Annotated in this window: 65 protein-coding genes, 1 tRNA gene and 1 riboswitch (2 of these 67 cut by a window edge); of the genes, 56 read left to right on the forward strand and 10 right to left on the reverse strand. The window is 39.4% G+C overall.

Annotated features, from left to right (window positions below):
- The 8 genes from IEV52_RS07660 to IEV52_RS07695 all read left to right on the forward strand — a co-directional run.
- A protein-coding gene (locus IEV52_RS07660; RefSeq protein WP_188401866.1) for a sugar phosphate nucleotidyltransferase crosses the window boundary here: on the forward strand, positions 1–1,868 show its 3' portion. It extends 544 nt beyond the left edge of the window; the window shows 1,868 of its 2,412 coding nt (coding positions 545–2,412); the start codon falls outside the window, past its left edge; the stop codon is at positions 1,866–1,868.
- A gap of 3 nt (positions 1,869–1,871) precedes the next feature.
- Positions 1,872–3,854: a glycoside hydrolase family 15 protein gene (locus tag IEV52_RS07665; protein ID WP_188401867.1), complete on the forward strand. Its 1,983-nt coding sequence runs from the start codon at positions 1,872–1,874 to the stop codon at positions 3,852–3,854.
- A 100-nt stretch (positions 3,855–3,954) separates the two neighbouring features.
- Positions 3,955–4,104: a 50S ribosomal protein L33 gene (gene rpmG, locus IEV52_RS07670; protein ID WP_066242361.1), complete on the forward strand. Its 150-nt coding sequence runs from the start codon at positions 3,955–3,957 to the stop codon at positions 4,102–4,104.
- A 249-nt stretch (positions 4,105–4,353) separates the two neighbouring features.
- A complete protein-coding gene (locus tag IEV52_RS07675) occupies positions 4,354–4,911 on the forward strand; it encodes a 5-formyltetrahydrofolate cyclo-ligase (RefSeq protein WP_188401868.1) in 558 nt (185 codons plus the stop codon).
- On the forward strand, positions 4,912–5,700 hold the full coding sequence (locus IEV52_RS07680; protein WP_188401869.1) for a DUF92 domain-containing protein: 789 nt from the start codon (positions 4,912–4,914) through the stop codon (positions 5,698–5,700).
- Entirely contained in the window at positions 5,685–6,296 is a 612-nt protein-coding gene (locus IEV52_RS07685) for a molybdenum cofactor guanylyltransferase (protein ID WP_188401870.1), read from the forward strand. Before IEV52_RS07680 ends, IEV52_RS07685 begins: the two co-directional genes overlap by 16 nt.
- A 123-nt stretch (positions 6,297–6,419) precedes the next feature.
- Positions 6,420–6,596, forward strand: coding sequence for a hypothetical protein (locus tag IEV52_RS07690; RefSeq protein WP_188401871.1), 177 nt, complete (start codon positions 6,420–6,422; stop codon positions 6,594–6,596).
- Positions 6,596–7,345 (forward strand): HAD family hydrolase, encoded by a 750-nt coding sequence (locus tag IEV52_RS07695; protein ID WP_188401872.1) that lies wholly within the window; start codon positions 6,596–6,598, stop codon positions 7,343–7,345. The genes IEV52_RS07690 and IEV52_RS07695 overlap by 1 nt, the downstream gene beginning before the upstream one ends.
- Here IEV52_RS07695 and IEV52_RS07700 read toward each other — a convergent pair.
- Positions 7,305–8,168: a hypothetical protein gene (locus IEV52_RS07700; protein ID WP_188401873.1), complete on the reverse strand. Its 864-nt coding sequence runs from the start codon at positions 8,166–8,168 to the stop codon at positions 7,305–7,307. The genes IEV52_RS07695 and IEV52_RS07700 overlap by 41 nt on opposite strands.
- A 112-nt stretch (positions 8,169–8,280) precedes the next feature.
- Between IEV52_RS07700 and IEV52_RS07705 the strand changes: the two genes are divergently transcribed.
- The 6 genes from IEV52_RS07705 to IEV52_RS07730 all read left to right on the forward strand — a co-directional run bounded on the left by IEV52_RS07705 (position 8,281) and on the right by IEV52_RS07730 (position 15,692).
- The gene (locus IEV52_RS07705) at positions 8,281–9,324 is read left to right on the forward strand and encodes a M42 family metallopeptidase (RefSeq protein ID WP_188401874.1); all 1,044 of its coding nucleotides are present in this window, start codon (positions 8,281–8,283) and stop codon (positions 9,322–9,324) included.
- Positions 9,325–9,413: 89 nt separating this feature from the next.
- Positions 9,414–10,886: a spore germination protein gene (locus IEV52_RS07710; RefSeq protein WP_188401875.1), complete on the forward strand. Its 1,473-nt coding sequence runs from the start codon at positions 9,414–9,416 to the stop codon at positions 10,884–10,886.
- Positions 10,887–10,993: 107 nt separating this feature from the next.
- Positions 10,994–11,185: a YqgQ family protein gene (locus IEV52_RS07715; RefSeq protein ID WP_188401876.1), complete on the forward strand. Its 192-nt coding sequence runs from the start codon at positions 10,994–10,996 to the stop codon at positions 11,183–11,185.
- Between the two features lie 15 nt (positions 11,186–11,200).
- Complete coding sequence (locus IEV52_RS07720; RefSeq protein WP_188401877.1) at positions 11,201–12,160, forward strand: ROK family glucokinase; 960 nt, start codon at positions 11,201–11,203, stop codon at positions 12,158–12,160.
- Positions 12,161–12,513: 353 nt separating this feature from the next.
- Positions 12,514–14,403, forward strand: a complete 1,890-nt coding sequence (locus IEV52_RS07725; protein WP_229754211.1) for an LTA synthase family protein — start codon at positions 12,514–12,516, stop codon at positions 14,401–14,403.
- A gap of 95 nt (positions 14,404–14,498) precedes the next feature.
- Positions 14,499–15,692: a M14 family metallopeptidase gene (locus tag IEV52_RS07730; RefSeq protein ID WP_188401878.1), complete on the forward strand. Its 1,194-nt coding sequence runs from the start codon at positions 14,499–14,501 to the stop codon at positions 15,690–15,692.
- 58 nt (positions 15,693–15,750) lie between these two features.
- Here IEV52_RS07730 and IEV52_RS07735 read toward each other — a convergent pair whose 3' ends face one another.
- On the reverse strand, positions 15,751–15,936 hold the full coding sequence (locus IEV52_RS07735; RefSeq protein WP_066242324.1) for a DUF2759 domain-containing protein: 186 nt from the start codon (positions 15,934–15,936) through the stop codon (positions 15,751–15,753).
- 111 nt (positions 15,937–16,047) lie between these two features.
- Positions 16,048–16,446, reverse strand: a complete 399-nt coding sequence (locus tag IEV52_RS07740) for a hypothetical protein (RefSeq protein WP_188401879.1) — start codon at positions 16,444–16,446, stop codon at positions 16,048–16,050.
- 71 nt (positions 16,447–16,517) lie between these two features.
- Between IEV52_RS07740 and IEV52_RS07745 the strand changes: the two genes are divergently transcribed.
- Both IEV52_RS07745 and IEV52_RS07750 read left to right on the forward strand, forming a co-directional pair.
- Positions 16,518–17,150 (forward strand): MBL fold metallo-hydrolase, encoded by a 633-nt coding sequence (locus IEV52_RS07745; protein WP_188401880.1) that lies wholly within the window; start codon positions 16,518–16,520, stop codon positions 17,148–17,150.
- Position 17,151: 1 nt separating this feature from the next.
- Positions 17,152–18,234, forward strand: coding sequence for an SAM-dependent methyltransferase (locus IEV52_RS07750; protein ID WP_188401881.1), 1,083 nt, complete (start codon positions 17,152–17,154; stop codon positions 18,232–18,234).
- Between the two features lie 32 nt (positions 18,235–18,266).
- Here IEV52_RS07750 and IEV52_RS07755 read toward each other — a convergent pair whose 3' ends face one another.
- The gene (locus IEV52_RS07755) at positions 18,267–18,515 is read right to left on the reverse strand and encodes a DUF2626 domain-containing protein (protein WP_188401882.1); all 249 of its coding nucleotides are present in this window, start codon (positions 18,513–18,515) and stop codon (positions 18,267–18,269) included.
- 183 nt (positions 18,516–18,698) lie between these two features.
- Between IEV52_RS07755 and IEV52_RS07760 the strand changes: the two genes are divergently transcribed.
- The gene (locus IEV52_RS07760) at positions 18,699–19,088 is read left to right on the forward strand and encodes a Spx/MgsR family RNA polymerase-binding regulatory protein (protein ID WP_188401883.1); all 390 of its coding nucleotides are present in this window, start codon (positions 18,699–18,701) and stop codon (positions 19,086–19,088) included.
- A gap of 35 nt (positions 19,089–19,123) precedes the next feature.
- Here IEV52_RS07760 and IEV52_RS07765 read toward each other — a convergent pair.
- Positions 19,124–19,198: transfer RNA gene (locus tag IEV52_RS07765), tRNA-Gln, on the reverse strand.
- Between the two features lie 120 nt (positions 19,199–19,318).
- On the opposite strand from IEV52_RS07765, the gene comGA reads away from it, so the two are divergent.
- Genes comGA through IEV52_RS07810 form a run of 9 tightly spaced genes read left to right on the forward strand, consistent with a single transcriptional unit; the run spans position 19,319 to position 24,038 of the window.
- Positions 19,319–20,425, forward strand: a complete 1,107-nt coding sequence (gene comGA / locus IEV52_RS07770) for a competence type IV pilus ATPase ComGA (protein WP_229754212.1) — start codon at positions 19,319–19,321, stop codon at positions 20,423–20,425.
- Entirely contained in the window at positions 20,376–21,407 is a 1,032-nt protein-coding gene (comGB, locus tag IEV52_RS07775; RefSeq protein WP_188401884.1) for a competence type IV pilus assembly protein ComGB, read from the forward strand. Before comGA ends, comGB begins: the two co-directional genes overlap by 50 nt.
- A 14-nt stretch (positions 21,408–21,421) precedes the next feature.
- The gene (gene comGC / locus IEV52_RS07780) at positions 21,422–21,721 is read left to right on the forward strand and encodes a competence type IV pilus major pilin ComGC (RefSeq protein WP_188402294.1); all 300 of its coding nucleotides are present in this window, start codon (positions 21,422–21,424) and stop codon (positions 21,719–21,721) included.
- Positions 21,718–22,173, forward strand: a complete 456-nt coding sequence (gene comGD, locus IEV52_RS07785; RefSeq protein WP_188401885.1) for a competence type IV pilus minor pilin ComGD — start codon at positions 21,718–21,720, stop codon at positions 22,171–22,173. The genes comGC and comGD overlap by 4 nt, the downstream gene beginning before the upstream one ends.
- Entirely contained in the window at positions 22,157–22,489 is a 333-nt protein-coding gene (locus tag IEV52_RS07790; RefSeq protein WP_188401886.1) for a hypothetical protein, read from the forward strand. The genes comGD and IEV52_RS07790 overlap by 17 nt, the downstream gene beginning before the upstream one ends.
- Positions 22,473–22,907, forward strand: coding sequence for a competence type IV pilus minor pilin ComGF (locus IEV52_RS07795; RefSeq protein WP_188401887.1), 435 nt, complete (start codon positions 22,473–22,475; stop codon positions 22,905–22,907). Before IEV52_RS07790 ends, IEV52_RS07795 begins: the two co-directional genes overlap by 17 nt.
- Entirely contained in the window at positions 22,907–23,281 is a 375-nt protein-coding gene (gene comGG, locus IEV52_RS07800; RefSeq protein WP_188401888.1) for a competence type IV pilus minor pilin ComGG, read from the forward strand. Before IEV52_RS07795 ends, comGG begins: the two co-directional genes overlap by 1 nt.
- A gap of 3 nt (positions 23,282–23,284) precedes the next feature.
- Positions 23,285–23,818 (forward strand): shikimate kinase, encoded by a 534-nt coding sequence (locus tag IEV52_RS07805; RefSeq protein ID WP_188401889.1) that lies wholly within the window; start codon positions 23,285–23,287, stop codon positions 23,816–23,818.
- Positions 23,819–23,849: 31 nt separating this feature from the next.
- Positions 23,850–24,038: a YqzE family protein gene (locus IEV52_RS07810; protein WP_188401890.1), complete on the forward strand. Its 189-nt coding sequence runs from the start codon at positions 23,850–23,852 to the stop codon at positions 24,036–24,038.
- A 56-nt stretch (positions 24,039–24,094) separates the two neighbouring features.
- Here IEV52_RS07810 and IEV52_RS07815 read toward each other — a convergent pair whose 3' ends face one another.
- The gene (locus IEV52_RS07815; protein WP_188401891.1) at positions 24,095–24,871 is read right to left on the reverse strand and encodes a YqhG family protein; all 777 of its coding nucleotides are present in this window, start codon (positions 24,869–24,871) and stop codon (positions 24,095–24,097) included.
- Complete coding sequence (locus IEV52_RS07820) at positions 24,840–26,537, reverse strand: DEAD/DEAH box helicase (RefSeq protein WP_188401892.1); 1,698 nt, start codon at positions 26,535–26,537, stop codon at positions 24,840–24,842. The genes IEV52_RS07815 and IEV52_RS07820 overlap by 32 nt, the downstream gene beginning before the upstream one ends.
- A 117-nt stretch (positions 26,538–26,654) precedes the next feature.
- Positions 26,655–26,740: riboswitch (glycine riboswitch) on the forward strand.
- 174 nt (positions 26,741–26,914) lie between these two features.
- Here IEV52_RS07820 and gcvT point away from each other — a divergent pair.
- From gcvT to gcvPB, 3 genes are read left to right on the forward strand one after another with little or no spacing between them, the layout of a single operon-like run.
- Positions 26,915–28,015: a glycine cleavage system aminomethyltransferase GcvT gene (gcvT, locus tag IEV52_RS07825; RefSeq protein WP_188401893.1), complete on the forward strand. Its 1,101-nt coding sequence runs from the start codon at positions 26,915–26,917 to the stop codon at positions 28,013–28,015.
- Positions 28,016–28,036: 21 nt separating this feature from the next.
- On the forward strand, positions 28,037–29,401 hold the full coding sequence (gcvPA, locus tag IEV52_RS07830; protein ID WP_188401894.1) for an aminomethyl-transferring glycine dehydrogenase subunit GcvPA: 1,365 nt from the start codon (positions 28,037–28,039) through the stop codon (positions 29,399–29,401).
- Positions 29,377–30,840 carry an aminomethyl-transferring glycine dehydrogenase subunit GcvPB gene (gene gcvPB / locus IEV52_RS07835; RefSeq protein ID WP_188401895.1) on the forward strand — a complete coding sequence of 488 codons (1,464 nt, stop codon included), beginning with the start codon at positions 29,377–29,379 and terminating at the stop codon, positions 30,838–30,840. The genes gcvPA and gcvPB overlap by 25 nt, the downstream gene beginning before the upstream one ends.
- Before the next feature lie 45 nt (positions 30,841–30,885).
- Here the strand turns inward: gcvPB and IEV52_RS07840 are convergent, their stop codons facing one another.
- The gene (locus IEV52_RS07840) at positions 30,886–31,263 is read right to left on the reverse strand and encodes a rhodanese-like domain-containing protein (protein WP_188401896.1); all 378 of its coding nucleotides are present in this window, start codon (positions 31,261–31,263) and stop codon (positions 30,886–30,888) included.
- 148 nt (positions 31,264–31,411) lie between these two features.
- Here IEV52_RS07840 and IEV52_RS07845 point away from each other — a divergent pair, with 148 nt between their 5' ends.
- From IEV52_RS07845 to IEV52_RS07865, 5 genes are all read left to right on the forward strand, one after another.
- Positions 31,412–32,248, forward strand: coding sequence for a lipoate--protein ligase family protein (locus IEV52_RS07845; protein ID WP_188401897.1), 837 nt, complete (start codon positions 31,412–31,414; stop codon positions 32,246–32,248).
- A gap of 359 nt (positions 32,249–32,607) precedes the next feature.
- Complete coding sequence (locus tag IEV52_RS07850) at positions 32,608–35,169, forward strand: vitamin B12-dependent ribonucleotide reductase (RefSeq protein WP_188401898.1); 2,562 nt, start codon at positions 32,608–32,610, stop codon at positions 35,167–35,169.
- A gap of 101 nt (positions 35,170–35,270) precedes the next feature.
- Positions 35,271–36,308 carry a spore photoproduct lyase gene (gene splB, locus IEV52_RS07855; RefSeq protein WP_188401899.1) on the forward strand — a complete coding sequence of 346 codons (1,038 nt, stop codon included), beginning with the start codon at positions 35,271–35,273 and terminating at the stop codon, positions 36,306–36,308.
- A gap of 111 nt (positions 36,309–36,419) precedes the next feature.
- Positions 36,420–36,836 (forward strand): transcriptional regulator MntR, encoded by a 417-nt coding sequence (gene mntR / locus IEV52_RS07860; protein ID WP_188402295.1) that lies wholly within the window; start codon positions 36,420–36,422, stop codon positions 36,834–36,836.
- A gap of 80 nt (positions 36,837–36,916) precedes the next feature.
- Positions 36,917–37,846 (forward strand): patatin-like phospholipase family protein, encoded by a 930-nt coding sequence (locus tag IEV52_RS07865; protein WP_188401900.1) that lies wholly within the window; start codon positions 36,917–36,919, stop codon positions 37,844–37,846.
- Between the two features lie 3 nt (positions 37,847–37,849).
- Here IEV52_RS07865 and IEV52_RS07870 read toward each other — a convergent pair whose 3' ends face one another.
- Both IEV52_RS07870 and IEV52_RS07875 read right to left on the reverse strand, forming a co-directional pair.
- Positions 37,850–38,224, reverse strand: a complete 375-nt coding sequence (locus tag IEV52_RS07870) for an SA1362 family protein (RefSeq protein ID WP_240460876.1) — start codon at positions 38,222–38,224, stop codon at positions 37,850–37,852.
- Between the two features lie 19 nt (positions 38,225–38,243).
- Positions 38,244–39,188, reverse strand: a complete 945-nt coding sequence (locus IEV52_RS07875) for a DUF1385 domain-containing protein (RefSeq protein WP_188401902.1) — start codon at positions 39,186–39,188, stop codon at positions 38,244–38,246.
- Between the two features lie 188 nt (positions 39,189–39,376).
- On the opposite strand from IEV52_RS07875, the gene IEV52_RS07880 reads away from it, so the two are divergent.
- From IEV52_RS07880 to dxs, 22 genes are all read left to right on the forward strand, one after another.
- Positions 39,377–39,892 carry a YqhR family membrane protein gene (locus tag IEV52_RS07880; protein ID WP_188401903.1) on the forward strand — a complete coding sequence of 172 codons (516 nt, stop codon included), beginning with the start codon at positions 39,377–39,379 and terminating at the stop codon, positions 39,890–39,892.
- A gap of 77 nt (positions 39,893–39,969) precedes the next feature.
- Positions 39,970–40,425: a type II 3-dehydroquinate dehydratase gene (gene aroQ, locus IEV52_RS07885; protein WP_188401904.1), complete on the forward strand. Its 456-nt coding sequence runs from the start codon at positions 39,970–39,972 to the stop codon at positions 40,423–40,425.
- On the forward strand, positions 40,422–41,495 hold the full coding sequence (locus tag IEV52_RS07890; protein ID WP_188401905.1) for a M24 family metallopeptidase: 1,074 nt from the start codon (positions 40,422–40,424) through the stop codon (positions 41,493–41,495). The genes aroQ and IEV52_RS07890 overlap by 4 nt, the downstream gene beginning before the upstream one ends.
- A gap of 20 nt (positions 41,496–41,515) precedes the next feature.
- Complete coding sequence (gene efp / locus IEV52_RS07895; protein ID WP_188401906.1) at positions 41,516–42,073, forward strand: elongation factor P; 558 nt, start codon at positions 41,516–41,518, stop codon at positions 42,071–42,073.
- 319 nt (positions 42,074–42,392) lie between these two features.
- The gene (gene spoIIIAA / locus IEV52_RS07900) at positions 42,393–43,322 is read left to right on the forward strand and encodes a stage III sporulation protein AA (protein ID WP_188401907.1); all 930 of its coding nucleotides are present in this window, start codon (positions 42,393–42,395) and stop codon (positions 43,320–43,322) included.
- On the forward strand, positions 43,322–43,834 hold the full coding sequence (gene spoIIIAB, locus IEV52_RS07905) for a stage III sporulation protein SpoIIIAB (RefSeq protein WP_188401908.1): 513 nt from the start codon (positions 43,322–43,324) through the stop codon (positions 43,832–43,834). Before spoIIIAA ends, spoIIIAB begins: the two co-directional genes overlap by 1 nt.
- Before the next feature lie 15 nt (positions 43,835–43,849).
- On the forward strand, positions 43,850–44,056 hold the full coding sequence (spoIIIAC, locus tag IEV52_RS07910) for a stage III sporulation protein AC (protein WP_066290831.1): 207 nt from the start codon (positions 43,850–43,852) through the stop codon (positions 44,054–44,056).
- Positions 44,057–44,069: 13 nt separating this feature from the next.
- Complete coding sequence (gene spoIIIAD / locus IEV52_RS07915) at positions 44,070–44,459, forward strand: stage III sporulation protein AD (RefSeq protein ID WP_229754214.1); 390 nt, start codon at positions 44,070–44,072, stop codon at positions 44,457–44,459.
- Between the two features lie 17 nt (positions 44,460–44,476).
- Positions 44,477–45,661 (forward strand): stage III sporulation protein AE, encoded by a 1,185-nt coding sequence (gene spoIIIAE, locus IEV52_RS07920; protein ID WP_276208344.1) that lies wholly within the window; start codon positions 44,477–44,479, stop codon positions 45,659–45,661.
- 10 nt (positions 45,662–45,671) lie between these two features.
- Entirely contained in the window at positions 45,672–46,295 is a 624-nt protein-coding gene (gene spoIIIAF / locus IEV52_RS07925; protein WP_188401910.1) for a stage III sporulation protein AF, read from the forward strand.
- Positions 46,292–46,933: a stage III sporulation protein AG gene (spoIIIAG, locus tag IEV52_RS07930; RefSeq protein ID WP_188401911.1), complete on the forward strand. Its 642-nt coding sequence runs from the start codon at positions 46,292–46,294 to the stop codon at positions 46,931–46,933. The genes spoIIIAF and spoIIIAG overlap by 4 nt, the downstream gene beginning before the upstream one ends.
- Before the next feature lie 4 nt (positions 46,934–46,937).
- Entirely contained in the window at positions 46,938–47,450 is a 513-nt protein-coding gene (locus tag IEV52_RS07935; protein ID WP_188401912.1) for a SpoIIIAH-like family protein, read from the forward strand.
- A 300-nt stretch (positions 47,451–47,750) separates the two neighbouring features.
- Positions 47,751–48,254: an acetyl-CoA carboxylase biotin carboxyl carrier protein gene (gene accB / locus IEV52_RS07940; protein WP_188401913.1), complete on the forward strand. Its 504-nt coding sequence runs from the start codon at positions 47,751–47,753 to the stop codon at positions 48,252–48,254.
- Between the two features lie 12 nt (positions 48,255–48,266).
- Positions 48,267–49,625 (forward strand): acetyl-CoA carboxylase biotin carboxylase subunit, encoded by a 1,359-nt coding sequence (gene accC, locus IEV52_RS07945; protein WP_188401914.1) that lies wholly within the window; start codon positions 48,267–48,269, stop codon positions 49,623–49,625.
- Between the two features lie 17 nt (positions 49,626–49,642).
- Positions 49,643–50,050 (forward strand): Asp23/Gls24 family envelope stress response protein, encoded by a 408-nt coding sequence (locus tag IEV52_RS07950; RefSeq protein WP_188401915.1) that lies wholly within the window; start codon positions 49,643–49,645, stop codon positions 50,048–50,050.
- Between the two features lie 209 nt (positions 50,051–50,259).
- Complete coding sequence (nusB, locus tag IEV52_RS07955; RefSeq protein WP_188401916.1) at positions 50,260–50,655, forward strand: transcription antitermination factor NusB; 396 nt, start codon at positions 50,260–50,262, stop codon at positions 50,653–50,655.
- Between the two features lie 16 nt (positions 50,656–50,671).
- A complete protein-coding gene (gene folD / locus IEV52_RS07960) occupies positions 50,672–51,541 on the forward strand; it encodes a bifunctional methylenetetrahydrofolate dehydrogenase/methenyltetrahydrofolate cyclohydrolase FolD (protein ID WP_188402297.1) in 870 nt (289 codons plus the stop codon).
- Positions 51,542–52,903 carry an exodeoxyribonuclease VII large subunit gene (gene xseA, locus IEV52_RS07965; protein ID WP_188401917.1) on the forward strand — a complete coding sequence of 454 codons (1,362 nt, stop codon included), beginning with the start codon at positions 51,542–51,544 and terminating at the stop codon, positions 52,901–52,903.
- Complete coding sequence (locus IEV52_RS07970; protein ID WP_188401918.1) at positions 52,896–53,135, forward strand: exodeoxyribonuclease VII small subunit; 240 nt, start codon at positions 52,896–52,898, stop codon at positions 53,133–53,135. Before xseA ends, IEV52_RS07970 begins: the two co-directional genes overlap by 8 nt.
- The gene (locus IEV52_RS07975) at positions 53,132–54,013 is read left to right on the forward strand and encodes a polyprenyl synthetase family protein (protein ID WP_338083030.1); all 882 of its coding nucleotides are present in this window, start codon (positions 53,132–53,134) and stop codon (positions 54,011–54,013) included. The genes IEV52_RS07970 and IEV52_RS07975 overlap by 4 nt, the downstream gene beginning before the upstream one ends.
- Before the next feature lie 698 nt (positions 54,014–54,711).
- Complete coding sequence (locus tag IEV52_RS07980) at positions 54,712–55,308, forward strand: hypothetical protein (protein WP_188401919.1); 597 nt, start codon at positions 54,712–54,714, stop codon at positions 55,306–55,308.
- A gap of 20 nt (positions 55,309–55,328) precedes the next feature.
- Positions 55,329–56,804 carry the 5' portion of a 1-deoxy-D-xylulose-5-phosphate synthase gene (dxs, locus tag IEV52_RS07985; protein WP_188402299.1) on the forward strand. It continues 423 nt past the right edge of the window, so only the first 1,476 of its 1,899 coding nucleotides appear in the window; its start codon is at positions 55,329–55,331; its stop codon lies beyond the right edge, outside the window.

The raw sequence follows: 56,804 nt of genomic DNA on the forward strand, positions 1-56,804 counted from the left end.
ATATAGAAAAAGATGTCCCGGTAGATTTTAGTAAGGACCTGTTTCCTTTATTAATGAAGGAAGATAAGAATCTGTTTGGGTATCAAGCAGAAGGATATTGGTCTGATATTGGAAGTCTGCAGCAATATCGACAATCTCATTATGATATGCTCAATGGACTTGTTGATCTCCCGTTTGCTGGTAAAGAACATGAACCAGGTGTTTGGCTTGGTGATAACGTATTTATTGAAGAAGGGGCAAAGATTGAGGCGCCAGTAAGTATTGCAGATGGGGCTGTTATCAGAAGAGGGGCTCACATTGGTAAGCTTTCTGTTGTGGGAAAAAACAGTGTTGTCAGCTCCGGCAGTTCTTTAAAGAAGACTGTGCTTTGGAATGATGTTTTCGTAGGCGATCAATGTGAATTAAGAGGAGCTACGATTGCAAATGGAACAAAGGTAGAAAAAGATGCTTCTGTCTTTGAACATGCGGTTGTCGGTAACCACTGCACGATCGGAAGGAATGCAACGCTTAAACCAGATGTTAAGATCTGGCCAGAGAAAGAAATTTTTGAAGAAGCACTCGTTCATACATCGATTGTATGGGGCAAAAAAGCAACAAAGTCTTTATTTGGATCTAGAGGAGTCTCTGGGATCGCGAACGTGGAGATTACTCCAGATTACATCGCCCGCCTTGCTTCTGCCTATGGGGCTGTACTTCCATATGGGTCACAGATCTTAATTGCTAGTGATTCGCATGACTTTTCAGTTATGATCAAACAATCTTTTATCCAAGGTCTCCATTCATCAGGTGTTCATACACTTGATATAAGTCCGACTGTTGCTCCGGTTGTACGATTCTCAATCGAAGAAGAACGCTTGGAAGGCGGAGTTTATGTCAGATTCTCCAATCCTACTGGAGAAAAGCAGCTTATGATCGAATTTTATGACAATAAAGGCCTGCCGATTCATTCAGATTTAGAGAGAAAGATAGAAAATGCTTATTGGCAGGAAGATTACAGGCGTGCTTCGTTTGACCGCATCGGAAAAGGTGCTGTCCAAACAAATAAACATGAGGATTATATTTCTGCTCTTTTAGAAGAAATACAGGAAAAAAGAATTCAAGAAGCTAAGTTCCGTGTAGTCGTCAATTACAATCACCAGCCATATTTGAATTTTATTCCGACCCTTTATAACCGTTTGGATTGTGAGATCTTAACAGCTCCTTATCAAACGAAACCAGAAGAGATGGCATCCTTTGTAAGAGTGACTAATGCTAATATCGGTGTTCTTATAGGTGAGGCTGGAGAAACGTTGCGTCTTATTACAGAAACGGGCGAGGTGCTAGACGAAGAAACGATGCTTGCCCTTTATGTATTTACTGCATTTTCTCAAGGTAAACAAAAAGAGATGGCCATTCCGGTATACGGATCATCTGAACTGGACTCCATCGCAGAGCGTCTTAAAGGAAAGCTAATCCGTACAAAAGCCAATCCAAGATCCATAATGGAAGTAGGAGAAGGGGTGCTCAATTACCAATACGATGCACAATATGCTTTTGTTCACATTCTGGAAATCATGGCCATTCAGCAGATCAAACTTTCTGAACTCGTAAAAATGCTTCCTGATGTGCATATGTTAAGAGAATATGTACCTTGTCCAAAAGATAAGAAGGGGAGAGTTATGCGGAGATTGATGGAAGATATACGTGATAATAACGTGGAGCTGCTTGACGGCATCAAAGTCTTTCATCCCGAGGGTGGCTGGACGTTGATATTGCCAGATGTAGAACAGCCCGTATTTACTGTATATTCCCAGAACACAGACCCTGAACAAGCGAAACAAGCAGCATCTCAATATATAGAAAAAATCCAGTTATATCAGCGGGTGTAAAGTATGCCGAGACATTTAGTTTTAGGGAACGGAAAGCTTTTAATCAACTTAGACGAACATTTGCAGATCAGGGACATCTATTTTCCTTACGTGGGTCAGCAAAACCATGTCCAGGGACATGTTAACCGACTAGGAGCCAGTATTAATGGCTCCTTTTCTTGGCTTTCTTCAAAAGAGTGGGATATTGAGCCTGGTTATCACGATGATTCGCTTGTTACTCTTTCATATGCTAAAAATAAAAAACAAGGTATCACTCTTAAGGTTGAAGATGCCGTTCATCAACGTGAGAACATGTTTATGCGCAGAATCAGTGTTATGAATGAAACTGATGAAGAAAAGAAGATTAAGCTGTTTTTTCATCAAGATCTATCGATTTATGAGACTGAGGTGGGAGATACAGCCTATTTTGATCCGCATAAATCAGTGATCATTCATTACAAGAAGAACCGCTACTTTTTATTCTCAGCTTCGTTTGATGACAAGGGCATCGACCAGTATACAACAGGGGTAAAACGATTCTTAAGTGCTGAAGGAACATGGAGGGATGCTGAAGATGGTCATCTTCATGTGAACCCGATCGCACAAGGTTCAGTCGACAGTACCTTTTCTGTTGAAGGTAGTGTACCGCCGCACGGAAAGGGAGATGCTTATTATTCTCTGACCGTTGGAAAAAGCAGAGAAGAGGTATTTTCACTTCATGACTATCTGATGGAGATCGGACCTTCACTGACACTGGATAAAATTGATGTGTACTGGCGGCGTTGGGTTAATAAAACTATGATCAATCCATGTAATCTCTCTGATGAACTATTGGCTTTGTATAATCGCAGTTTGCTCATCATACGTACGCAGACAAATGAGAACGGCTATATTATTGCGGCTAATGATTCTGACATCCAGCACTACAACCGTGATCATTATAGCTATATGTGGCCGAGAGATGGTGCACTTATCGCTGCTGCAGTTGCTAAGGCTGGATTTCATGGTATGGTCAAAAACTTTTATCGTCGTTGCGCAGATGTTTTAACAAAAGAAGGCTATCTACACCACAAGTATAATCCCGATGGTTCTATTGGCTCATCATGGCACCCTATGACGAGTAAAGATGGTTCAAGTCAGCTGCCAATTCAAGAGGATGAAACGGCCTTAGTTTTATGGGCGTTCTGGGAACATTACAAAGAGACAGGGGATATTGAATTCGCACAGTCGCTTTACCGGTCACTTGTTAGGCCAAGTGCGAGATTTTTGCTCCAATATATGCATGATGAGCTTGACCTTCCTTTGCCATCGTATGACCTATGGGAAGAAAGAAGAGGAATCTTTACCTTTACAGCCAGCAGTGTATACGGCGGTCTAATGGCTGCTCATTCATTTGCTACTCTTTTTGGGGAAGATGACCGAGCAGAACGGTACAAAAAAGGGGCAGACCGACTTAAAGTAGGTATGGAGAAACATTTATATGATGAAGATGCAGGAAGGTTCCTAAGAGGGATATATTTACTGGATAACAATGCTTACAAGAAGGATTTCACAATGGAATCCAGTATGTATGCGCTATTTGCTTTTGGCGTATATCCTGCAGATGATGAACGTGTCATCCGGACCATGAATCAGATGAATGAGGAATTAAGTATTAAATCAGGCGTGGGTGGGATTGCAAGGTATACGAACGATTATTACTTCCAGCAAACACATGATGTGACTAGAGCACCAGGAAATCCATGGCTGATCTGTACACTTTGGCTCGCGAAATGGCACATCCAGTGTGCGAAGACTATAGAAGATTTAGAAAGACCCCATGAAATTTTACGTTGGGTGCAACAGCATAGCTTTTCAACAGGAGTTCTGCCTGAACAGCTTCATCCCTTTACAGGAGATGCGTTGTCTGTTGCGCCATTAACATGGTCACATGCCACTTATGTAGATGTGTTAAAAGAATACACGAGCGTCTTCGAGAAACTTTCACAAAACTCACTTGCTCGTTAGAAAAGAATTTGTTATCATGTTATGGTATGGTTTAATAGAGAATAATGACTGTTAGTAACCATGATTATGTACTTTGGTAAAGATGTGGAGGGAAACAACAATGCGTGTAAACATTACTTTAGCTTGTACTGAAACTGGTGATCGTAACTACATCACTACTAAAAACAAGCGTACGAATCCAGACCGCTTAGAGCTTAAAAAATACAGCCCGCGTTTAAAGAAATACACAGTTCACCGTGAAACGAAGTAATTTCACGTAGAAACGCCTGAATCCCATTGCATAATGAGGAATCAGGCGTTTTTTCATATCTGTATTCATAATATACCTATTCATATAAACAGAAGATGCTAGGTGTATAGATGATCTTAGTAGATCTTGTTTTATGTGATACAACTTCAATACATGCAGAAAGTTTGATACGCTATATAAAGAGAGAATAATATTAGTTTTATTACTGCGGTATGATCCATATATCACTCTATCAGAGGTGCATGTTAAATGAATAAATCAAAATGGCGAAAAAAGATGAAACAACTACTGCTTTCTATAGATGCAAGCGATAGAAGAAGAATGAGTGAATCCGTTTCCTCTTACTTATATCAAACGAGAGAATGGAAAGATTCACAAACGATCGGAATCACCATCTCTAGAAAATTTGAATTGGATACTACATATATTATAAAAAAAGCATGGGAAGAAGGAAAAAAAGTTGGTGTGCCTAAATGTTATTCCCATGATAAAAAAATGGAGTTTAGAGAGATATTGTCGTTTCATGAGCTTGAAAACGTCTATATGGACTTATTCGAGCCAAGAGAAGAACAAACCCCGTTTATTTTCCATGACCAGTTGGATCTGCTTGTAGTTCCAGGACTAGTTTTTGATAAAGAAGGGTTCAGAATCGGATACGGTGGAGGCTATTACGATCGTTATTTACAAAACTATAAAGGAGCAAAGATTTCATTAGCATACACTGGTCAAACAACTGTTACGTTGCCACATGAAGAATATGACATTCCGGTAGATAAAATCATTACCGAAAATGGACGTTTCAAATAGATGGAACTAATCATTATAGCAGGAGTAGCGATTCTCACTTATATATCTGCGGTCTTAAAATGGCTAACGATTCCAGGAAGTGTGACAGCTTTTGTAATGGGGAATATTATTTTCCTCGCATTTGACTGGCGAGGACTTGTTCTTTTAGGTGTTTTTTTTCTGAGTTCTACACTTTTAACAAAATGGAAAAGGGCTAAAAAAGAAGATAAAGAAGCCTTACACATTGAAGATAGGCAGGGCAGGTCTGCGGGGCAGGTACTGGCTAACGGAGGAGCTGCACTGCTAGCATCAGCAGGTCAGCTTATTGCGCCAGATCCTTTCTGGCTCATCATGTTTTCAGCTGCTTTTGCTGCTGCTACTGCTGATACATGGGCATCAGAGATAGGTGTTCTTTCTAAAAAGAGACCATTTCATATAAAAGAATGGAAAAAAGTAGAGAGGGGACTCTCTGGAGCTGTTTCACTTTTAGGTACGTTTGCGGCAGCACTTGGAGCCCTTTTTATTAGTTGGAGCTTATACATGCTCTATGAGCCAGCTTTAGTGATTGTGTTGTTGGTCGCTTTTTCAGGCTTCATAGGAAATGTTGTGGACACCATTTTTGGAGCTTGGTTTGAGCAAAAATTCATATGCCAAATCTGTAAAAAGGAAACGGAAAGTAAAATTCACTGCAGCACCCGAACGATTCAAGTCTTTGGTTTTTCATGGTTTACGAACAACCTGGTAAATTTCACTTCTACCTTTATTGCAGGGCTAATGGCGGGAGGGGTGTTTGTATGGCTAAACAACTAAAATGTACAGGAGTTCTTTTAGCAGGCGGAGAATCCAGGCGTTTTGGAAGACCAAAAGTATTAGCCAGGTGGAACAATGAAACGTTTTTTGAACATTCAATGAATTCTATCGCGCCGTTTTCCGATAACCTTTTAGCTGTTGTTAAAAAAGAATGTATCGAGGAACTTAAGAAATGTAACCGGCATAATGCTGAATTTATTTCAGATATTGAACGATATAGAGGAAACGGTCCTTTAGCTGGCATCTATAGTGCTATGATCAGAAAAAAAGCAGATTATTATTTAATCACTCCATGTGATATGCCGCGGATGAGCAGCCGAATGTATGAAAAATGGCTCAATATTGCTTTGAAACATCCCGAATCTGATTGTATTGTCCCGGTTTGGAACGGAAAGATCTATCCGCTAAATGGTGTATATAAAAAGACTTGTTTACCTGATATAACAGCCTCTTTAAATAAAGGTGCATATAAAGTATTAAACTTGCTTGATCGTAAAAATACACTTTATATAGAAGTTAACACGGATGAAGAGCAATACTTTACAAACATCAATACTGAAAACGAACTGTTGGATATGGGGAAATATAAGTTTTAAACTTATTTGAAACAGAGTCTTTATTTACAATTATCCAAGAAATTACAATAGAGTATCTTGTGCACACGATTCACGAATAAAATACGCTTTATAAACAGAAAGTAGTAGCAAGGAGGTTTTTACATGAAGGGATTTATAATCAAAAGTTTCTTGATATTCCTTGCTATTATGCTTGGCTACAGAATGCGATATCGAATGATAAATACAGTTCTTGGGCAGCCGCTAATCCGTCGATTTTTAGTCGGAAGTGCTTTGTCTTTTCCAGGTTTGCGTTCTAAGATGATGGATGAATTGATTTAATGGAATGCAATCAAAAAACGGCATTCTTTTTTGATTTAGATAATACCCTTTTCGATTATGAAGCCTCCTTTAAGAAGGCTTCTTTATTTGCATTCCGTTCCATAGTTGGCAATAAAGAGGTAGATCCTGACCTGGCAGAAAAATGGTTTACCTATTATAAGGGCTATTGTGATCTGTTTTGGCCTGCTTACGAAAAAGAGATTATGTCTCGGAAAGAATATCAGAGAACGCGTCTCCTGTCTTCTATGACGGCTTTAGGTTTAGAACACTATTCTGATAAACAGGTTAAACAATATCAAGAATTGTTTGAAGAGAAGATCCACACATTTGTCGAACCGTTTGAATGGGTAAACAATTTGATTCAACGCTTAAATCAGATAGGGATTATAACAGGAATCATCACAAACGGAGAGTCTGATCTTCAAAGAAAAAAAATAAAAAAATTAGGATTGCAGATCCCAGAAAAAGAAATATATATTTCATCTGAAATTAATATTACAAAACCAAGCCCTGAAATTTTTCATTTCGTTAGAAAGCAGACTAAAGCCAAAAATTTATATTACGTTGGCGATGCGTATGAATTTGATATAAAGCCTGCTGTTGTTGCAGGATGGACTGCGATTTGGTGGAATCCATTAAAAAAGCCTCAACAAACTGTTCATCCCTGTGTTTATAATTGTTCAGTAGGAAATGAATTGTATCAAGTAATTAAGAAATGTACTGAATCAGCTGGATATTCTCTCCCTTAGATGATTGAAACAGTACGAATAAATACTTTTTATCTTTGCTGATCAAGATAAAAGGCATAGAGCTGCCGATCGGACTTATTTTTTTTCCAGTGTTGGATGTGATGCTTAAAAAGTAATTCTTGTATAAGCCCTCCCATAGTTTCCCTATGATTTCCTGACTCTTTGCTTGAGAAAATCCAGGAAGCGGTCTCTGATTGTAATCAGTTAATGATTCTAAAGAAATGACATGAAAGCTGTTCGTATCAATTTGATAGTGATCAGCTGATTGAACAAGGGTTTTCTGTAGAAACTGATTTGTTTGTTCGTCTAATTCATTCTTTGCTTTTCGTTCAGATGCATTCCTTGGAACTTTGAAACCAGTATATGATCGACCCATCTTAGTGGAATAAATAATATTATGGCTCATTTTTTGGACGGAGCGATATTGGTCTTCATTTAGGTGGATTTCTCCTTGATGGAAGGAAACGGCCTCCCATAGAGCAGGTGATGTTCCTTTCATATCTTTTTCGAGATCAATGGATTTTGCAGATGTTTTCCATTCGCTCATTTTATTGTTTAATTTCCCGTTTTCAAAAATCATGGCAATGTCTTGCCGAAGATATACTCTCTCAGATGTTTCAGACTCAACAGCCCACATTAAATCATAGCTCGTGGGTGTACCAGTACGAAATGAGATATCCGTCTTAGCTTCCAAGAAAGAAAAGGAACTATCTAACGGAAAAAAAGTGATGCTTTCACGTGCTTCTTTTTTAATAAACGGCTGGTAGATGATTCCTATTACAAGTATAATGATCAGCAGGTAGATTGAAATTTTCCACTTCATAACACTGCTCCTCCTTAGGACAAACTTGTTCCTAAATTCTATGCAGAATTAATAAATATAGAAGATAGAGATAGAAAAGTTATGAGTGGTAAAGGTGAGAGGAGAACGATATATGGAAATTCAAACAAAAGAAATTATCGGTTACATTAAAGAGCTCGTACATATTCCGAGTCCCTCAGGCAATACGGAAGCTGCAATCGGTTACATGAAATCTTTTTTTGATAGAAATGATGTATCCTTTAAAACAACAAACAAAGGTGCTGTAATTGCGACTATAAAAGGTGAGGATGATAAAAAACACCGATTATTGACCGCGCATGTAGATACGCTTGGTGGGATGGTCAAAGAGATCAAGAGTGACGGCCGCTTGAAAATTGACCTGATCGGCGGCTTCTACTGGAACACGATTGAGGGTGAATATTGTACCATTCATTCAACAAACGGAAAAATATATACCGGTACTGTCTTGATGCATCAAACAGCAGCACATGTATACAAAGGGATGAACGATTTAAAACGGGATGAAAAGAATATGGAAGTTCGAGTCGATCAAGAGTTTCATTCTAGAAAAGATGCAGAAGAAGCTGGAATCTCTGTTGGAGACTTCGTTTCGTTCGCGCCGCGATTTGAAGAATCTGAGAGCGGCTTTATAAAATCTCGACACTTAGATGATAAAGCAAGTGTTGCTATATTAATGCACATCATTAAACAAATTAAGCAAGAGGGCATTAAATTACCATATACCACACATTTTTTAATCAGCAATAATGAAGAGATTGGCTATGGTGGTAATTCTAATATTCCGAATGAAACCGTTGAGTATCTGGCTGTGGACATGGGAGCAATCGGCGATGGTCAGGCAACTGATGAATTCACGGTAAGTATCTGTGCTAAAGATTCAGGGGGTCCTTACCATTTTGGTTTAAGAAAGCATCTTGTTGATCTTGCTGAGAAACATGACATTGGATACAAGGTTGATATTTACCCTTACTATGGTTCAGATGCAACAGCTGCAATAAGAGCCGGAGCAGATGTCGTACATGGATTGATCGGCCCCGGAATTGATGCCTCTCATGCGTTTGAACGTACACATGTTAAATCACTGAAACATACGGCAGATCTCATTAAGGCCTACTTACTATCACCTCTTGTATGAATCAATTCATCCCAGCCAATGGCTGGGATTTTTCTTTTAGCTAGGTATGAAATGAAAACAGAAGGTGAAGGATGATAGGCAGAGGAGTGATGGGAAAAATGACATATCTGCCGAAAAAACAACCCCTTTCACCGAATTTCGATGAAAATGTACAATATATGAAAAATCAGCTTGGTGTTGATGTTAGTTTTGACTGCATTCACTTAGACTTAGAATATGCCGGCAGAAGGATGGCATTATTTATGGTCGATGGGTTTGTAAAAGACGATATTCTTCACTATTTAATGAAGTTATTAGCTGATCTAGAGCCAGGTCAATTAGACCCAGATCCTTTATTAAAGCTGATGAAGACTTATCTACCGTATATTGAGATCTCTAAATCAGATGATCTGAACCAGGGAATTGACTGGGTATTAAGTGGACCAACTGTTTTGTTGGTCGAAGGTGTTTCAGAGATTATCCAGATTGATGCAAGAACATATCCTGTCCGTGGACCTGAGGAACCGGATGTAGAACGGGTAGTAAGAGGAGCAAGAGATGGGTTTGTAGAAACAATTGTTTTCAATACGGCACTAACAAGAAGAAGAGTAAGGGATCGGTCTCTTCGGATGGAATATATGAGTATTGGAAGGCGTTCAAAAACCGATGTTTGTGTTTCTTACATTGAAGACATAGCAGATCCTCATATCGTCGGTCGAATTAAGGATTCGTTGAAAAAAATTGATACAGATGGTCTTCCTATGGGAGAAAAAACGGTCGAAGAGTTTATTTGTGGGAGACACTTTAATCCATATCCTCTTGTGAGATATACAGAACGTCCAGATACGGCTGCTGTACATTTATTTGAAGGGCATGTCCTTGTATTTGTAGATGGTTCCCCTTCGGTATTAATAACACCAACAACTTTTTGGCATCATCTGCAGCATGCAGAAGAATACAGGCAAAAACCAATTGTAGGTGCTTATTTAAGATTTGTTAGATTCTTAGCTGTGTGGATCTCTATTTTTCTTTTGCCGCTTTGGTACTTATTATCTACACATAAAGAGCTGCTGCCAGTCACACTCTCGTTTATAGGCCCTGAAGAGAGTGGAGTTGTTCCTCTCTTTTTACAGTTTCTCATTATTGAATTAGGAATGGACATGCTTAGGATGGCAACCATCCATACACCAACCTCTGTTTCCACTGGCCTAGGGTTAGTTTCAGCCATTGTGATTGGACAAGTAGCCATTGAAGCAGGATTGTTCGTTAATGAAGTAGTGCTTTATCTTGCAGTGGCTGCAGTCGGTACATTTGCAACACCTACTTATGAACTTAGTCTTGCTAATCGACTGTTAAGACTTGCTCTATTAGCGCTCACAGCAATTTTAGGCGTTCAAGGATATATTGCAGGATTGACAATAGCTGTATTGTTTTTTGTTTCTTTCAAGTCTTTTCATATTCCATACTTGTGGCCTTTTATCCCTTTTAACTATAAAGCCATCAGAGATGTGATCTTTAGGATTCCAATACCTCTAAAGAATAGAAGGCCTGTTGTCCTGCACCCGAAAGATCCTGACCGTTAAACTCTGAACAGTTGGAAGAGACCAGCTGTTTTTTTAATGGAATATTTCTGTGCAAAGGCTTGCATCCTTCCCTGTATTTTTTGTTATAATGACAAAGGTGATAATTCATGAAAACAATGTATGATGTGCAGCAGCTTCTAAAAAGGTTTGGAACCATAATCTATACAGGAAATCCTATAGCTGACTTAGAATTAATACAAGAAGAAGTACGGGAACTCTATAATCAAAAACTGATTGATGTAAACGAATACAAAGAAGCGATCCTTATTATTCGTGTACAACATAACAAATTACAATAAAGGATGAGAAACAAGATGGAGAAATGGCTGGTTGGCGTGGATTTAGGCGGAACAACAATAAAAATTGCTTTTATTACTTTAGACGGTCATATTGTTGAAAAGTGGGAGATTCCGACAAATATTGCCGAAGATGGAAAAAATATAGTACCTGATATTGCAAAATCTTTAGAAGCAAAATTAAACGAGCTTTCTGAACCAAAAGAAAAACTTGCTGCAATCGGGATGGGTGCTCCAGGTTTTATAGATATGAAAACAGGGTTCATCTATCATGCCGTTAATATTGGCTGGAGAGATTATCCGTTAAAAGAAGAACTTGAAAAAGCGACTGGACTTTCAGTTACAGTTGATAACGACGCAAATATAGCAGCGATCGGTGAAATGTGGCGAGGTGCAGGAGACGGTGAAGGCAACTTGCTTATGGTAACGCTAGGTACAGGTGTTGGCGGAGGAATCATCGTGAATGGCCATATCATGCACGGTACGAACGGCATGGCAGGAGAGATTGGCCACATTACATCTATCCCGGAGGGCGGGGCTCCTTGTAACTGTGGAAGAACTGGATGTATCGAAACCATTGCATCTGCAACAGGTATTTCAAGAATATCAAAAGAAAAAGCATTAAAGGATACATCTTCATCCTTATTTAGCTTATTACAAGAAAAAGGAGAAATCCAAGCAAAAGATGTGGCAGCAGCAGCTGAAAAAGGAGATAAAGTGGCGATTGAAACTCTTGAAGAAGTTACATTCCACTTAGGTCTTGTAATCGCAAACCTTGCGAACAGCATCAACCCAGGGAAAATCGTTATTGGCGGCGGAGTGTCTAAGGCTGGGAAAATTCTCTTGGAGAGACTTGATCAAAAGTTTAAAGGCTTCGCCCTGCCAAGAGTTGCTGAAGGTGCAGAACTAAAGGCAGCCACTCTAGGAAATGATGCTGGGGTTTTTGGTGGAGCGTGGCTTGCCAAACATAATCTATAATCAAATTTATTCATTTATAAAAGAGCCACATTCCTTGTGGTTCTTTTATATTTTTTGAAACTTTTTTGGAATAAGTTCGTCTAATGGTTTATGAATGAAAAATATGGGTAAAACTAATATAGTTTTGTTGTCCTATTTGTCAGAATCTTGAAATAGTGCGTTAGGGTATTGAATTCTTGTGTAAAACCATATATTATACTCTTTATGTAATCCTTTGATTAAGGTTTTGTAAATATGGATTTACATTTCCGGTGGATGCATACTCAATGCAAATAAGAGTGTAGTTAATAGGGAAATTTGAAAACAACAATTGGTAACAAGAGTTCTTTTTGATTGAGGAGGTCAGAGAACATATGAAAGAAAAAATGAAACAAGCTTTTGCTGATTATAAATTTTTCTTTATAGCAATTGCTTTATTATGGATGAAAACCTATATCGTTTATAAAACAGCTTTCGAATTGCCAATGGACAACAAAGTACAGGAACTGATCTTATTTATTAATCCACTAAGTTCAGTTGTTTTATTTTTAGGAGTTACCCTTTATTTTAAGGGAAGAGCACATAGAAGAATGATTGTTGCCGTGAGTGCCATCATGAGTTTTGTCATGTATGCAAATATGGTCTTCTATCGGTTCTTTAATGACTTTATAACCATTCCAGTCTTGTTTCAAACAAGCAATATGGGCGATTTAGGAAACAGTGTTTTTGAATTGATCCAGCCAACGGATCTATTGGTGTTTATTGACATCGTTATATTGGCTTACTTTATGAGACGTGCAGATTATCGTCCTGCTCGTGCTTCACGAAAGCAAATTACGATTACTTATGCTGCAGCAATTGTAATCTTTATTGTTAACGTTGGTATTGCTGAAACAGAGCGTCCACAGTTATTAACACGTACTTTTGACCGTGAGATGCTGATTAAGAATATTGGTTCATACAACTACCATATTTATGATTCAATCATTCAGTCTAAAGCGAAGGCGCAGCGTGCTTTTGCTGATAGCAGTGAAATTACAGAGATTGAAAACTATGCACGTGCAAACTACAAAGAACCTAATCCGGAAATGTTCGGTAAAGCAAAAGGTAAGAATGTGTTTGTTATTTCAGTAGAATCAACACAGAACTTTGTTATCAATGAATCTGTAAACGGAAAAGAAATTACACCGTTTATGAATGATCTAATCAAAGACAGTTATTATTTCCCTAACTTTTATCATCAGACTGGGCAAGGTAAAACGTCTGATTCAGAATTCTTGCTAGATAATTCACTATATCCGCTACCAAGTGGAGCAGTTTTCTTTACTCACTCTCAGAACCAGTACAACGCGACACCAGAAATCCTAAAAGAGAACGGGTACTATTCTTCAGTACAGCATGCTAACAACAAGAGCTTCTGGAACCGCGATATTATGTATGATAATTTCGGTTATGACCGTTATTACTCTTTAAAAGATTTTGAAGTTACACCTGAAAATTCAATTGGATGGGGCTTAAAGGATAAAGATTTCTTTAAACAATCCATTCCGCACTTAAAAGAAATGCAAGCTATGAACAAGCCATTCTATACAAAATATATTACGTTAACGAATCACTTCCCATTCACATTGGAAGAAGAAGATGAAATGATTCCAGAATGGACTTCAAATGATGGAACAGTTAACCGTTATTTCACGACGGTTCGATATACTGACGAAGCATTAAAAGAGTTCTTTGCTGATGTAAAAGAAGCAGGATTATACGAAGACTCTATCTTTATCATGTATGGAGACCACTACGGTATTTCTGAAAACCATAACGATGCAATGGGGCAGTTCTTAGGAAAAGAAATTACTCCTTTCGAATCTACTCAATTGCAAAAAGTACCTTTAATCATTCATATGCCTGGTGAAAAAGGCAAAGTAATGGACACCGTTGCAGGTCAAATCGACTTGAAACCAACGATCTTGCACTTACTTGGAATTGATACGAAAGGCGACATTCAGTTAGGTTCAGACTTATTCTCGAAGGACCGCGAAGATTTCGCTGTATTACGTGATAATTCGTATATCACGAAGGACAATGTGTTTACAGATGGAAAGTGTTATGATAAAGCAACGGGTGAACCTGTTGAAGGTGAAAACAATGCTTGTGAACCATACAGTGAACGCGCTAAGACTGAACTAGACATGTCAGACCGTATTATCTACGGTGACTTGTTGAGATTCTACGATAAAGATAAAGCAAAACAAAATAGTAAATAAGATAAGCACTTAGCCTTGGCTAAGTGCTTTTTTTTGCATATCTATTTAAGGTAAACATACATCTGTAAGAGGAACGTTTTTGAGGAGGGCTCTGATTGGAAATTATCATGCGTAACGGCGATTCACTCTGGTATTATTCTCGTCTTTTATCTATCCCTTACGTGTTGATTAAAGATTCTAATCCAAATGCATCGATTGGAAATTTGCAAGCAGGGGAAAGAATCAAGATACCAGGAATGAAAGTTGAGAGATATACCATCAAAAAAGGAGATTCCTTTTACTCGATCGCAGAAAAACGAGATATTCCTTTGGATGCTTTGTATTTATTTAACCCAGATGTAAACCCGAAAAAAATATTTCCAAAGAACGAAATAAATATTCCAAAGAAAATAACATTCCCACTGATTAATGGACAGCGTAAATACAATACAGGTGCTTTGAATCATGATATGAAGGTGCTGTTAGAGTCGTATCCGTTTATAAAAAAACAATGTCTTGGCACATCTGTACAAGGAAAATCGATTGATATGCTTATAATCGGGAACGGTAAAAAGAAAGTGCATATGAATGGCTCTTTTCACGGCAATGAGTGGATTACTTCTGGTATTTTAATGAAGTTCTTAAATGAATATGCTAATGCACTAACAAGTGAAACCCTTTTAAATGGCTATGATCCATCTGAACTTTATAAAGAAACGACGCTGTTAGCTGTTCCTATGGTAGACCCGGATGGTGTGGATCTTGTACTTAATGGTCCTCCGGAAGACCCTGAATATAGAGATCTTGTATTAAAGTTAAACAAGGGAAGCAAGGATTTCTCTGGATGGAAGGCGAATATTCGTGGAGTCGATCTAAACAATCAATTTCCTGCGAGGTGGGAACTCGAACAGGTTAGAAAACCAAAAGCACCAGCCCCAAGAGATTATCCTGGAACAGCACCACTAACCGAGCCAGAAGCAGTAGTGATGGCAGAAGCCGCAGAAAAGTATCATTTTGACAGGGTGATTGCCCTTCATACTCAAGGAAAAGAATTATATTGGGGCTTCGAAGGAGAAGAACCCATGCCGATCTCGGGCGAGATGGCAGAGGAATTTGAAAAGGTAAGTGGTTATAAAGCTATCAGATATGTAGACAGTTATGCAGGGTATAAAGACTGGTTCATTCAGGAATACAGAAAACCAGGGTTTACGATTGAACTGGGTATAGGAGTTAATCCTTTACCATTAAGACAGTTTGATAAGATCTATGAAGATACTAGAGGGATTATGCTTGCAGGTCTATATATGTGAAGCTAAGTAAAAAGAAAAAACCATCAGAATCTTAAATTCTGATGGTTTTTTGAGGTTTTTAATGGCCAGTTGATCCACCGCTGCCTACTAAGACGTCCAGTACAGTCATGACTGTAAACCAGCCAAAAACTGCAAACGTTAAAAAGGCAAAGCCTGCAGCCATTAAATTTTTAATTTTTAACGAACGCAATAGTCCCAATGCAGCTAGAATAGCTACTAAGCCGAATATAATGGCTAATCCCATTATTCTGTGCCCCCTTGCTCTGGAGTAATACCAATCCTATGTATAACGCTTTCACACAGGTACAACCTTGTATTATTTTACTTGTTTTATTCTGGTTTGTCGAGTGAACATTTAGAACAAAATGAATTCGATACCTATATTATAGGAAGAAGCCCATTTTTTAACAAGTGGCTGATGATGCTCTCCTAACACATAAATAATTTTCTGATCCTCTACGACAGCTACTAATTCTTCTTCCACTTGCAGAAGAAACATTTCTTTTTCACGATCATCACCGAATAGTATGAAAAAAGCACATATCATATCTAGGTAGACATAATGTTTCTGTGAATCCGAAATAAATCCATAATCCTCAAATATAATCGTAGTTTTTATAGGATTGATCTGCAGCAGGCGGATGCAGTCCCCACTCCCATCGACTGCAATTGGTGTAATGAAAAAGTCTTCTTGTTGATCTGTTCTTTGACCTTGAGGAATCTCTATATTTTCATAACCATAATACACTCTCATGTATTTCCTCCGTATTTATGACAATTTTAGTGTAAGATAGAAAGGAATAACTTGCAATTGGAGGCTTGATTATGAAGTATAAAAAACTTACAGTAGGACCGGTTCAAGAAAATACATATATCATTTTTAACAATAATCAAGAAGCTGTTGTGATAGATCCAGGCAGCGAAGGAAATAGAATCATCAATACGATAGAGTCGCTTAACGTTAAACCATTGGCTATTTTATTAACACATGCTCATTTCGATCATATCGGAGCTGTTGATGCCGTTAGAGAAAAATATAAGATCCCTTTATACCTTCACAAAAAAGAGTCAGATTGGCTTACCAATACTAAAAAGAATGGTTCAAATCATTTTGGCCAGAATATTACGGCTAATCCTGCGAGTCACTTATTATCTGATAATGACCGTTTTTTAAAAATAGGAAACTTTTCGTTTGAGATCCTTTTAACTCCAGGGCATTCACCGGGAAGTATCTCTTATTATTTAAAAAATGCAGGCGCCGTATTCTCAGGTGATGCTCTTTTTGCTGGAAGTATTGGACGAACGGACCTATATGGCGGCAATCAAGAAATACTTTTAAAAAGTATTCATCATAAATTATTAAACTTACCTGAAGAAACAATGGTTTTATCAGGTCATGGTCCTGAAACAACCATAGCCATGGAAATGGATTCTAATCCTTTTTTAGGCGGGTTTTAAAGTGTCGGTTACCCCTCTGTTAATAAAAGAATTAGAGAAGTCGAGTTGGTTATCAATGGAAGGTTATATGGAGCTTGCTCTGTACCATCCTGAAGCAGGATATTACATGAACGAGAACAAAAAGATCGGGAAAAACGGTGATTTTTATACTTCTAGTCTAGTTTCAGATGTATTCGGAAAAGTGTGGGCAAACCTTTTTGTCAGAGTGATAAATGAAAACCAACTCGATCCTGTAGTTGTTGAGTTCGGCGGGGGCAGCGGTCATTTTGCCAAACAAGTTCTATCCACATGGAAAAAGATGAACGTTTCAAACATAAGCTACATCATGGTGGAAAGAAGCCCGTTTCATAGGAAATTGTTAAAAGAACAGTTAACCGATCTTCCTGTAATGATTTTAGGTTCATTACAAGAGCTCAAGCAAGCCTATCCTGTGTTTAAGGGAGTTATTTTCGCAAATGAAGTGTTAGATGCTTTTCCTCTTAGGATGTTTAAGTGGATGGAAGGAAGCTGGTTCGAAAAAGGTGTGGCTTTAGAGAAGGATGCAAAGGATCTGGCTTTTCGATATAAAAAGATAGAGGATCCAGCCCTACATCAAAGTTTAGACAAGGTTTTTAAGAAGCGGAATAAGGAATTCGAATTAGAAGTATCTTTTCAAATGCTCCAATGGCTGAAGGAAATCTATTGCTGGACAAATAAAGATACCTTTTATTTTTTTGTAGACTATGGCTATTTAGGTGATGAATGGAACAATGCCCACTTAAAAGAAGGAAGTATCCGGGGTTATTATCGTCATCAGATAGAGAATCATCCATTAGCACACCCTGGAGAAATGGATATCACTTATCATGTTGATTGGGATCAAGTAATGAGTGGGGCTGAAGTTTATGGTGTTGAGACGATCGGTTTTGCCAGACAAGGTGAATTTCTGCTTAAGGAAGGACTTCTTTCAGAGTTGAAGAATTCCCAACAGACAGATCCATTCTCTATCGAACATAGAAGGAATCGTGCTGTTCGCACTTTTTTATTAGACAGTATGCTAGCAAATGGGTTTCAAGTTATACAACAAAAAAAACGGGCCGAATAAGGCCCGTTTTTTATAAGCTGTATAAAGATTTCTTAATGACCTCCGCCAGCTCCAGGAGTCATCATAAACGTTGTCCAGTATGTAAAACCAACAAAGAAAACTGTTAAATACGCACCAAAGATATAAATATACATACGCTCAGATAAGTTCAAATAACCTAATGAAACGAACATAATCGTTTGTCCTAAGAACAATAACGCCATGTCTTGCATATCGCCAAGATAAGCCATGACCCCGATAATCCCAGTCCAAAAGCCTAAAACCTTATACATTCTTGACATATGTATCCCTCCTTTTTTCACCAATACTTGTATCCTTTAGTATTATATATGAGTTTCCACTCTCTTGTAAATGACAATTGTAAGCGGATAAATACACATTTAAAAGATAATTCATTAAAAAAGTCTTTTTTTGGTTTATTATGCCTCTTTTAAAGGTAATGTAAACCAAAAGGAGTGAGTCTTATGAGTTCAATTACATTTTACACATATCCCAGCTGCACTTCCTGTCGAAAGGCTAAAATGTGGCTTAAACAAAATAAAGTATCTTTTGAAGAAAGACATCTTTTTAAAGAAACCCCATCCGTTGAGGAGCTTAGAGAACTATTAAAGCTTACAAAAGGGGGGACCGAAGATATATTGGCAAAAAGGAGCCAGTCCTTTAAGTCATTGGATGTTGATATATACGATCTTTCAACGAACGAACTTCTGAAGTTATTAACGAAAAATCCGAAGTTATTAAAACGCCCGCTAGTAACAGATGGCAAGCAGCTTATTGCAGGTTACAGTCCGGGAGACATGAAAAAATTATGCCTCACAAAAGAAAAAGAACACATTTCTAGTCATGTGTCCTGAACCAACACTCTTTTAAGGAAGAGTGTTATTTTTTATGGCTGGGCTAGCTGGATTCGAACCAACGCATGACGGAGTCAAAGTCCGTTGCCTTACCGCTTGGCTATAGCCCAATGCAACAATAATAGTATGGGCCGTGTCGAATTTTATATACTATAATTTTTGTAAAAGTTGCAGGATTTGTCGTTTGACTGAAAGAATAACGTTAAATATGAAAAGGAGGATGATAACGCTTGCCAATAAAAATGTTAGGCACTTCTATTCTTCATGATGCCGCTATACAGAAAGCATCAGATATTCATCTTATACCAATAAAAAAAGGAGGCATAGTTCAATACCGTATAGATGACCGGCTTATTGAATATAAAACTTTATCCCAAGAAGAGTACATCAGAGTGATAGCTCATTTTAAATACTCAGCAAGGATGGATATTGGTGAACAACGCAAGCCTCAGAGTGGTGCGATGGATATTATGATCGATAATGTTAGTGTTCATCTTCGCCTTTCAACCATACCCTCTGCATTTAATGAATCTCTCGTAATTCGTTTACTTCCTCAGCAAGAAACATTATCTCTTCACGAATTATCACTTTTTCCTCACGTCCTTCAAAAGCTCATCTACCTAATTAAAAGATCTAGTGGTTTATTGTTATTTACTGGACCGACAGGATCAGGTAAAACAACCATTCTTTATTCTTTGCTCCACCATCTTCAAAAACACTATAAAAGGCAAGTTGTAACGTTGGAAGACCCTGTGGAGCGTAAAGTCGATTCCTTTTTGCAAATGGAAATCAACGAAAAAGCTGGCATCACCTATGGGGAAGGTTTCAGGTCTTTGTTGCGTCATGATCCAGATGTGATCATGATCGGTGAGATTAGAGATGAATCAACAGCGAGATTAGTTATCCGTGCCTCACTTACAGGCCACCTCGTTCTTTCCACTATGCATGCTTCTGATTGTTTGGGCTGTATCGAACGGCTTAGAGAGTTTGGCATCCAGGAAGCAGAACTTAATCAAACCTTAATGGGAGTAGTTTCACAAAGACTTATATCCGTTCCTTGTCGTTTTTGCGGAGATGATTGTTATGATTTTTGCTTTAAATCAAGAACATACAGAAGAACAGGTATGTATGAGATGCTAAGCAACCATGAATTAGAATTAGCTTTAAACATGACCAAACAACTTAAACCGCTTTACAAAAGTCTTCCTTACTACTTCAATCATGCCTATGCAGCTGGTTTCATTACAAAAGAAAGTTATGAAAAATGGATGGGAGGGGAGATAAAGGTTGAAGAACAGGGGCTGGAATCGGGCTTCACAAGGAACATTTCTTTATAAACTCGGTTTTTTGTTAGAACAGGGCTATCCCATCAACAAGAGCATTGAGCTATTAAAGTCTCAGCTTCCCCAAAAAAAGCATGCTATTTTAGATGAGATGCTAGAAATCCTTGCTTCAGGAAATTCAATCCTGGAAGTTTTTTCGCCGTTTCAATTGCCTGATGAAGTGTTAAGTTCTTTATCTATCAATAGTTCTAACGGTAATTTAACGAAGAGCTTAATGGAGAACGGAACATTTATGAAAAAGAAGGCTGAGTGGAATGATCGTTTAAATAAAGCCATTCGATACCCTTTGTTCTTGTTGTTTCTAACCGCATGGATCGCGATTCTCTTTTATCAATTTTTATTTCCTCAATTTTCACTTCTTTTTTCTTCGCTAGAAGTAAAAACTCCTATTTTCACAACATGGATGCTTACATTTTTAGGATCCATACCCGTCATTGCATTGATCATTCTCATTTTAAGCGGATTCATTTGGGTCTTGATCCGTTTCGTTAGAAGAAAATCCAATTATTCAACACAAATGAGCTTATTGATGAAAATCCCTTTATTAAAGAAATTTTTACTTCTTACCAATTCTCATTTTTTTAGTGTTAACTTTGGATCTATGCTGCAAAGCGGATTGGCTCTATCAGATGCCTTGCATGTGATGGAGGAACATTTAAACAAAGGATTTTATAAAGAAGAGAGTCAAAGGCTTCAAAGAGGATTGCTTAATGGAAAAACACTGCCTGAACTTTTATTAGCTAAACCATATTTTACAAAGGAATTAGCCGAAATCGTCCGCTTTGGTCAAGCTCACGGAGAGTTAGGAGAAGAATTGATCTCGTATGGAGAATGGATCTTTAGTGAACTAGAAGAAAGGATCTATTCCTCGCTTCAGAAAATACAGCCTATCTTATTTGCTGTTATTGGCACTTTTGTTCTGCTTATGTTTGCATCAATGATGTTACCTATGTTCAAACTTATGGAAGCTTTATAGGGGGGATTTGAATGATGAATGAAAAAGGCTTTACCTTGATTGAAATGATGATCGTACTGCTGATTATTTCCGTGTTGATGCTTATTGCATTGCCAAACATGACTAAGAATAACAGTCTTGTTAAATCATTAGGCTGTGAGGCGACGATCGATCTTGTACAAGGACAAGTTGGAGCGTATGAAGCTGAAAAGAATACGATACCGACCGTTGAACAACTATTTACAGAAGGCTACATCGATACAAAAGAATGTCCGAATAAACAGCCGATACTTATTGACAGTGAAGGAAACGTTAGTGTGAGTCCAGTGGAGTGAAAGAACGCAAACGTTCTTTGACAGATCAAAGAGGGTTTACCTTTATGGAACTCATCATCGTACTTCTTTTGATTTCATCCATTGGAGCAATCGCTTACCCTAAATTTGATCGTTTTCTTAAAAATAGAGAAACAGAGTATTTTATTCGCACCTTTCAAAAAGATATTGTTCATATGCAGCAGAAGGCAATAAATGAAAGCCGGATATATAACTTATCAATAGACAATGACAAACATTTGTATGAGATAAGGGGGAACGGATCAGGTTATCCAACAAAACGTTACTTCCCGAAACACATACATTTTGAAAGCTTTTCTATGCTGTTATCCGTTCAGTTTAATCAGGCAGGTAATATCAGCCGTGCAGGTACGCTTTATATTCACTCAGCAAATGGCAGTTATAAAATGGTGTTCCAAATAGGCAAAGGAAAATTTTATGTTACGAAACAATAAAGGATACCTATTATTAGAAGCGATGCTAAGTTTAATGCTGATTACAGCTGTATGTTCAATTTGCCTGCCCTTTATCTATGTATCCTATCAGGAACAAAAAACATCTAAAGAGCTATTGTATGCTATGACTCAAGCTGATTTGGCCGCTGCCGATAAAGGTGAAAATCAAGAGTTGCTCACTGAAAAAGAATGGATACAAGAGGGCGTACGATATCAATTAATAACGAAAAAAGGTGTTGCAGATGAATATGAAACTTGCATTACGTTTAAAGGCTCAAACCACAAGGAGTATATAACCTGTGCAAGCTCTAATTAAACGCATCTTAAATAAAGAGGGACATACCATAATTGAAGCCATAATCTCTCTTATAGTTCTTCTAGTACTTGCCTCGGTCATCTCGTTGTTGATCCCCCCTTTACAAAAACAACCAAACTCAACTCAGTTTGAAGAATCTGGATTATTTTTTTCAATGTTAGGAAAAGAAGTAAGAGAAGGAATAGCCATAGAGGTTAAAAATAACGGGTTATACATCACGCAGCCTAGTGGCGATGTGCTAAGTTTTACAAAATATCATTCTCTTATACGAAAACAAGTAAATGGATTGGGCCATGAAGTTTGGGTGCAAAATATTCAAGAGATGGAAATAGATAGTTTGTCTGAAACCTCCCTGCGAGTCAGACTTCGTGATAGTAAAGGAAAAGAATATATGCGGGTATTTCGGAGGCTTAATTAATGAATGAAAAGGGAGTCGTGTATCCACTAGTTGTCACACTAAGCTTTATAATACTTGTTTTCTTTAGTTTTGTTACAGAAAAGGTATTTTCTGAACGACAGTTTGTTTATCTCCAAGAAGAGCATCTTCGGCAAGTCCGGCTTTTACAACAAGGTGTTGATCGTGCAACGCTGTTAACTGATCATGTTACCGTCTATCCTTCTTTGCACATGTTAAATCTGAACGAAGGAAATGTAAAAATAGCCATCTACCAAACGACAGTTGATGAAAGAATGTTTATTATTGAAGCTGTCACTGCTCGTAAGCATACAAAAAGAGTTAAAGTGTATTATAATGTAAGCCAGAAAAGCGTTACAAAATGGGTGGAGGGTTGAATTTTGAACACCATATATTTAGTCGGTTTTATGGGATGCGGCAAAACATCTGTTGGTAATCAACTATCTAAACGGTTAGGAGTGCCGCCATATGATGTTGATTCCGCTGTTGAAAAATTAAGGGGACAAACCATTAAGGAGATCTTTTATAGAGAAGGCGAAGAGGCATTTCGGAATTATGAGTCTTTGGCCATCAGACAGCTTCCGTTAGAGCATGCTGTCGTTATGACCGGCGGTGGTGCAGTCATAAGGGAAGAAAACCTTTGTTATATGAAAAATAAAGGAATCGTCATCTATTTAAAGACAAGTTTTCCTGTATTGTGGAAAAGATTAATGAAAGAAGAGGAAAGACAGAAAAGACCCTTACTGCTAACTCGCAAAAAAGAGGAAATTCAGGCACTCTATGATGAGAGAAGAAAGCAATATGAACAATGTGATATTGAGGTTAATACGGATGAGCTTACAACGGAAGAAGTCTGTCATCAAATTCTACAGAAAATAATTTCGTTTAAACCCAGTACAAATAGACAAAACTAAGAGGGAAACGTTAGTATAAGGAGTTTTGTTTATGGCTGCAGGAAACGATGTTATCAAATATCTTACGCAAAAGCTGGTTAGATATATGGATGAACCTAAAGCAGTAAGAAAAGAGAGACGCATCTCTAAAAAAAGTGAGAGAGAACCTTTGCTGACCTATTTATTTGGGGTTGTTCCAATGGGGTTAGGTTTAGCTTTTCGCAGAAAAAGAAAGCGTTAGGGTTGGCTGGAAAAAGGGAAGCCGGGTGCATAACCCGGCTATTTTTATGCATTTTTTTATGAAAGATAAAAAAGCCCACCGTTGATGATTTCAACAATAATCTTTGGTTCATATTGAGTGCGAAGGGCTTCTTTCTCAACATGATAGGCTTCTGGCTTTGTTAAAGAATCCTCATAGAAGCTTTCAAGAAGATCTTGATCTTCTTTCCACCTGTTTCTCGCATCTTCAGCCCATGTGTGATCATCTTGATCAATTCTTTCTTGTATCTGGTTCTCCAATCTTTTAATAGCACTTTGAGGTTTAATGAATGGAGATAGGGTGTAACAAAAGTCTGGAATCCTTTTTGTTAATAAAAGTTTTTGCAAACGTTGATGAAATTTATCTTCAATTGTTCCATTAATTAACTGAATGCCATAGGATAGGACTTGGTCTTTCTTTTGGTCACATTGATAGGTCACTTTGACATTCAGGCACAGCCAGGGGTGAAGAGGGACTTGTGCACCTTGTTGCGGAACACTTTCGTACAGCCTAATAAAAGACGCAAGTTTCTTTGTAGACCCAAATATTTGATGCAGCCGTGGCGATCCAAAATGGATAAACTCTCCCTTGCCGTCAGGTGCTTGCTGCTGACCGGTTACAAGCGTTAACACCATAGGATTAGGTGTGCCGCCAGTTTTCTCAAGATAGTGCCAGTAGAATGGGCGGTTCATCAACACTTTATCGAGCTCTGTTGTTAACTGAACCTTCATGTAGCTGAAGTTCTTCTCAAGAACCCGGCACTCATTCGCATCAAAATATCGTTCAAGAAATCGATGTATCTCGTGCTGCTGCATGTTCTTCCCATCCTTTCTGTTTAATTCCGCCATCAAGATTGATCAAGGAAGCTAAATTATCCATCTTCACTCTGATTTCACCTTCACTCTCAGAGGTGTTCAAGATGTCTGATATATGACGCTCAATATTCTTAATCTCAAACTTTGTTAAGATCTCATCGAGTTCTCCAATTACGCTCTCAAATAAATTGATCTTGTTATAAAGCAAGTTTAAGATATGTTCCTCAATCGTGTTTTGCGTCGCAAAGTTATAGATGTGAACATCGCCTTTTTGTCCGATACGGTGAATACGACCGATACGCTGTTCGATTCGCATTGGGTTCCAAGGAAGATCGTAGTTGATGATATGCTGACAGAACTGAAGGTTGATCCCTTCTCCCCCTGCTTCCGTTGCGATCAAGACTTGAGCCCGAGTTTTAAAGAGATGTGTCATCCAGTCTTTTTTGCTTCTTTTAAATCCGCCTCTAAAGGGCACAGATGATATACCGTGCTGTTGCAAAAACCATTGCAAGTACAATTGTGTGGCTCGGTATTCTGTAAAAATAATAACTTTTGAATCAATGGATTGAATGAGTTCCAACGCTTTTAACGCCTTGGAATTCTGTTCGACGAGCTCAATTTTTTTCATCAGCTCAACGATTCGGTTCTCCATAAATGTGGAAGGAACATTTTTTTGCAGCATGTTCTTAAGCGTTAAGAAGACTGCTTCTCTAGAGCTGCATGCTTCACGTTGTAAAGTGACCACTGAAAACTTGCTTCGGTCAAAATATGGATCTCGTTTTAATAGAGAGATCTCATCATAAAGATCACGCTCTGTTTTTGATAATGTTATAGGAATCGTTTTAACAAGACGTTTTGGCCAGTTCAATCCCGTTTCTTCTCTTCTGTTTCGAACCATTACTTTATTGACAAGCTGTTTTAACTTTTCTTCATTTTTAAGTGAATATTTATCTTCTTTGAAGTCCTTGTCGAAGTTTTCGCGGTTGCCTAAGTGGCCAGGTTTTAATAAGGATACCAGATTAAAGATCTCCTCGACTCTATTTTGAACAGGCGTTGCCGTTAACAATAAACAGAACTTCTTTTTTAACAGCTGAACAAATTCATAGTTTTTCGTTTTTTTGTTTTTCAGTTTGTGTGCTTCATCAATAATAACAAGATCATAATCTTGGTTAAGAACAATATCACGGTGAGGAGGGCGTTTTGCTGTATCGATAGAAGAGACAACGACATCGCATTGTTCCCATACGTAAGCCTTCTTTTGAGCAATGGCAGGGATAAAGAACTTTTGATTCAATTCATTTGTCCATTGAATAACAAGGGAGGCAGGCACAAGAATAAGGATCTTTTTTGCAAGACGCCGGATCATGTATTCTTTTAAGATTAACCCTGCTTCAATCGTTTTACCAAGACCCACTTCATCTGCTAATATTGCTTTTCCGTTCATTTGTTCAATAACGGTTTTTGCAACGTCCAGCTGATGAGGTAAAAAAGTCATCTGTGGGAGATGGTCTGGAGCTTGTAGCCCTAGAAAATCGGGAATTGCCAAGTGATGTTCCGCCTCTAGTGCTAAGTTATACAATTCCCAATTGGCCCAAGGTCCATCTTCTTCCACACGCTTAAAAAAGTCATCATGCCAATCTCGCTGAAACTGAACGTCGATTTTCATAACGGATTTCCTTTCTTTAAAAAAGTTCGTTGCCATTCCATTTATAAAAATGATAGGATAATAATGTAGTAAACATAGTAATAGTATGTGCGACCTTGGACAATAACATACTCGCGAATGAAAGTAAGAGGAGAGACTGCGTTAGCAGCGCCGAAGGAGCAAACTTTTGTGAAACTCTCAGGCAAAAAGACTCTTACTAGACGCATCTCTGGAGAGTGCTTTTTAATAGATGAAAGCCACCAACGAAGAAACTCAAACCATGTTTTGAGAAACTTACCGGTTGCAGGACAGAGGATTCCTTTTATAAGGGGTCTCTCTGTCCTTTTTTTGTCCAGAAAAGTTAGAAAATTTTTAAGTATGAAAAAGGAGGAATTCACATGGCTACATTGTTACGAACACCGTTATTCGAGACATACAGAGAACATGGTGGAAAAGTAATTGATTTTGGTGGTTGGGAATTGCCGGTTCAGTTCTCAAGTATTAAAGAGGAACATGAGGCTGTAAGAACAAAGGCAGGATTATTTGATGTTTCCCACATGGGAGAATTTGATGTAAGAGGGCCTAATGCATTATCTTTCTTGCAGTATACGATGACCAATGATGTTTCCAAACTGCAAAATGGACAGGCTCAATATACAGCTATGTGCTATGAAAACGGCGGTACAGTAGATGACCTTTTAATTTATAAAAGAAATGATAACGATTACTTGCTCGTTGTGAATGCCTCTAATATTGAAAAAGATTTCGAATGGCTAAACAGTCATAAGCCAGAAGGTGTAGAACTCGTAAATGTTTCTCCCGACTATGCACAGCTTGCGATCCAAGGCCCGAAAGCAGAGTTGATCCTGCAGAAACTTACAGATACTGACCTTTCTGAAATTGGCTTTTTCCGCTTTAAAGAAGATGTGTCACTAGCGGGGATCTCGTCGCTCGTTTCAAGAACAGGCTATACGGGAGAAGACGGATTTGAGATTTATTTAAAAACGGAACATGCAGAAAAATTATGGAGATCAATCTTAGAAGCGGGCACTGAACACGGTTTGCTTCCTGCAGGACTTGGAGCACGCGATACTTTACGTTTTGAAGCCAAACTTGCCCTTTATGGTCAAGAATTAACAAAAGAGATTACTCCGATTGAAGCTGGTATCGGTTTTGCAGTAAAAACAGATAAAGAGACAGATTTTATCGGAAAAGAAGTACTTGCAGAACAAAAGAAGAATGGTGCGCCAAGAAAGCTTGTCGGTATTGAAATGATCGACAAAGGTATACCGCGTTCTCATTATGAAGTATATAAAGGTGATGTGAAGATCGGAGAAGTTACAACGGGGACACAGTCACCAACACTTAAGAAGAATTTAGGGCTTGCATTGCTTGAAAAAGAATTTAGTGAGCTTGGTACAGATGTTGAAGTACAGATTCGCCAAAAGCGCTTAAAAGCAAAAGTTGTTGCTTCACCATTTTATAAACGAGGAAAATAGAACATTTAAGGAGGAGAAACCATGACGTTCCGCTATTTGCCAATGACAGAACAAGATAAAAAGGAAATGCTTGAAACGATTGGAATTGAAACAACAGAAGATCTTTTTCAAGATATCCCAGAAGAAGTTCGTTTTAGAGGACGCTTACAGATCGAGGAAGCTTTGTCAGAACCTCAACTTGTTAAAGAGATGGGCCGATTGGCTGCTTTAAACAAGAACACAAAAGAATATGCATCGTTCTTAGGTGCTGGTGTATATGATCATTACACGCCTTCAATCGTAAACCATATGCTCCTTCGCTCAGAATTTTACACAGCATACACGCCATATCAGCCTGAGATCTCTCAAGGTGAGCTTCAAGCAATCTTTGAGTTTCAAACGATGATCTGTGAATTAACAGGTATGGATGTTGCGAACTCTTCTATGTATGATGGTGGAACTTCATTAGCGGAAGCTGGTCTTTTATCAGCAGCTCAAACGCGCAGAAAGAAAATCGTTGTCTCTAAGTCCGTACATCCTGAATCTCGTGATGTACTGAAAACGTATGCAAAAGGACAGCATCTTGAAGTGGTTGAAGTTGAAGCTGAAGGCGGTATAACGTCATTAAACGCTTTGCGTGCTGAGGTTGATGAACATACAGCATGTGTTATCGTTCAATATCCGAACTTCTTTGGTCAGATCGAACCATTAAAAGAAATAGAAGAAATCGTTCATGGGGTTAAAGGAATGTTTGTCGTTTCTTCAAATCCTCTTGCACTAGGCGCACTAACTCCTCCAGGGAAATTTGGAGCAGATATCGTTGTTGGTGATGCACAGCCTTTTGGTATTGCACAAGGCTTTGGTGGTCCTCACTGTGGATATTTCGCTGTAACAAACAAGCTTATGCGTAAAGTTCCTGGCCGTTTAGTCGGACAAACGGTTGATGAAGATGGCAAACGCGGTTTCGTGTTAACGCTTCAAGCGAGAGAACAGCATATCCGCCGTGATAAAGCGACAAGCAACATCTGTTCGAACCAAGCGTTAAATGCTCTTGCTGCATCCATTGCGATGACAGCACTTGGTAAACAGGGAGTTAAAGAAGTTGCTCACCAGAACATCCAAAAAGCACACTATGCGAAGAAAGTGCTTGAAGAAAAAGGATTTAAAACAGCATTTGCAGGACCATTCTTTAATGAGTTTGTTGTTGAACTCAAATGTACTGCTAAAGAAGTGAATCAAAAATTATTGGAATCAGGTATTATCGGAGGCTATGATTTAGGTCTCTCATACCCTGAGTTTAAGAATCATATGCTTTTAGCTGTTACTGAAATGAGAACAAAAGAAGAAATCGATCAGCTTGCAAATGTATTGGAGGGATTATCATGCGTACAGAACATCAGTCACTAATTTTTGAATTGTCAAAGCCAGGTCGAGTTGGGTACAGCATTCCTGAACTTGACGTTCCAGAAGTAAATGTAGAGTCTATTATTCCTTCCGACTATTTGCGTACTGAAGAAGCTGACCTTCCAGAAGTTTCTGAGCTGCAAATCGTTCGTCACTATACAGCATTATCAAATCGTAACCATGGGGTAGATTCAGGATTTTACCCGCTTGGTTCTTGTACGATGAAATACAATCCGAAAATTAATGAAGATGTAGCGCGTTTCCCTGGATTTGCACATATCCATCCGCTTCAAGATGAAGAGACGGTTCAAGGTGCAATGGAAATGATGTACCGTCTCCAAACTTCTCTAGCTGAGATTACGGGTATGGATGAAGTGACATTACAGCCGGCAGCCGGAGCTCATGGTGAATGGACAGGTCTTATGATGATCCGTGCTTACCATGAGGCAAACGGTGATTTCAACCGAACAAAAGTTATCGTTCCAGATTCGGCGCACGGAACAAACCCAGCATCTGCAACGGTTGCAGGTTTTGAATCTGTTACGGTTAAGTCGGATGAACGCGGTCTTGTTGACCTAGAGGATTTAAAACGAGTAGTAGATCAAGATGTTGCTGCACTTATGCTAACAAACCCTAATACGCTCGGACTATTTGAAGAACATATCCTAGAGATGGCTAAAATTGTACACGAAGCAGGCGGAAAGCTTTATTATGACGGAGCGAACGCGAACGCTATCTTAGGATTTGCTAGACCTGGAGATATGGGATTTGATGTCGTTCACTTGAATCTGCACAAGACGTTTACAGGACCACATGGTGGCGGAGGCCCTGGATCAGGACCTGTTGGAGTAAAAGCGGATCTTATTCCTTTCTTGCCAAAGCCAGTACTTGTAAAAGAAAACGATGTGTATAAGTTCGAATACAACCGTCCACAATCTATCGGGCGTGTGAAACCATTCTACGGCAACTTTGGAATTAATGTGCGTGCGTTCACGTATATCATGACAATGGGACCTGACGGATTGCATCAGGTTTCTGAGAATGCTGTACTGAACGCGAATTATATGATGCGGCGTCTAGAGCCTCATTTCGATCTTCCGTTTACACAGCACTGTAAACACGAGTTCGTGTTATCAGGACGCCGTCAGAAGAAGTTAGGTGTAAGAACCCTCGATATTGCAAAACGTCTCTTAGACTTTGGCTATCACCCGCCAACCATCTACTTCCCATTAAGTGTGGAAGAAGCAATTATGATTGAGCCGACTGAAACGGAGTCAAAAGAAACGCTTGATGAATTCATCGAAAAGATGATTCAGATCTCAAAAGAAGCAGAAGAAACACCGGAATTGGTTCAAGAAGCACCACATACAACAGTTGTAAAAAGACTGGATGAGGCGACAGCTGCAAGAAAACCAATTTTAAAATACAGCAAGCAAGCATAAGAGATACAAAAAAGCAGCCCTCATGAATGGGCTGCTTTGTTTTTATTAATTTGATTTTACACGGCCTGTCCATTTACGGAATCCGCCCTGCAAATGGTGAAGCTGAGTATACTTTCTCTTTTTTAGAAAATTGGCAGCACGAGCGCTTCTAAAGCCGCTCTCACAATATAAGTAAACAGGCTGATCGTTACGAACTTCCTTCAAACGCTGTCTCATCTGAGATAACGGGATATTTCGAGCTCCTAAGATATGTCCCTTCTTAAATTCTTCCGGCTCACGAACGTCAATCAGCTGAGCTTTACGATAACCTGCTTTAAACTCTTCTTCAGTTAAGGTTTTTAAAAACCTCTTTTGGTATAAACCCATCGCAACAACATAAACCAGTAAAGCAACTACAATACCTATTAAAACAATCCATCCCATAACACTTGCACTCCTTTAAACAATCTATCACAATTATAGCGATGCTCGGCTCTATAGGCAAAAGAAAAATCTGACTTTAAGCGATTGTTTTGACACATCCGCCGAATTTGGTAAACTAGTTACGAAAGAATGGCAGGGAGACGAAAACGTGGAAAAAGAAAATTGGTATTATATCGATTCAGGAAATTGCGAACCAGCGATTAATATGGCAATGGATGAAGCTCTTTTAACATGGCATAGTGAAGGGAAGATCCCTCCGGTTATCCGTTTTTACGGGTGGAATCCAGCGACGTTATCCATCGGTTACTTTCAGAAAGTAGATAAAGAGATTAACCTTGATGCGGTGAAGAAATATGACTTAGGTTTTGTCAGGCGTCCAACTGGAGGACGTGGTGTCCTTCATGATCAAGAACTGACTTATAGCGTTATTGTATCTGAAGCACATGAAGCCATGCCTCAATCTGTAACGGAAGCCTATCGAGTGATCTCTGAAGGCATTAAAGAGGGGTTTCAAGGATTAGGACTCGATGCTTACTTCGCGGTACCAAAAACAGAAGAAGAGCGGGAAGGACTAAAAAATCCTAGGTCAGCCGTCTGCTTTGATGCTCCTTCTTGGTATGAGTTAGTCGTTGAAGGCAGAAAGGTAGCAGGAAGCGCTCAGACAAGACAAAAAGGTGTTATCTTGCAGCATGGATCTATTCTGCTGGATTTGGATGAAGATAAACTTTTTGACCTGTTTAAGTATTCCAGTGAAAGGCTGAGAGAAAGAATGCAGACCGCTTTTAAAAAGAAGGCGGTTGCGATCAATCATTTGCTAGATTCTCCTGTTACGATCGACGATGCAAAGAGAGCCTTTAAAAAAGGCTTTGAAGACGGCTTAAACATTAACCTTACCCCTTATGCTCTGACAGAGGAACAATGGGCGGAAGTTGAGCACATAGCCGAAACCCGATACCGAAACGACGAGTGGACGTTTAGGCGTTAATAATAGAAAATCGAAACCTCATTCAGAGGTCTCGGTTTTTTCTTTTTGGAAGATAAAGTAAAAATAATAGAAGTCAAGATATTAATTTTTTTTACTAAAATGAAAGGTTTTACGAAAAACACAGGTTTTAACAGCTTTTTATAACTTCCAATTAATACAAATCTAATATTTAGCCATTTTTTCAATGAAATCATAGATAATATTCTTGAATCATCAAAATACTAGGATATCCTCTTGATTTCAAGTTTGACAATTTTTTTTCTTTGACACGAGGTTTACGTATATATAGTATAAGGGTAGAAGATATACATACAAGATATAGATATTCATCGTGTGTAATTTGAAAGAGGAGGAGAAATATGGACACAGTTGCAACTGTTAAAAAGGGTATAGATATTGAAGCTCTCAACAGTGATATAGCTCAATTTCCACAAGTACACCCCGTAACTTCCACAATGAAAACGACTCATAAAGGTGTTTCACGATTGGTTATGCTCGATCGATACAGCTTTAAAGACACAGAAAAGAAAACACTTAAACCAGGTGATTTTGTTGTCCTGACTGTAAAAGAAGATCCAAAGTTTCCAGCAAGAGGCCTTGGTTATATACAATCGGTAAACTGGGAAGATAAAAATGCAGTCGTCTTAGTAGAAGATGAATTTAAAGCGGTGCTAGAAAAGCCGGAAGAAGCTGAAACAGGGTTGATCACCCGTTCGCTGGACGTGATGGACAAGCCGTTAGAAGTCTTCTACGAACAGATCGCACTTCGAAATGCTACAGGTTTAGCTTCCGTTGAAATCACTGAAGAGAAGCGACAAGAATCATTCGAGAAGTTTTATAAAGAGCTTTCCGAAATGAACTTTGTACCTGCAGGACGAGTGTTATATGGTGCAGGGGCTGAAACAGATGTAACATATTTCAACTGTTACGTAATGCCGTATGTAAAAGACTCGCGTGAAGGAATCTCAGATCACCGTAAGCAAGTGATGGAGATCATGAGCCGAGGCGGCGGGGTTGGAACAAACGGTTCTACACTCAGACCGAAGAACGCTTTGGCTCGAGGCGTAAACGGCAAATCATCAGGTTCTGTATCATGGCTCGATGATATCGCTAAATTGACTCATTTGGTTGAGCAGGGCGGATCGCGTAGGGGCGCTCAAATGATCATGCTGGCGGACTGGCATCCTGACATTATTGATTTCATCATTTCTAAGATGCAGAATCCTCGTATTTTGCGTTATCTGATTGAGAATACAAACGATGAAAAGATTAAGCAAGTTGCTCAAGACAAGCTGAAGTTCACACCGTTAACACCAGCTCAAAAAGCAATGTATGAGGGTATCCTTCGCTATAAAGATATTCCAGGAACAGGCGGCTTCGATTCTGACGTTTTACGCGATGCAGAGACAATGCTTCGCGATGGAGGCACTTACAGTGTTCATAATTCTGAGTTCTTAACAGGAGCAAATATCTCTGTTACGATCACAAAAGAATTTATGGAAGCTGTTGAAAACGATTCAGATTACTCACTTCGATTCCCAAGTGTTGAAGCATACACACCAAAAGAAATGGAAGCTTACAACAACGAATGGCACGAGATCGGTGATGTTCGAGTATGGGAAGAGAAAGGTTACGGAATCCGAGTTTACAAACGCATTAAAGCACGTGAGCTTTGGAATCTGATAAACATCTGTGCAACATACTCTGCTGAACCGGGAATTTTCTTTATTGATAATGCTAATGACATGACGAACGCTACAGCATATGGACAAAAGGTTGTAGCGACTAATCCGTGTGGAGAACAGCCACTTGCACCATACAGTGTCTGCAACCTCGCTGCCGTTAACCTTGGCAACATGGCAGACAAAGAAAATAAAACAGTTGATTTTGAAAAACTTAAACAAACGGTTGAAGTCGGTGTACGCATGCAAGACAACGTAATCGATGCGACACCATACTTCTTAGAGCCAAACCGTGTTCAAGCTTTAGGTGAGCGACGTGTCGGCCTAGGTGTAATGGGACTTCATGACCTGTTGATTTATTGTGAGACAGTGTACGGTTCTGAAGAAGGAAACCAACTTGTTGACCAAATTTTTGAGACGATTGCGGTTACTGCATATCGTACGTCGATTGAACTAGCGAAAGAGAAGGGAAGCTTCCCGTTCTTGGAAGGCAATACGGAAGAAGCTACAGAAGAGCTTCGCAATCGATTCATCGAAACAGGTTACATGAAGAAGCTTCCTGAAGAGGTACGTGAAGAAATTTTAAAATATGGTATTCGAAATTCCCACTTGTTAACAGTTGCTCCTACGGGCAGCACAGGAACCATGGTTGGAGTCTCAACAGGATTAGAGCCTTACTTCTCTTTCTCCTACTTCCGCAGCGGTCGTTTAGGGAAGTTTATCGAAGTAAAAGCAGATATTGTTAAAGAATATTTGGACCGCAATCCAGAAGCAAACGAGAACGAGCTTCCTGAGTGGTTTGTAGCTGCGATGGAGCTTACACCAGAAGCGCATGCGGATACACAATGTGTCATCCAGCGATGGGTAGACAGCTCGATTTCCAAAACGGTTAACGCGCCTAAAGGCTATACGGTTGACCAAGTTCAAAAAGTTTATGAGCGTCTGTACAAGGGTGGAGCTAAAGGCGGAACGGTTTATGTCGACGGAAGCCGTGACTCACAAGTTCTAACGCTAAAAGCCGAAGAAACGTTTGAACAAACGGAGATCGATCTTGGCATGGAAGAAGAAAAGAGCAAAGTCGTTATTTTAGATACGATTACCGACCTTCGTTCAACAGATGTAACGATCGGAAACGAAGTGGGAAATACATGTCCTGTATGCCGTAAAGGGAAAGTAAAAGAAATTGGCGGCTGCAACACATGTACGAACTGTAATGCACAATTAAAATGCGGGCTGTAAAAGCTCGAGGGGAAGGAACTGGAAATGTTCCTTCCTTTTTCTTTTTCCATAATTAGCACATACTAACTCCATCATTTGTGATAATTGTGGGGTGTTTTACGATGACTGGTGCCAATAAACCGTTTATGCCGCAGTTGATCTATTTTGAACCGCGTGCACTGGAATATCCATTAGGAAAAGAACTGTTCGATAAATTTAGCAAGCTAGAAGTCGAGATCAGAGAAACAACATCTCATAACCAGATCCGGGACCTACCAGGAGAGAACGATTTTCAAAAGTACAGAACAGCTAAATCAACACTTGTGGTCGGGATTAGAAAGACTTTAAAGTTCGATACTTCAAAGCCGTCTGCAGAATATGCGATTCCACTGGCAACTGGGTGTATGGGGCACTGTCATTATTGTTACCTGCAAACAACGCTTGGGAGCAAACCCTATTTAAGAACGTACGTGAATACGGATGAAATTTTTGCCCAAGCGGAAAAATATATGCAAGAACGGTCTCCTGAGATAACTCGTTTTGAAGCATCATGTACGTCAGATATCGTAGGAATCGACCATCTGACACATAATTTGAAAAGAGCTATCGAATTTTTTGGTGCATCAGAATTAGGCAGGCTTCGTTTTACCACAAAGTATCATCATGTAGATCATCTTCTTGATGCAAACCATCAAGGGAAAACACGTTTTCGCTTTAGCGTTAACTCTCAATTTGTTATTAAAAACTTTGAACTTGGTACAAGTCCGTTGGAAGAACGTATCAATGCGGCCATACGCGTGGCTGAAGCGGGTTATCCCTTAGGGTTTATTGTAGCGCCTCTTTACCTTCATAAAGACTGGGAAGAAGGGTATAAAGAACTATTCCATATCCTGGAGACAAAGATTCCTAAGCATCTAACAAAGGATTTAACATTTGAACTGATTCAGCACCGTTTTACGAAACCAGCTAAACGTGTAATTGAAAAAAATTATCCGAAATCGAAGCTTGAAATGAACGAAGAAGAAAGAAAATATAAATGGGGACGTTATGGAATTGGTAAATATGTATATCAGGATGATCAGGCAACAAGACTGCGGGAAACGGTTGAAAATTATATCCATACTATGTTTCCGAAGGCTAAGATCGAATATTTTACATGATGTACGGTAAAGGGCCTTCCCTTGTCACGCTTACCATTCTATAGTATCCTTTTTATAGAGACCAAGCTGGTTTAAGTATAGGGAGGGAACATTTTGCCGCCAACCCCAAGTATGGAAGACTATATAGAACGCATCTATGCCCTTATCGAAGAGAAAGGCTATGCCAGGGTATCGGACCTTGCTGAAAATCTGGAAGTCCACCCCTCTTCTGTAACTAAAATGATTCAGAAACTCGACAAAGGCAAGTACGTCGTTTATGAAAAATACAGAGGATTCGTTTTAACGCCTAATGGCAAAAAACTCGGCAAGCGTTTAGTTTACAGACATGAGTTACTGGAAGAATTTTTAAAGGTTATCGGTGTAGACAAAGAAAACATCTTCCAAGACGTTGAAGGAATCGAACATCATTTAAGCTGGAATGCGATAGATCGCATTGGTGATCTTGTTCAGTATTTTGAGGAAGATGATAATCGATTAAAACAATTAAGGGAAGTACAAGCGAAGAACGAAGAACAAGAACAATCATAATTATTATGGTTGTTTTATTTTTTTAAATAGGTTATAAAGGACATCTTCTTCTGATTAGGATATTAGTGGAGGAGATGTCTATGCGGATAGATGGGGTTTTTTCGGGAGGGGGCATCAAGGCACTCTCACTGATTGGTGCTGTTGAAGCTGCTGAAGACCGTGGTCTAACTTTTGAAAGGGTAGCGGGAACAAGTGCGGGTGCACTGATGGCTGCATTGATCAAAGCCGGATATACGGCAGGAGAAATGAAAGAAATCATTGATAAATTGGATTTTAAAAAGTTCCTGGATACAAGCAAAACCATTGTACCTGTCCCATTTATGAACTGGTTAAAGTTATATTGGAAACTAGGGTTGTTTAAAGGAGATTACTTGGAAAACTGGGTGGCTTCTCTTTTAGCAGCGAGGGGGATCGTAACGTTTGCTGATATTCCTTATGGTAGCTTAAAGATTATTGCTTCTGATATTACGAGGGGAAGATTGATTGTACTGCCAGATGACCTTGAAGAATACGGGTTATTGCCAGAACGGTTTCCTGTTGCCCGAGCAGTAAGAATGAGCTGCAGTCTCCCTTATTTTTTTTACCCGATCAAGCTATTTAATCGTGTCGGTCAGAAAAGTTATATAGTTGATGGCGGTGTGTTGAGCAACTTTCCGATGTGGTTATATCAAAGAAAAGATCGTGTTCCGATTCGTCCGGTGTTAGGTTTCCAATTAAGCTCCTATATCAATGACCATATCCCAACACATAATGTGAAAAATGCTGTTCAGCTATTTAAAGCCTTGTTTGAAACGATGATGCAAGCACATGATAACCGTTATATTGATTCACATGATGCTAGAGATATTATTTTTATGCCGGTTAAGCATGTGTCTGTAATCGATTTTCAACTGTCTTTAGAAGCGAAAAAAGAACTCTATACATTTGGTTATGACCGCGCTGAACAATTTTTGCAGAACTGGATCGTGGGTAAATCTTACCCGCATCCCGCATACAAAAATCGAGCCTAATCCTTAAAAGGAGGCTCGATTTTTTTTCTTGTTCTTTTTCCCTTCGATAACCGTCAAATGATGTTCACGTGTTTTCTTTTTCAGGGCAGTACTTTTTGCATTTTTTTTGTTATTTGAAAATATCGGAGACGCCTTAGGCTGTTTTTGATTATTGCCGTACCGCTTTTGTGACTGTTTTACTGCTTTTCTATATTTGCCGTTTACACCGGATGAGGTTCTGCGAAAGATAAAGTAAAAAACGGCGACCACTGCTGCTCCGATCAGAATGGTCGTAAATAATTGGCGAGGTGAAGTGATCAATTGATAAAGGATTCCGACAACAGCCAGTGAAATGACAAACCAAATGATAGGATGCAATCTTCTGCTATTCTGTTGCAACAGGTTCACCTCCTTAAAATTAAACGATTTGACTTGCGTTTTTCTCACTTTCATAGGATGCGTCACGACGCAGCATTTCATTAAATGAAAGGATAGAAACTTCTATTTGTTTTTCATCTGGTTCTTTTGTTGTTAATAACTGGAGCCATAATCCTGGGTATCCGAGGTAACGGAGAACAGGAACGTCTCTTAATTTATTTGTTAACTGTAATACTTCAAAAGATACCCCTAAAACGACTGGAATAAGCGCAAGTCTGCATAAAATTCTGAGCCAAAGCGGATCGGAAGGAAAGAAATAATAGATAAACATCCCAACGATAACTGTGAATAGGATAAAGCTGCTGCCACATCGATAATGAAGTCTAGAGTGGCGTTTAACGTTTTCGACCGTTAGTTCATCCCCCGCTTCGTAAGTGTTGATGACTTTATGTTCTGCGCCGTGATACATGAAAACCCTTTTAATAGCAGGAGTTAAGGAAACAAAATAAATGTAACCTAGTAAAAAGATAAACTTGAACAAACCTTCTAGAAGATTTTGTCCTAAATGGCTGGGCACGATAAAGCGGAATGCTTCTGCCAAAAATACTGGAACGAGTGTAAATACAAACTTTCCAAATAAGAAAGATAAAACACCAATAATGGCTAAAGAGAAAAAGAAAGTAAATTTAGATGGTTTCTCTTCTTCTGCCTGTTCCTCTTCGCCAGGGTTTACACCAAACCGTTCTGCTGAAAAGTTTAAGTGCTGTGTGCCGTTCATACTTGCTTCAATAATCGCTATAAAACCTCTTAAAAAAGGAATCTTCTTTAATTTAGATAACAAAGGTGAAGGTTTTTTCTTAAGCTCAAAATACTCAATAGAATCGTCATTTCTTCGTATTGCCGTAACATATGTGTGTTTTCCGGCAAACATAACCCCTTCCAGTACGGCTTGACCGCCGTATGCGGGTTTTTTCTCTTTTGTCATGTTGGACCCCCAGCCTAAAGTTTTGTAGGTACTTTCTATTCTACAGGAAAGCCGGATATTCCTCCAGAAAAGGATGATTGTATTTTTCCCATTTTATACATGTTTTAGACGGAATATGATTGATTGGGCAAGGAGAAGTTTGGGCAGTAGTTTTGTGGACATACTAAAAATGTTGGAGGTGATCGTTTATGAGCGATTCAAAATTAGAACAAGACAAACAAGAAACGCAATCATCGTTTATGAGCAGGGTTGCAGGTGTTGGTTTTTTTGGAGGTCTTATATGGGCTGCATTCGGTTTTATCGCCTACTATTTAAATTTCTCAAAAGTAGGTCCCGCTCTTGTTTTAGCTCCATGGGCGCTAGGTAAGTGGAAGTCGCAGTGGATTGGACAGTTGATCAGCATTTTAATCATCGCCTTACTCTCCATCCTGGTTGCAATTGCTTACCGTTATGCGTTTGCTAAGATCAAGTCGATGCTGGCAGGAATTTTTTATGGAGTAGCATTATGGGCTATTGTATTCTTTCTGCTTCACCCTATTTTCCCAGGTCTGGAGCCGATGAATACAATCGGGAAGAACACGATTACAACAACACTCTGTATCTATATCTTATATGGTGTTTTTGTAGGGTATTCAATATCGTTCGAATACAATGAACGTTATGGGCAAGCGCACAGTGATAAGGATTCGGCACCAAGTTCTTAACTATTCAAAAGAATACTCGCTATGATAGAATGTTGTAAGAACATTCTATTTTTTTATGCAAAGGTTAGGTGTTTCCAATGAACAACAATAGAAAATTTCTTATTATAAACGGTCCTAATCTGAACAGATTGGGAAAGCGGGAGCCAGGAATATATGGTGCAAAAGCATTGGACGACCTAAAGAACGAACTAAAAGTATTGGCTGAAGAACTTCTAATGAGTATTTCCTTCAGACAGAGCAACAGTGAAGGAGATATCATTGACTTTATCCATGAAGCTGCGGGCCTTTATACGGGTATCATCTTAAATGCAGGGGCTTATACTCATTATAGTTATGCGATAAGAGATGCAATTGCCAGTGTTGATGTCCCAGTAATAGAAGTACATTTGTCAAATGTTCATGCTAGAGAAGAATTCCGTCATAAATCTGTAATCGCTAAGGAAACGATTGGACAGATTTCGGGTTTTGGTTTTGATAGTTATAAATTAGCGCTTCAAGCTTTTAACAGCCAAATTAGGGGGAATACAGTATGAGACGTATAGAAAAAGCGAGAGAATTATTTGAGACGTTTGATATTGATGCATTGCTTGTTACTTCTTCATCAAACCGTTTTTATTTAAGCGGCTTTAAAGGAAGTTCAGGTGTTCTTCTGATTACAAAGGAAGATGCTATTTTAGTAACGGATTTCCGATATAAGACACAAGCGGCTGAACAGGCGGAAGGATACCGTGTCGTGATGCACACTGCTCCAATTCCACAAGAGATCGCAAAGCTATCAAAGGAACTTTCATTCGGCAAGCTTGGGTTTGAACAAGATAACGTTACATATTCTACTTATCGTACATATGAGAATCAATTAAATACGGATGAAACAGAACTAGTTCCTGTTACAGGACTTATAGAAAAGTTGCGCTTGATAAAGGATGAATCAGAGATTAAGATAGTAAAGGATGCAGCGTCCATTGCTGATGCCGCTTTTTCGCATATCATCGAGTTTATCCGTCCAGGACTTACTGAGCGGGAAGTTTCAAATGAACTTGAATTTTTTATGAGAAAAAATGGAGCAACATCCTCATCATTTGATATCATAGTGGCTTCGGGCTATCGTTCAGCCCTTCCACATGGTGTGGCTTCAGACAAAATTATTGAAACTGGTGAATTAGTAACCTTAGATTTTGGTGCATACTACAAAGGTTATTGTTCAGATATTACACGTACGGTAGCAATCGGAAGTGTATCAGATGAACTAAAAGAAATTTATCAAGTTGTCTACGATGCACAAATGCTGGGTATGAAAGGTATTAGGCCAGGCATGACGGGCAAGGAAGCAGATGCGTTAACACGGGATTATATTGTTTCAAAAGGGTACGGTGATTATTTTGGGCATTCAACGGGTCATGGAATCGGTTTAGATGTTCATGAAGGGCCTGCTTTGTCCATGAAGTCTGATACGATTCTTGAGCCTGGAATGCTTGTTACTGTAGAACCTGGCATTTATGTTTCAGGCTTAGGCGGAGTTCGTATAGAAGACGATGCACTTATTACGAAAGACGGAAATGAATCACTTACCTCTTCAACAAAATCTCTTTTAACGATTAGTTAATCAATCAGGAGGATAAAAACATGATTTCAGTAAACGATTTTAAAACAGGATTAACCATCGAAGTGGATGGCGGGATCTGGCAAGTGCTTGAGTTCCAACACGTTAAGCCTGGAAAAGGAGCGGCATTCGTTCGTTCTAAACTTCGCAACCTGCGTACAGGCAATATTCAGGAAAAAACGTTCCGTGGCGGAGAAAAAGTTTCAAAAGCGCATATTGAGAACCGCCGCATGCAATATCTTTATGCTTCTGGCGATACACATACGTTCATGGATAACGAATCGTATGAGCAGATTGAACTTAATGCTTCTCAAATCGAGTATGAGCTAAAATATTTGCTTGAGAACATGACAGTCCACATCATGACTTATCAAGGTGAAACAATCGGGGTTGAACTTCCAAACACAGTTGAGCTAGTAGTAGCTGAGACTGAGCCTGGTATTAAAGGTGATACTGCTTCTGGCGGAACAAAGCCGGCAACGCTTGAAACGGGATTGATCGTACAAGTTCCTTTCTTTGTTAACCAAGGGGACAAGCTTGTTATCGATACACGTTCTGGAGCATACGTATCACGCGCATAATAAAAAAATCGAGCCTTATTCCTTTCTAGGGATAAGGCTTTTTTATTTTTTATATGCAGATGTCGTGATTTGACGAACGACATATATTTTGTGAAAAATGACTTAATTACATCTCATTACGGCTTAATTTTTTAAAATTAGACTTAATTCCTCACCTTTTTTGATTAAATTGACGTCTTGATTGACTTAATTCAAATTCTCGAGCAGCCACTCACCCTCCTATTTTTCTTCCCGTCTACCAACACTTCCTTTCTTGGCATAAAGCATAAGGAAAAGCCATACGTTTAAAGTACGAGCCTTTAAAAGGAGACAAGTATCTATGGAAAATATTTTTAGATTGTTTCCGGACGAAATTCAGCAACTGTTAAGAAATCTCCCTGCTTCGATCAAACAATCTGTTGAAGAAATAAGAATTAGAATAGAACAGCCACTAGAGATCTTATGTACTGGTAGACCGTTCTATCCTTCTGAAAGACCGGTTTCCCAAGAAGAAGCACAAGTTCTTCTTAACCGTCTGAGCCAGCACTCCCTTTATGCATTAGAAGAGGAACTGAAACGAGGATATATTACGATCGCAGGAGGTCACCGCGTCGGACTAGCTGGAAAAGTAATTACTGAGCAGGGTTTTGTAAAAGCCATCAAAGATATCAGTTCTTTTAATGTTAGGATCGCCAGGCAAAAGATTGGCATAGCGGAACCTCTTCTTCCGTACCTTTTTGAAAAAAATTGGCACAATACGCTGCTGATCGGCCCTCCGCAAACAGGAAAAACCACATTGTTACGAGATATTGCGAGACTGGTCAGCTGTGGAGTGAAAACCAAAAACATTCCATCCTATAAAGTTGGAATCGTGGATGAGCGTTCAGAAATCGCAGGAGCCATAAAAGGAATTCCGCAACATTCGCTTGGAAAGCGAGTCGATGTACTTGATGCTTGTCCCAAAGCGGAAGGTATGATGATGCTTATTCGCTCGATGAGTCCGCAAGTCTTGATCGTGGATGAAATCGGCAGAAAAGAAGATGGCGAGGCGATCTTAGAAGCAATGCATGCAGGGGTGCAAATGATTTTCACCGCACATGGCAGGAGCTTGGAAGATGCATTAAAAAGACCGGTCATGAAGCCTTTATCTGGTCTTTCATTGTTTCAGAGGTATGTTATTTTAAGTCGCGATAAAGGACCTGGTACGATACAGCGTATATTTGACGGTGAGTTTAAGGAGATCTTTCGGTCGTCAGGTGGTGCAGCATGATGAGTTGGTTCGGTGCAATAGCTATATTATCAGCAACAACGATATTTGGATTTGAGTGGGCTAAACGTGTTAGAGAACGGCCAAAGCAGCTAAGAGAACTAAAAGTTACACTGCAAGCACTTGAGGCAGAGATTATTTATGGGTCAACACCCTTACATGAAGCATTCCAGCATATTGGTAGACCGCTAAAAGAGCCATTATCTTCGTTTTTTCTTGTTATTTCAGATCTGTTAGAGGAAGGTGAACTGTCCGTTCAAGAAGTATGGGACAGGCAGTTAGCTGTATTAGCACAAGAAACATCTTTTAAAGCCGGAGAAATTGAAGTTCTCCGCCAGTTCGGATCAACACTCGGCAGACATGACAAAGAGCATCAGCAAAAACAGATTCAATTAACACTTGCACACCTTAATCGTGAGGAAAAAGAAGCGAGGGACATACAAGAGCGCTATGAAAAGATGTGCAAAAGCCTTGGTGTTTTAATGGGACTTTTAATCGTTATTCTTTTAATGTAACAGGAGGTTTCCTATATGGGATTGGATGTAAACGCAGTGTTTCAGATCGCGGGTCTTGGGATAATCGTTGCCATGCTTCATACCGTTTTAAAGATGATAGGAAAAGAGGACTATGCTCATTGGGTAACGTTGCTCGGATTTGTGGTCGCCCTATTTATGGTCATAACACTTCTTGATGATTTGTTTCAAAAAGTAAAAGGAGTCTTTTTGTTCCAGAACTAAGGAGGGGGCCGGATTGGAAATTATCCAAATTGTTGGTTTTGGGCTCGTCGCTGCATTCTTAGCTTTGGTCCTTAAAGAGCAAAAAGCGAATTTCGCCTTTTTGGTTACACTCATGGTTGGCGCGGGAATCTTTTTGTTTTTGATCGATAAAATTGGACAGGTACTAACCATGCTTCAACGGATTGCGATTAATGCCAATGTAAACATGGTCTATGTAGAAACATTATTAAAGATTATTGGAATCGCTTATATAGCAGAATTTGGAGCCCAGATCACAAGGGATGCCGGACAAGGGGCAATAGCTTCCAAGATTGAACTTGGAGGCAAGATTCTTATCCTTGTGATGGCCATACCTATATTGACGGTTATTATTGAAACCGTGCTGACACTTATTCCGAAATAAGAAAGCAGGTTGTAAAGATGCGGACTATGATGATGCGGACATGTCTATTTTTGCTACTATTCTTACTATTTATGGTAGTTGGCCCTCTTGAAACTGCATCTGCTAACTCTGTTACTTCGAAAATGGTAGAACACCAAATCTCATCCATGCAGCTCGATGAAATTAAAGAATATTGGGATAGCATCTCTCGTGAATATGGAGGATTCTTACCTGAAAGCCAAAAAGGGACGTTTCTTGAATTTGTAAAGGGAGAAAAAGAATTTTCCTTTAAAGGATACATGTTAGGCCTTTTAAAATTTATGTTTCATGAGCTTGCGGTCCACGGTAAACTTCTTGGAACATTGATCTTGCTAACTGTATTCAGCATGCTTCTGCAATCGATTCAGAATGCCTTTGACCGTTCAGCCATTTCAAAGGTCGCGTATGGCATTATCTATATGGTTCTAATCATTTTGGCGTTAAACAGTTTTCATGTCGCAATCTCATATGCAACAGAAGCGATTGATAATATGTTAAGTTTCATGATTGCACTCATACCTCTTCTGCTAGCCTTGATGGCAACAGTGGGAAGCGTTGCTTCAGTTGCCTTTTTTCACCCGGTCATCTTGCTATTAGTTAACACGAGCGGGCTGCTTATCAAAAATTTTGTACTTCCACTCCTTTTTTTATCAGCACTGCTAGGCATCGTTTCCACCATGTCAGAACATCACAAAGTGACACAGCTAGCAAAACTGTTAAGAAATATAAGTATGGGTGCATTGGCCTTTTTCTTTACTGTTTTTCTTGGTGTGATGAGTGTACAAGGAGCAACCGCAGCAGTTGCGGATGGAATTACGATCAAGACGGCAAAATTTATTACAGGAAACTTCATACCGGTCGTAGGGCGTATGTTTACCGATGCAACAGATACCGTGATGAGCGCATCCATCTTGCTGAAAAATTCTGTAGGAATTATTGGGGCTCTATTATTACTTCTGCTAGCTATCTTTCCAGCGATTAAAGTTCTCATTCTTGCTTTTATCTATAGCATGGCAGCGGCTCTTTTACAGCCGTTAGGAGGCGGACCGATCGTAGAATCGTTAGGAATCATCGGTAAAAGCGTCATGTTTATCTTTGCCGCTCTAATGACTGTATCGATCATGTTCTTTCTTGCTATTACAATTATTATTGCAGCCGGAAATGTCACACTGATGGTTCGTTAGGAGGGGAAGCATGGCTTTTTTAACAGAATGGATTACCAACATTATTATTCTTGTACTTTTAGCTGGAGTTATTGAGCTTTTATTACCGGGCAACCAGTTCCAAAGCTATATCAAGATGGTTGTAGGCTTACTTATCCTCCTCGCTATGCTCTCGCCACTTTTTAAATTAATTAATTCTGATTTGGATCAAGTGTTTTTAGCCATGGATCTGCCTGCTGCTGCAAAGGAAGATGAAATAAAAAATTCGATAGAAGAGAATAAAAGTGAAATACAATCCGCACAACGTGCATATATATTAGAGCAAATGGCTGTCCCAATGAAAAAACAAGTTCAGGAGGAGTTGAAAAAGACGTATGAAGTAGAAATTGTCGATCTTCAAATCCAAACGGAAATCAGAACAGAGCCGTTAAAGCCTGAAGATATTAAGGGTGCAAAAGTGGTACTAGCCAAACATCATGAACAAGCAGGGGTTTCTGAAGTTTCAGAAGTAGATGTAACCATTGCTGATCCGCAAAAAAAAGAAGATCACGAACAAGCTCCTGAAGAAATTGTGCGTTTCTTGGCCAGCCAGTGGCAGCTAGATTCAGAGCAAGTTGAGGTGCAAATGGAAGGGGGAGAGGAGTTATCCCAATGAAACATTCATTTTGGGAACAGATAAAAAAACGGCTGCAGCTTAGTGATAAAGCAGGGAATAAACAAAAGTACTTACTTATACTGCTTCTATTGGGAATTTCTCTTATGTTTATTAGTAAAATGATAGACTCCCCTGCTCAGAATAGTTCATTAGAGGGATTAGGCACTGAAAAAGAAACTAAATCTCAAGCAGTTTTTAAACAAGCGAAAGAAATAACGGATAAGAATATTAAAACGTATGAAGATCGGTACTCCAACGAACTAAAAGATCTATTGGAACAGATGCAGGGAGTTGGCAAAGTATCTGTCTGGGTGGAACTTTCTACTACAGAAAGAAAAGAGTTTGTCACGGATGACAGTACACAAAGTCAAACAACATCAGAAAATGATAAAAACGGCGGGAAGAGAACGATAGAAGATCAGAGGATAGATGAAAAAGTAGTGATCGTTTCAAACGATGGGAAAGAAGAACCAATAACTGTTACGACGGAGAAGCCTAAGATAAAAGGTGTGGCTGTTTTAGCACAAGGGGCAGAGAGTATTCAGACAAAAGCGATGATCATAGAGCTTGTAAAGAAAATCTTTGATATAGGAAGTGACCAAATCTTTGTAGGACCAAAAAATCCTGAGGGGGAATAAACAAATGTTATTGAAAAAACAAACTGTTTGGCTTTTGACCATGCTTAGTTTAATCATTGTGTTATCCGTGTATTATATTACTGCACCGGGCGGAACGGATGACCTTGCTTACCTTGAGGCAGGTAAGAAATCCAGTAAAGATGCAACAGTTTCGGGTGTTGCAAACGACGATGTTTTTACAGCCCTTCGCTTAGAACGTGATGAAGTTCGAGATGAAATGAGCGCAGATTATGTGTCTGTTGCGGGTTCTGAGGATGCTTCCGCAGAAGTACAAGCGGATGCTTGGGCGAAAATGACAGAACTTCAGTCTCTTACGATGCAAGAATCAACAGTGGAAACATTAATAAAATCTATGGGGTTTGATGATGCTCTAGTAAGTACGATGAACAACGAGATAAAAGTTATCGTGAAAGCAGATAAACTATCCAAAAAAGAAGTTGTTGAGATTATGAATTTGGCAAATGAGCATCTAGGAAGCAGCAAGACTGTAGCGGTTGAGTATCACGCGTCTAAATAAAGAAAGAAGCCGGAGTGACTCCGGCTTTTTTTATTTTTATAGAAGTTCATGATATATTTTATAGAAACCAATAAACGGCTGTTTGTATTGGCTTGTTACTGGAAAAAATAGAATAACAGAGAAGTCCGGAGGCGAACGCTTACAATATAAAGAGGAATCGTGTACTATTAACTAGTACATGAATCTTCTGTATCCATGAAATGAGAAATATGGTATATTACATGTGTTAAGACCTAGTCACAATAGATGGTGCTAATAAAAAACTAAACTGGATAGGATTGTTAAAGGAGTCGAGATCTCATGCTAAAAATACAAGAAATCCGCGAATTGATTAAACTTATTGACAAATCAAGCATTAACGAATTTAAATACGAAAATGATGGATCTAAGATCGTTCTGAAAAAGAATGGAGGAGCAGCCGTTTCTTATCAAACCGAAGAAGCTTATGCTCAGCCTGTAGTCACTCAAGCGCCACCAGTGAGAGAACAAGTCCCTGCGGTAGAAGCAGTTAAAGAAAGCCCAGAGGTAAAGCAAGAAACAAAAGCTCCTGAGGAGGATGCGTCTCTTCATAAAGTTGTTTCTCCGATGGTTGGAACTTTTTATTCAGCCTCTTCTCCAGATGCTGAAGCCTTCGTTAAACCTGGTGATCAAGTGTCTAAAGACAGCATTGTTTGTATTATTGAAGCTATGAAATTATTTAACGAAATTGAATCTGAAGTGAATGGCGAGATTGTAAAAGTATTAGTAGAAAACGGACAATTGGTAGAATACGGACAACCTCTGTTCCTTGTGAAAGCAGAATAGGAGGGTATGTCAATGATTAATAAGCTATTAGTAGCAAACCGTGGTGAAATTGCAGTACGGATTATTCGAGCATGCAAAGAACTTGGTGTTGAAACAGTAGCCGTTTATTCAGAAGCTGATAAGGATGCCTTGCATGTCCGTCTGGCAGATGAGGCTTATTGTATCGGACCGACTGCTTCAAAAGACAGTTATTTGAACTTCACAAACATTATGAGTGTAGCAACCTTAACTGGTTCAGATGCCATCCATCCCGGATACGGTTTCTTGGCTGAGAATGCTGATTTTGCTGAACTGTGCAGGGAATGTAATGTTACATTCGTAGGCCCTAGTGCAGAAGCAATCAATAAAATGGGTATCAAAGATGTTGCCAGAGCAACCATGGCAGATGCAGGAGTTCCTATTGTACCGGGTTCTGACGGAATTATAAGGGACAAGGAAGAAGCCGTTGAACTGAGCAATAAAATTGGGTATCCTGTAATTATTAAAGCAACAGCAGGCGGTGGAGGCAAAGGGATCCGTGTAGCGAAAAATGAAACGGAACTTTTAAAAGGCATCGCCATCACTCAGCAAGAAGCAGCAACCGCATTTGGGAACCCAGGTGTCTATATCGAAAAATACATTGAAGATTTCCGTCATGTTGAGATACAGGTGCTTGCAGATAATTATGGGAATGTCATCCACCTTGGAGAACGAGATTGCAGCATTCAGAGACGTCTGCAAAAGCTCTTGGAAGAGACGCCGTCACCAGCTATTTCCCCTTCTAAACGACAAGAGATGGGAGAAGCCGCTGTAAAAGCAGCTGAAGCGGTTCAATACTCCGGGGCTGGTACGGTTGAGTTTATTTTTGACCATAATACAGGCGACTTCTATTTCATGGAAATGAACACACGTATTCAGGTAGAACATCCTGTAACAGAAATGGTTACAGGTATCGATCTCATTAAAGAGCAGATTAAAGTGGCTTCTGGTGAGAAGTTACGATATAAACAGGAAGATGTTGAATTCAATGGCTGGTCGATCGAGTGCAGAATTAATGCTGAGAACCCGGAAAAGAACTTTATGCCATCTGCAGGAAAGATTGAAATGTATCTTCCTCCGGGCGGTCTAGGTGTTCGTATAGACTCAGCTGTTTATCCTGGCTACACGATTCCACCATTTTATGATTCTATGATTGCTAAAGTAATCACATATGGAAGTACAAGAAAAGAAGCTATTGACCGCATGAAGCGTGCGTTAAGCGAATTTGTCATTGAAGGCGTTCATACGACCATTCCGTTCCACCTGCGTCTGTTAAACCATGAGACTTTTGTGAATGGTGACTTTAATACAAAGTTTTTAGAAAATCATGATTTAACTTCAAAAAGCGAATAAGTGCGGAGGTGTTTAAGATGAATGAACTATCTTTTGAAATGGAGAGTTACTCATCAGAATTAGGTAAAGTAGAAATTTCACCTGAAGTGATTGAAGTGATCGCAAGTATTGCGGCATCAGATGTAGAAGGTGTAGCGTCAATGAGAGGCAGCTTTGCAAGCGGAGTTGTAGAACGTCTTGGAAAGAAAACACACGGTAAAGGTGTTAAAGTTGAACTTTCAGAAGCTGGTATCTCAATTGATGTATATGTATCTATGAAATACGGCGTTGCCATTCCAGATGTTGCTCAACGAATTCAAGATCATATCAGACAGGCGCTTTTAGATATGACAGCACTTGAAGCTACTGATATAAATGTTTTCGTAGTCGGCGTTCAATTTGATTCAAAAGAAAAACAACAAGAAGCACCAGAAGTAGATTATTAAAAAAATCAAAGGGGGTATGATGCCTCCTTTGATTTTTTTCGTGTTAATGTAAAACTTCGAATCTCTCTTTGTTATTTTTCTTGAGCATTAAGTAAAAAAACTGAATGTTCGGAAGGGTTTGCAAGTCCATTGTTCGGATTGTAACCTCTCCTCACAATATGGTATTATGCTAGTTAGAAATTGTTCGCAAATAGAAAGGAAGTCGGATTATGAAACGAAGACTTGCCAGAGAAAAGGCATTTCAGTCGCTGTTCCAAATTGAAGTAAGTGACATCTCAGCTAGTGAAGCAATGGAACATGTTCTAGAAGGTGAGCCATCTGATGATTTTTTAACACAAATGGTTCAAGGCACTGTTGAAAATAAAGAAGAGATCGAGCGCTTTCTTACGCCTTATCTCGAAAAATGGAGTTTCTCGAGACTGGCGAATGTGGAACGAGTTGTTCTGCAGATGGCTGCTTACGAATGGCTTTACATGGAGGAAGTTCCTAAGAATGTTACGTTGAATGAGGCGATTGAAACGGCAAAAATATTTGGCGGTGAAGAAGCAGGTCGTTTCGTAAACGGTGTCCTAGGAAAAATAATCAAAGATATAGACAAAAAATAAATGCTTTTGAGGGGGAATTAGAATGGCTGTATTAGATGGAAAGCAAATTGCAAAAGAGATCAGAGACCAGCTTGCCAGAGAGATCGAAGACCTTAAACAAGAAGGAACTGTTCCAGGTTTAGCTGTTATTCTAGTAGGCGATCATCCAGCGTCTCGTTCATATGTTCTAGCAAAGGAAAGAACGTGTAAAGAGCTCGGAATGCATTCAGTCTTAACTGAACTTCCTGAATCTATTTCTGAAGAAGAATTGTTAGAGTACATTCAATCATTTAACCTTGATGAACAAATTGATGGGATTCTTGTACAACTCCCCCTGCCTTCACATATTAGTGAATCAAAAGTAATAGAAGCGATCTTGCCAGAAAAAGATGTAGACGGGTTCCACCCCATTAACATCGGCAGAATGCATGCAGGCGATGAACAAGCCTTTATTCCTTGTACACCACTTGGTATTTTAGAGATGGTCAAGCAAACAGGTGAAGAAATATCAGGTAAGCATGTCGTTGTAGTGGGGAGAAGCAACTTGGTAGGAAAACCTGTGGGACAGCTGTTTTTGCAAGAAAATGCAACTGTAACGTTTTGCCACTCCAGAACGAAAAACCTTACAGAACAGACATTACAAGCCGATATCTTAATCGCGGCAGTTGGAAAACCAAATCTTATAACAGAAGATATGGTTAAACCAGGTGCAGTTGTTATTGATGTAGGTGTAAACCGCAAGGAGAACGGTAAGTTGTGTGGAGATGTTGACTTTGAGGCGATCAAGCCAAAAGCTAAACATATAACTCCGGTTCCAGGAGGAGTAGGCCCGATGACAATTACGATGTTGATGAACAACACGGTGCTCGCTTCAAAATGGAGAAAGAAGCTAAAGGAAGTTCATTAAATGCAAAACAACAATCGATATGTACCAATATCAGCTGTAACCCGGTATATTAAGCGATTATTTGAAAATGACGGTAATTTGCAGGATGTTTGGGTCAAAGGTGAATTATCGAATGTTAAGCTCCATAGCAGAGGGCATTTGTATTTCACGTTAAAAGATGCGAACAGCAGAGTGAATGCGGTTATGTTTGCTGGTAATAACAGATACTTGAATTTTAAACCTGAGGAAGGCATGCATGTGTTAATTCAAGGCTCTTTCTCTGTTTATGAACCACAAGGACAATATCAGCTGTACGTGAGAACGATGCAGCAGGACGGTGTTGGCAACTTATTTCAGGCTTATGAAGCACTAAAGAACAAGCTGGAGCAAGAAGGATTATTTGAACCAACACGAAAAAAGCTCTTGCCAAAGTTTCCTGCTAAGATTGGTGTGATTACTTCTCCAACTGGAGCAGCGGTAAGAGATATCGTAACAACGATCAAACGCCGTTTTCCATTAGCAGCCATTACGCTGTACCCTGTTCTTGTACAAGGTCCTGGTGCTGCTCCTTCCATAGCGCGTGCAATAGAACAGGCTAACTACGTTAACAAAGCTGACGTATTAATTGTAGGCCGGGGTGGTGGATCCATAGAAGAATTATGGGCTTTTAATGAGGAAATCGTTGCTCGTGCAATCCACTCTTCACAGCTGCCTGTCATCTCGGCAGTAGGACACGAGACGGATTTTACGATTTCTGATTTTGTAGCAGACCTTAGAGCGCCAACGCCAACAGCAGCTGCTGAGATGGCCGTACCTCACCTTGATGAACTGGGTGATCGACTCTTCCAAAGAAATGTTAGGCTAAAAAGGGTGATGAAGGATTATTTATCCGTTCATCAACAGCAATTATTCCGCCTGCAAAAATCTTATGCATTTAAATACCCAACTCAATTGGTGAAACAAAAAGAGCAGGAACTTGATAGAAACTTGGATAAATTAAAGAGAACAGCAGAAAGTTTCGTAGGTCAGCATCAGAATCAGCTTACATTGATGAAACGTCAGCTATCCCTTTTTTCACCTGCTGGTCAACTTCAGAAAGCAAACGAGAGAATCGTTTCTTTACATAAATTACTTGTAAAAGAAACAAACCGTCATGTCAGGCAGCACCAAACGGACTTTTCAAATAAAATCTCAAGACTATCTTCTCTAAACCCCCTTGCAATCATGGATCGGGGTTATAGTTTAACGTATAAACAAGGTAAGAAAGAACTCGTTAAATCTGTTAAACAAGTAAAAGCAGGGGAAGCGTTAACGATAAAGTTAAAAGATGGACAGATCGATTGTCACATCACGGGAACGGAGGCGTCTTTAAAGAATGACTGAAAAAGCGGGCAAACTTACATTTGAAGAAGCGATGATACAGCTTGAAGAAATTGTAGAAAAACTTGAGCAGGGTGATGTGCCTTTAGAAGAAAGTATAGATCTGTACCAGCAAGGCATGAAACTTTCAAAGTTATGTCATACGAAACTTAAGAATGTCGAGAAGAAAATGGATACAATTATGCATGAAGACGGAAGAGAAGAACCATTTGTTATTCAGGAGGAAGATCTTTGATAGCGTTTGAACAATATCTTCGTGATAAAAAGAAATTAGTCGAGGACAAAATGATAAGCTATTTAAGTCAGTTAGATGCTCCTTCAACCCTTAAAGATTCTATGCTGTATTCAATCTCTGCAGGCGGAAAAAGAATAAGGCCTATACTTGCGCTTGCAGTAATGGAATCATTTCAAAAAGATCCGCTTCAAATCGTGGATGCTGTATGTGCCATTGAATTTGTCCACACCTATTCCTTGATCCATGATGATCTTCCATCCATGGACAATGATGACTATAGAAGGGGAAAACCTACTAGCCATAAAGTCTTTGGAGAAGCACAGGCGATTTTAGCAGGAGATGCTTTGTTGACGGAGAGCTTCACGATGATCACTAACAATGCGTTTTTGTCTCCTGAACAAAAGGTTCAGATGATAGCTGTTCTATCTCAGGCTGCTGGAGCAGCTGGCATGGTCGGCGGTCAGATCGAGGACCTTGAGGGAGAGGACAGGAATCTTACTTTAAACGAGTTAGAAAGCATCCATGAAAAAAAGACGGGGAAAATGCTGGAATGCTCAGTATTAACTGGCGGTATTGCTGCTGGTGCTTCAGATGACGATCTAAAGTATTTAAAGAATTATGCACGACATATTGGAATTGCGTTCCAGATTCAAGATGATATCCTGGATATAACCGGCAGCCAAGATGAGATAGGGAAACCGGTTGGAAGTGATGAGGCCAATTTGAAAACGACTTATCCAAAGTTGCTTGGTCTTGATGGTGCTAAGAAAGAAATGGAAAAACATATACATATTTCTTTGGAACATTTAAACAAGATCAATGGAAATACAGGCATATTAGCGTCCATCGCAGACTACATTATAAAAAGAAATCACTAATAGATTGTTGCGTAATTGGAAGTATGATATGATATTATTTGCTTTGGAGTGGTGCAGTATTCTAGTCAGCCCCCCGTTCCTGAAGGCGGGCCTAAAAATCCGCCAAAGGGCACATCGATGAAGTTCCTTGTATTGGCTTGAGGCGCCCAGCCTTGGGTCAACGCTGGGAGTTAAGGTTGAAGGGCGATCCACAATGGCATGTGGGCGATGACCCTTCTTCCGCGGAGGCCCCCATATTTGCGGTTTGTGTTCAAAAGACCTTACTGCGAAATGGGGTTTGAACCTGCTTTGCCGCTTTTCTTGATTTCAGGAGAAGAAAAGGCGAGCAGCGTAGCCTGCCTTGAGTGGAGCTTGAGGGGATTATGGTGTGAAAAGCCTGTATCGGTTGGCCGCTGATTATGTGCTTTATACCATATGAAATCTTCTCTGCAAAAGAGGCTAGGGAATGTGCGCGAGGCTGTTGAGGAAAACTCCTAGACTGTTCTAAACCTGACACCTGTTAGGGATTATAGTGCGGACTAAGTGGTAATCTAGTCTAACGTTTGGTGACAGCGTTAAGGAGAGAGTAAAGGGAAACCGCGAACATGGCGACATTTCGTACTCTTCTGGGAAAACCTACTGGACCTAAGCCGCAGTCTTTACTTAATAAGGTGACCACTCCTTATTACATAAAGTGACCAAAAAAGAAGGAGTTATGCATGAAGCATTCCTTTTCTAAAACACTCAAATGGAGTACAAGCATTGCCGTTATCACTCTTGTGTTAGCGGCTATTTTTACAGTTGTTTCCTCCTTCCTTTTAAGTGGAGTTTCGTGGGCTGTTGGTATGGGAATCGTCTTTTTAATCGTATTAACAGGCGTTCTCTTTGATATTGTAGGTGTAGCGTCCACAGCAGCGAAAGAAGTTCCATTTCATGCGATGGCATCAGAAAGAGTTCCTGGTGCAAGACATGCTATAATTATTACAAGAAACGCTGATCGCGTAGCCAATTTTTGTAATGATGTGATTGGGGATATTTCCGGTATTGTAAGCGGAACAGCCTCTGCCGCAGTAGTGGTGGAACTTACACTCTCAATGGGCAACAGATCTGGGTCAAACTCTGAATATTTGATTTCGATTATTTTCACCAGTGTTGTAGCTGCTCTTACAGTTGGAGGAAAAGCTCTCGGAAAAAACTATGCGATCAATCACTCAACCTTTATTATTTTTCAGGTTGGGCGTTTATTATATTTTTTAGAGGAAAAATTAAGAATTAAACTGCTATCGCCTGCTAAAAAAGAGAAGAAAAGGCGTTAATGGAAAGAGAGGCATATTCCATGAACCTGGAAGACATTCGAGATCCTCATTTTTTGAAAACTTATGAGACTGAACAGATAAATAAATTAGCCGGCGAAATCCGTTCCTTTTTAATAGAGAAACTTTCTGTTAGGGGAGGTCATCTAGGTCCTAATTTAGGTGTAGTAGAGCTGACGCTGGCGATGCATAAAGTGTTCGACAGCCCTAAAGATAAATTTATTTGGGATGTGGGGCATCAGGCATATGTTCATAAAATCCTTACAGGCAGAGCGTCTCAGTTCGATACACTCCGTCAGTATAAAGGATTATGTGGGTTTCCAAAAAGGGTAGAAAGTGAACATGATGTATGGGAAACAGGTCATAGTTCTACATCGCTTTCGGCCGCAATGGGGATGGCAATAGCTAGGGACTTAAAGAAAACAGATGACAATGTGATTGCCGTTATTGGTGATGGTGCTTTGACTGGCGGCATGGCTTTAGAAGCATTGAATCATATCGGTCACGAAAAGAAAGATCTAATCGTTATTCTAAACGACAACGAAATGTCTATTGCTCCGAATGTTGGAGCACTTCATAACGTTCTTGGTCGTATGAGAACAGCGAGAAAATATAACAAAGCCAAAGATGAATTAGAATCGCTCATTCGTAAGATTCCTGCATTTGGCGGCAAGTTGGCAGCGACAGCAGAAAGAGTTAAGGACAGCCTGAAATATTTATTGGTGTCAGGTATGTTCTTTGAAGAACTAGGATACACGTACTTAGGTCCTGTAGACGGTCATGACGTAGAAGACTTAATCGAGAATCTAATTTACGCGAAAAAGACCAAAGGCCCGGTTATCGTTCACGTACTTACCAAAAAAGGCAAGGGTTATGAACCAGCTGAGATGGATAAAAAGGACAGTTGGCATGGTGTTGGCCCTTATAAGATTGAATCCGGTGAACAGATCAAGCCACAGCAGGTTGGCCCTTCATACAGCGGTGTTGTAAGTAAAACGCTAGAGAAAATTTCTCACCAAGACGAAAGAATTACAGTGATTACACCAGCAATGACAATTGGATCGAAACTTGTTGATTATGGAAAAGCATTCCCAGATCGTTTATTTGACGTGGGTATTGCTGAACAGCATGCAACAACAATGGCGGCTGGTTTAGCAACACAGGATATGAAACCTGTGCTTTCGATCTATTCAACGTTTCTGCAAAGAGGGTACGATCAAGTTGTGCATGATGTTGCTAGGCAAAATTTAAATGTATTATTTACGATCGACAGATCTGGCTTAGTTGGAGCAGACGGTGAAACCCATCAAGGTGTATTTGATATCGCCTTTTTACGCCATATTCCTAACATGGTCTTGATGATGGGGAAAGATGAGAATGAGCTGCAGCATATGGTGTATTCGGCTCTTCAATACGAAGATGGACCAATTGCAATCAGGTTCCCAAGAGGTAACGGATTGGGAGTTCCAATGGATGAAGAGTTTGAGAAGATTCCGATC

It is taken from the genome of Fictibacillus barbaricus, assembly GCF_014635025.1.
Lineage (GTDB): Bacteria > Bacillota > Bacilli > Bacillales > Fictibacillaceae > Fictibacillus > Fictibacillus barbaricus.

Excerpts from the sequence above, each read along its gene's own strand:
- IEV52_RS07665 (WP_188401867.1), top strand. The coding sequence starts at position 1,872 with ATGCCGAGACATTTAGTTTTAGGGAACGGAAAGCTTTTAATCAACTTA.
- rpmG (WP_066242361.1), top strand. The coding sequence starts at position 3,955 with ATGCGTGTAAACATTACTTTAGCTTGTACTGAAACTGGTGATCGTAAC.
- IEV52_RS07675 (WP_188401868.1), top strand. The coding sequence starts at position 4,354 with ATGAATAAATCAAAATGGCGAAAAAAGATGAAACAACTACTGCTTTCT.
- IEV52_RS07680 (WP_188401869.1), top strand. The coding sequence starts at position 4,912 with ATGGAACTAATCATTATAGCAGGAGTAGCGATTCTCACTTATATATCT.
- IEV52_RS07685 (WP_188401870.1), top strand. The coding sequence starts at position 5,685 with ATGGCTAAACAACTAAAATGTACAGGAGTTCTTTTAGCAGGCGGAGAA.
- IEV52_RS07690 (WP_188401871.1), top strand. The coding sequence starts at position 6,420 with ATGAAGGGATTTATAATCAAAAGTTTCTTGATATTCCTTGCTATTATG.
- IEV52_RS07695 (WP_188401872.1), top strand. The coding sequence starts at position 6,596 with ATGGAATGCAATCAAAAAACGGCATTCTTTTTTGATTTAGATAATACC.
- IEV52_RS07700 (WP_188401873.1), bottom strand. The coding sequence starts at position 8,168 with ATGAAGTGGAAAATTTCAATCTACCTGCTGATCATTATACTTGTAATA.
- IEV52_RS07705 (WP_188401874.1), top strand. The coding sequence starts at position 8,281 with ATGGAAATTCAAACAAAAGAAATTATCGGTTACATTAAAGAGCTCGTA.
- IEV52_RS07710 (WP_188401875.1), top strand. The coding sequence starts at position 9,414 with ATGGGAAAAATGACATATCTGCCGAAAAAACAACCCCTTTCACCGAAT.
- IEV52_RS07715 (WP_188401876.1), top strand. The coding sequence starts at position 10,994 with ATGAAAACAATGTATGATGTGCAGCAGCTTCTAAAAAGGTTTGGAACC.
- IEV52_RS07720 (WP_188401877.1), top strand. The coding sequence starts at position 11,201 with ATGGAGAAATGGCTGGTTGGCGTGGATTTAGGCGGAACAACAATAAAA.
- IEV52_RS07725 (WP_229754211.1), top strand. The coding sequence starts at position 12,514 with ATGAAAGAAAAAATGAAACAAGCTTTTGCTGATTATAAATTTTTCTTT.
- IEV52_RS07735 (WP_066242324.1), bottom strand. The coding sequence starts at position 15,936 with ATGGGATTAGCCATTATATTCGGCTTAGTAGCTATTCTAGCTGCATTG.
- IEV52_RS07740 (WP_188401879.1), bottom strand. The coding sequence starts at position 16,446 with ATGAGAGTGTATTATGGTTATGAAAATATAGAGATTCCTCAAGGTCAA.
- IEV52_RS07745 (WP_188401880.1), top strand. The coding sequence starts at position 16,518 with ATGAAGTATAAAAAACTTACAGTAGGACCGGTTCAAGAAAATACATAT.
- IEV52_RS07755 (WP_188401882.1), bottom strand. The coding sequence starts at position 18,515 with ATGTCAAGAATGTATAAGGTTTTAGGCTTTTGGACTGGGATTATCGGG.
- IEV52_RS07760 (WP_188401883.1), top strand. The coding sequence starts at position 18,699 with ATGAGTTCAATTACATTTTACACATATCCCAGCTGCACTTCCTGTCGA.
- comGC (WP_188402294.1), top strand. The coding sequence starts at position 21,422 with ATGAATGAAAAAGGCTTTACCTTGATTGAAATGATGATCGTACTGCTG.
- IEV52_RS07790 (WP_188401886.1), top strand. The coding sequence starts at position 22,157 with ATGTTACGAAACAATAAAGGATACCTATTATTAGAAGCGATGCTAAGT.
- comGG (WP_188401888.1), top strand. The coding sequence starts at position 22,907 with ATGAATGAAAAGGGAGTCGTGTATCCACTAGTTGTCACACTAAGCTTT.
- IEV52_RS07810 (WP_188401890.1), top strand. The coding sequence starts at position 23,850 with ATGGCTGCAGGAAACGATGTTATCAAATATCTTACGCAAAAGCTGGTT.
- IEV52_RS07815 (WP_188401891.1), bottom strand. The coding sequence starts at position 24,871 with ATGCAGCAGCACGAGATACATCGATTTCTTGAACGATATTTTGATGCG.
- IEV52_RS07820 (WP_188401892.1), bottom strand. The coding sequence starts at position 26,537 with ATGAAAATCGACGTTCAGTTTCAGCGAGATTGGCATGATGACTTTTTT.
- gcvT (WP_188401893.1), top strand. The coding sequence starts at position 26,915 with ATGGCTACATTGTTACGAACACCGTTATTCGAGACATACAGAGAACAT.
- gcvPA (WP_188401894.1), top strand. The coding sequence starts at position 28,037 with ATGACGTTCCGCTATTTGCCAATGACAGAACAAGATAAAAAGGAAATG.
- gcvPB (WP_188401895.1), top strand. The coding sequence starts at position 29,377 with ATGCGTACAGAACATCAGTCACTAATTTTTGAATTGTCAAAGCCAGGT.
- IEV52_RS07840 (WP_188401896.1), bottom strand. The coding sequence starts at position 31,263 with ATGGGATGGATTGTTTTAATAGGTATTGTAGTTGCTTTACTGGTTTAT.
- IEV52_RS07850 (WP_188401898.1), top strand. The coding sequence starts at position 32,608 with ATGGACACAGTTGCAACTGTTAAAAAGGGTATAGATATTGAAGCTCTC.
- splB (WP_188401899.1), top strand. The coding sequence starts at position 35,271 with ATGACTGGTGCCAATAAACCGTTTATGCCGCAGTTGATCTATTTTGAA.
- mntR (WP_188402295.1), top strand. The coding sequence starts at position 36,420 with ATGGAAGACTATATAGAACGCATCTATGCCCTTATCGAAGAGAAAGGC.
- IEV52_RS07865 (WP_188401900.1), top strand. The coding sequence starts at position 36,917 with ATGCGGATAGATGGGGTTTTTTCGGGAGGGGGCATCAAGGCACTCTCA.
- IEV52_RS07875 (WP_188401902.1), bottom strand. The coding sequence starts at position 39,188 with ATGACAAAAGAGAAAAAACCCGCATACGGCGGTCAAGCCGTACTGGAA.
- IEV52_RS07880 (WP_188401903.1), top strand. The coding sequence starts at position 39,377 with ATGAGCGATTCAAAATTAGAACAAGACAAACAAGAAACGCAATCATCG.
- aroQ (WP_188401904.1), top strand. The coding sequence starts at position 39,970 with ATGAACAACAATAGAAAATTTCTTATTATAAACGGTCCTAATCTGAAC.
- IEV52_RS07890 (WP_188401905.1), top strand. The coding sequence starts at position 40,422 with ATGAGACGTATAGAAAAAGCGAGAGAATTATTTGAGACGTTTGATATT.
- efp (WP_188401906.1), top strand. The coding sequence starts at position 41,516 with ATGATTTCAGTAAACGATTTTAAAACAGGATTAACCATCGAAGTGGAT.
- spoIIIAA (WP_188401907.1), top strand. The coding sequence starts at position 42,393 with ATGGAAAATATTTTTAGATTGTTTCCGGACGAAATTCAGCAACTGTTA.
- spoIIIAB (WP_188401908.1), top strand. The coding sequence starts at position 43,322 with ATGAGTTGGTTCGGTGCAATAGCTATATTATCAGCAACAACGATATTT.
- spoIIIAC (WP_066290831.1), top strand. The coding sequence starts at position 43,850 with ATGGGATTGGATGTAAACGCAGTGTTTCAGATCGCGGGTCTTGGGATA.
- spoIIIAE (WP_276208344.1), top strand. The coding sequence starts at position 44,477 with ATGCGGACTATGATGATGCGGACATGTCTATTTTTGCTACTATTCTTA.
- spoIIIAF (WP_188401910.1), top strand. The coding sequence starts at position 45,672 with ATGGCTTTTTTAACAGAATGGATTACCAACATTATTATTCTTGTACTT.
- spoIIIAG (WP_188401911.1), top strand. The coding sequence starts at position 46,292 with ATGAAACATTCATTTTGGGAACAGATAAAAAAACGGCTGCAGCTTAGT.
- IEV52_RS07935 (WP_188401912.1), top strand. The coding sequence starts at position 46,938 with ATGTTATTGAAAAAACAAACTGTTTGGCTTTTGACCATGCTTAGTTTA.
- accB (WP_188401913.1), top strand. The coding sequence starts at position 47,751 with ATGCTAAAAATACAAGAAATCCGCGAATTGATTAAACTTATTGACAAA.
- accC (WP_188401914.1), top strand. The coding sequence starts at position 48,267 with ATGATTAATAAGCTATTAGTAGCAAACCGTGGTGAAATTGCAGTACGG.
- IEV52_RS07950 (WP_188401915.1), top strand. The coding sequence starts at position 49,643 with ATGAATGAACTATCTTTTGAAATGGAGAGTTACTCATCAGAATTAGGT.
- nusB (WP_188401916.1), top strand. The coding sequence starts at position 50,260 with ATGAAACGAAGACTTGCCAGAGAAAAGGCATTTCAGTCGCTGTTCCAA.
- xseA (WP_188401917.1), top strand. The coding sequence starts at position 51,542 with ATGCAAAACAACAATCGATATGTACCAATATCAGCTGTAACCCGGTAT.
- IEV52_RS07970 (WP_188401918.1), top strand. The coding sequence starts at position 52,896 with ATGACTGAAAAAGCGGGCAAACTTACATTTGAAGAAGCGATGATACAG.
- IEV52_RS07980 (WP_188401919.1), top strand. The coding sequence starts at position 54,712 with ATGAAGCATTCCTTTTCTAAAACACTCAAATGGAGTACAAGCATTGCC.